The sequence below is a fragment of the Novosphingobium jiangmenense genome (assembly GCF_015694345.1).
Lineage (GTDB): Bacteria > Pseudomonadota > Alphaproteobacteria > Sphingomonadales > Sphingomonadaceae > Novosphingobium > Novosphingobium jiangmenense.
The window spans coordinates 57,549-115,219 of record NZ_JADQDC010000011.1; the positions used below are offsets into that span (position 1 = coordinate 57,549).

The following is a 57,671-nucleotide window of genomic DNA, read 5'->3' on the forward strand; positions in this document are numbered from 1 at the left end:
AAGGTGATGTAACCGTCGCGATGGAACTGGGCGATCTCCTCTGGCGAGAGGATGTAATCGTCACCTTGTCGGCCGAATTGCTGCGTCATTTTTGCGGAAGCCTTCGTGTTCTTGATGAGGTCGTCAGGCGATGCAGATCGTGCCGTAACGTTCGGCGTGCATCGGGAAGATATGCACGTCGGGCGGGAAGTAGGAATAGCGGATGCGGGCGAGGACCTCGATCTTGTGGACGCCCGGTTCAAGACCGCCCGGCTTGTCTACGAGGATTTCGCCCCATTCGGTCAGACCCCAGCGCGCGGTGGTTTCCTCGCGCATTTCGGCCATGGTGTAGACTTCGTCGCGGATGCCGAAGCGGTTGATCTCGTGGTCGTAGAACACGCCGTCGACCGTCACGTCGAAGCCGTCGAGCTGCGACAGGCGGGTGCCATGGTAGTTGGGGATGCGGATGCGGATGGCGAAGCCTTCGCGCGCGCCGACCGGGCCGAAATTGCGGAAGCCGGTGCTCTGGATGAGCTGGTGTTCGAGCATGGTATTCTCCGGGAATCTTGGGGGTGCCACAGGCCTCAGGCGAATTTGCCTTCGTCGTACTCGCGCTCCAGCTTGCGCAGCAGCACCTGCTGGCGGCGGACCTGGTCGATCGAGCGCCACGGCGCGCGCCAGCCCTCATATTCGCTCGACAGGTAGCCGGAGTAACCGGAGCGCTTGATCGCAGAGATCACCGGTTGCCACGGAATGTTCTGGTCCTCGAGGTTCTCGTCAATGTCGTGGAACTTGGCCTGGATGAACACGACGTATTTGGCGACGTCGAGGAAGTGTTCCGGCGGCACCTTGATGCCGTTGAGGAACTCCATGTGCTTGCGCGCTTCGTCGTTGATCTGGTGCGAACCCCAGTGCGTCAACGGACGGTCCTGGAAGATGCCGGTGTCGATCATCAGACCGAAGTTCTTGGTGCCGGTGCGCTCGATGAAGTTGATGTAGCCATCGACGACCTCATGCTTGATCGGCGTGGGCGCGTGGATTTCCGGGCAGATCACCACGCCCAGCTTGTGGGCGAGATCGAGGTTGCGTTCGGTATAGGCTTCCCACTGCGGTTCGGGGATCAGATCGTGCGAGAGCACGCCGAACTTCGGGCGCAGGAACTTGAAGCCGAACTGGTGGGCAAGGCGCAGGTCGCGCTCAAGCTCTGCGGCGCCTTCCTCTACGGTAAGGTTGCGCTGCAAGGTGATGCGCATGTCGACCCACGAACACATGTTGGTGGGCTCGAGCTTGTACTTGTCGAGCAGACCGAACCAGCGATCGAGGAACTGGCTGGAGGGGTTGGGGTACCCCTCGATCTGGCCTTCGCCGAGGATCTCGATCCCGGTAGCGCCAGTGTCGGCAATGTGATCGAACGCGTCTTCCAGCGTCATGACCGAGCCGTAGTCGTCGACGTAGCTGTAAGTTGAAACACCGTACTTGAACGAGCCGGCCATGTCTTGCTCCTGCAAGGCGGAAGACGAAGCCCGTGGACTTCACCTCCCGCCGGATGTGGTTGGATCCTTGTCCGGATCGGAAGTTCGCGCTTGCCGCGCACGCCGTAGCGGCGCGGCACCTCAATCTAAACACCGATTAAATCGTGTCAGAGAAGGCGTCAAGGTCAATTTGATCAGTGATCTGATCGCAAGTTGGCAATTGATCCTAGTGCTGGGAAAGGCTCTTCCGGCGCTATTGATCGTTTCAGTCCGCCAACGCGGCGAGCGTAGCGCGAGCGACGATGGCTTCGGCGATATCGATGCTGGGCAGAGCGGCCTCGCTCGGACGGATAACGCCCTTCTTGCGCATGGAAGAGAAGCCGTAGATCGCAGACCAGAAGGCGATGACCCTGAGGTCCGCCTCATCGTCGCTGACGCCGGGCAGCGCTGCTCTGAGGTGGTCGCGCAAGTTGAAATGCCCCTTCAACTGGTAATCGAGCAGCAGGGGATCGAGCACCGGCGAGGTCAGCTCGCTTTCGTACATGAGGTCGAGGAGGAAGGGATTGGCTTCGGCGAAGCGGATGAACAGCAGACCCATTTTGCCCAGCTTCTCGGCCGGCGTGGCGTTGCTGCGGCGGACCTGTTCGGCCCCGTCAAGCATCTCCTCGAAGCCCTCGATCGCGAGTGCCAGCAGGAGCGAACGGCGATCGGGGAAGTGGTGGTAAGGCGCGCCGGGCGAGACGCCAACTTGCTGGGCGAGCGTGCGGATCGAGAGGCCGTGGTGCCCATTTTGCCGCACGTACTCGCGGCCGGCATCGAGAAGATCGCGGCGCAGGTTTTCGCGGTGGTAGGGCTTCTTGGCGGACATCAGACCTCTTGGACGACCGGGCACGTCAGGCGTGACAGCACAGCTTCCCTAACAGCAAACCGGCTTCTGGCCAGACAGAAACTGCGACCACAACCGTCCTTTTGCGACGCTGTCCGGCCACTCTTGCAAGCACGCCTGATCGATGTTCAGGTGGGCCATGAACAATCCACAGACATGGCTCCTTTCCGGGGGCGACTACGAAGTAACAGTTGCGCCGGAGATCGGCGGTTCGCTGCGAAGCCTGGACTGGAAGGGCCTCCCCGTGTTTCGCGAGGCCCCCGGGGATCACATCCTCGACGCGGCGTGCTTTCCTCTTGTGCCATTCTGCAACCGCATCGCGCATGGGATGTTCACGGCCGACGGCGTGACATGCAGGCTTTCGCCCAACTTCCCGGGCCCTTTCCATCCCCATGCGCTGCACGGCCATGGCTGGCTGGTACCTTGGCAAGTTGCAAGCCATGATTCGGCCTCGATCCGGATGGTTTACGACCACTCCGCGGATGAGTGGCCGTGGCGCTACCATGCTGAACAGCACGTGCAGGTCTCGGTCGATGGGGTCCGGATCACGCTGAGCGTGACCAACACCGGACAGGGTGTCATGCCAGCGGGGCTTGGCCTTCACCCCTATTTCCCGCGGGACGACAACACCATCTACCTGGGCCTGCATCGCCGCGAATGGCAGACAGCGCCCGATGGCTTGCCCATCGCGCCGCTGGATGCCGCCAAGGCACTGGACTGGTGGCACGGCGCGCCAATCGGCAGCCGGCCGGTGGATACGATCCAGGATCTGCGCGAGGGTGCGCTCACGATCCGTCGCACTGCGCACGACCTTCTGATCGAGCTGCTGCCGTGCGACGCGTTTTCCTGCACGGGGGTCTACGTGCCGCCTGACGCCGACTTCTTCTGCATCGAACCACTCACCCACCCCACCGATGCCGTCAATCGCGCCCCTGACCGCATGACGATGCTGGCGGAAGGCGAGACACTGGAAGCAAGCCTGCTGATCCGCGCCCGACATATCTCGTCGCATCAGGCTTGACTTAACCGCACGACAATCTAATCGCTGATTAAATATCGCGTGGCCGATCGGTTCATGGTGAGCCGCACCTGCACGGGAGGGAGCGATGGAACCTGTCAGAATTGGCGTCGTCGGCGCGGGCGACATCAGCGCGGTCTATCTCAATGCTATCGCCCGCTCGCCTGCGCTTGATCTGCGGGCTGTTGCAACGCGTTCTCCTTTGGGGATTGCTGGTATGGCGACGCGGTTCGGTGCGCGTGCTGCGACGGTCGCAGAGCTCCTGGCGGACGATGCCATAGAGCTCGTCCTGAACCTTACGCCGGGCGTGGCACATGAGGAAATCAATGCTGCAGCGCTTGAAGCGGGCAAGCACGTCTATTCCGAAAAGCCCTTCGCCCTGTCGCATACCGGCGCGCGCAGGCTCGCGGATCTTGCCGAGCGGCGCGGACTGCTGATCGGATCGGCACCAGACACGTTCTACGGCAGCGCACACCAGGCGGCCCGCAAGGCACTGGACGCAGGCGCAATCGGCAGGCCGGTGTTCGGCACATCGTTCCTTGGGCTGCCGGGCCTCGAACACTTCCATCCCAACCCGGAAGCGTTCTACCGGGCCGGAGGCGAACCGCCGTTCGACGCCGGGCCGTACTACACGACGATGTGGATCAACCTGCTGGGACCGGTGAAGCGGGTGTTCTCGATGTCCGGCGCAGGGAGGACAGAGCGGACCATCCGTCGCGGGCCGCGCCAGGGCGAAGCCTTCCCGGTAACGGTCGACACCTCGTTCAACACGGTGCTTGAATTCGAGGAAGCCTCGGTCAGCTTCATCATTTCACTCGACGTGGTGGTGCCGACGCTTCGGCCAGGCGAACTATACGGTTCTGACGGCATTCTAGCGATGGCAGACCCGATGTTCTTCGGTGGTGAGCCTACAGTGATTGCGCCACCCACGCCACGCGCCGCGCTCACGACCATTGATCAGGGCTTTGCCACGCCCAACCGGCATGACCATACCGGCCGCATCGTGGCCGACTATCGCGGTGCGGGGTTGGTCGATCTGGCACTCGCGATCCGCACTGGCAGCAAGCATCGTACCGGGGCTGAGTTCATCGTCCACTCGGTCGAAGTGATGGAGGCCATCGTCAAATCGGCAGCGTCGCGCACGGTGGTTGATCTCGTCTCCACCTGCGAGCGCCCTGCGACCATCGATTCGGAAGCCGACGCCGCCCTGATCGCGCTGACCGCATCACCGTTCGATCTGGCCGAAAGTGCGCCGGCCCACTGACATACCGCCAATTCCGTGGAGTTTCCCAGATTGTCCGCAAAGCACTGCATTCTCGCCGCCAGCCTCGCCCTGCTCGCTCCCGCCAGCGCATTCGCTGCCGACGGTCCGCCCGATGGATCAACGCCTGAGCAGAAGGCCGCGATCGCCAAGGACCCGGCCTATCGCAAGCAGGATCTGGTGCTGACCAACCTTCCCCGCCAACGGATGGCACCGAAGAAGCTGTTCAATGGCCGCGACCTCACCGGATGGGACAGCTGGCTTGGCTATACCGTGCCGGCCACGACCTACGGCACGCCCAGCAGCGCGCCGATCGGGCTGAACCAGGATACCTTCGGGGTGTTCAAGGTGGTCACCGAGGACGGCGCACCCGCAATCTATTCCAGCGGCAAGCTGTTCGGCGGGCTGCTGACCAAGCAGTCCCACCGCAACTACCACCTTCACGTCGAGTACAAGTGGGGCGCCAACACCTGGACGCCGATGCCGCGCAACAACGGGGTGCTCTATCACTCGCACGGGGCCTACGGCGCCTTCTTCGGCACGTGGATGAGCGCGATCGAATTCGAGGTGGTGCCGCACTCGGTCGGCATGCTGCTGACGGTCGGCGATTCGAAGGGCAAGCAATCGTTCGAGACGGTCGATTGGCGCGTAGGCGCGACAGTGCCGGTCGCCAACGACCCTTCGATCCCCTACCCGAGCCGCCGTTACTTCAAGGGCGGCCTGCCCTCGCGCCTGACTTTCCCGACGTGGAACGTCGATGCCGGTAGCGACGCGGAAAAGCCGCTTGGCGAGTGGAACTCGCTCGACCTCTATGTCTTCGGCGACAAGTCGATCCACGTGGTCAACGGCGTGCCGGTGATGGCCGCGACTAGCCTGACCACCAAGGACGCGAAGGGTCGTACGGTCCCACTGACCGGCGGCAAGATCCAGCTACAGTCGGAAGGGGCCGAAACGTACTTCCGCGCGATTACCATCGAGCCGATCAGCCGCCTCCCGACCATTGCCGAGCGCAAGCCGGGCTGATCCTGAGGAGCGGGCATCATGGCAGAAACGGTATTCGAGCAGGTAACCGCCGAACAGGACCTGCTCGACGTCAGCGAGGTCCGCGCAGCTGCCGAGCCGCTGATGCCCGAAGCCTACCGCAGCTTCGTCAACAACGTCGGCATGGAGCACACGCTGCATGACGACATAGCGGCGTGGCAGGCAATGCACTTGCGCCCGCGCGCGCTGGTTGACGTCGCCCACATCGATACCTCGGTCACCGTGCTCGGCCAGCAGATCGCAATGCCCATCATGACCGCGCCGTTTGTCGGTTCGACGCTGGTCAATCCCGAAGGCGAGGTGGCGACCGCGCGTGGTGCGATGGCAGCGGGCACGATCACCACGCTCAGCATGATGGGCACGCGCCCGCCCGAGGCGGTGGGCGCTGTGGCTGCGGGGCGCTACTGGCAGCAGATTTACTTCATGCGCGATCGCGGCGTGGTGAAGGACGTGGTCGAGCGGGCCGTGGCTGCGGGCGCATCGGCGCTGTGCTTCACGGTCGATCTTCCCGTCATGCCGGCCTTCCCGCGCCCCATGCGCCTAGCCGCTCAAGCGCTGTTCCAGCGGTGGCAGGAGCCGGAGCACATGATGTATGCCGTCCGCGATTATGCCGACCGGCCGATGGGTGCGACTTTCCCCGATGCCGCCGCAACCTGGGCCGACGTGGAATGGATGCGCAGTCTCTCCAACCTCCCGCTCATCCTGAAAGGCGTAATCCGGCCTGACGACGCGATGCGCGCACGCGACCACGGCGCCAGCGCGCTGATCGTATCGAACCATGCCGGACAGGGCCTGCGCCATTCACAACCGGTCGCCCATGCCCTCCCGGCTATCGTCGAGGCCGTAGGGCAGGACATCGAAGTCTATGCCGACAGCGGCATCCGCACCGGGGCGGACGTGCTGCGGGCGCTGGCCCTCGGCGCGCGTGCGGTTCTTGTAGGTCGTCCGGTGTTGTGGGGCCTGACCGCAGACGGTTCGCAGGGCGTCGAACGGGTGCTGAAGCTTCTCCAGGCCGAACTTGCCGAAGTCATGGCGATAACGGGAGTCGCAAGCGTGGATGCGATCGACAGATCCGTGCTGGCCCCACGCTGACTGCTCTAGCAACCCTGGTCACCCGAGCGGAGATGACTGGCGGAACAGATCTCCGATAGAACGCGCAAAATGGGATTCCATTGCCACTCGCGCCAGTTCGGGGTCCTGTGCCGCAATTGCTTCGGCAACCTCGCGATGCAGCACAAGAGACTCTTCGCGATCCTCGACCGTCTCACGCCCCGCCCAGGCCTTCGGTATGGCTACAAGCATCATCTGTTCGAATGACCGGACGATCTGGAAGAACAGCTGGTTGCCGCTGGCGAGTGCGATCAACTGATGGAAGCGGGTATCGGCCTGGGTTCGCTCGTTCTCGTCGCGATAATGCTCAAGTTCGCGCGCAGCTCTGAGAATTTGCGATGCCTGTTCCTCGGAACGGTTGGCCGCTGCAAGTTCGGCCGTGCGCAGTTCCAGAGTGCGCCGGACGTCCCAGACATCGGCCAGCGAGACTTGTGCCGTGGAGACCGCGTGGCCGATCGACGCCGCCATGACCGAGCCATCGATTGCTGCAACACGAGCGCGGCGGCCATTGCCCACATCGATCATCTTCAAGGCGGCCAAGGCATGAAACGCCTCGCGCATTACCGGGCGGCTCACGCCCAGTTCCGCCGCAAACGCACCTTCGGCTGGCAGGGCATCGCCCACCTTGAGGCCATGTTGACGGATGTATTCGCGGACAGCTTCGGCCGCACTGTCAACCAGCGTGCCAGCCTTCATGCTGCGATTCCCTGACGGCGCAGTTCGGACGGCGCAATGCCATAGCGGCGGCTGAAAGCGCGGGTGAAAGACGCGTTGTTGAGGTACGAGCACCGGTAGGCGATCGTCGAAACCGGCAGTTCCGAAGACAGCAACATCTGACGCGCCTCGGCCAACCGGCGCTCCGTGAGGGCCTGCGCAATCGTCGTGCCGTAGATCTCGTGGAAACCGCGCACGAGTTTGTCGCGGTTCACACCCGCGATACGGGCAAGCTGGGGGATCGTCAGCTTTTCGTGCCAGCTATCATCAAGCGCCCGCCGCGCCATGGCGATCCGCGCAACATCCAGTTCGCTGAGCCCGCTGTCGCGCTCCACCGGAACCAAGGTTGCACCGTCTTCAAGCGCCGCATGGACCTGACACAGCAGTTCGATGCTGCGGGCAAGGCGCAGCGTGGTTGCGGCCTCTCCCATCGCCTCGCAGTGGATGATCGAGTTTGCGAGAGCCAGTAGCCGGCTCGGCAGATGCCAGGTTGCAGGGCCATCGGGCCTTATCCGAAACAGCCGCTCACATGCCGACGCAGCAACGAAGAACACCAGCACGGCGTCCTCGATCTCACCCTCTGCCAGCGCCTCGCGGAAGTGCAGCAGGCCCGACTTTCCCTCACCGCCGACCCTGAAGAGAAAGGCAAGCCAGCCATCTGGCAAGTGGGCAGCCGGCGCTGAGCCGTGCCCGACCAGCGTAACCATTTCATGCGAGACCTGGACCAGCTCTTTCATGGCGAACTCCTCGCAAGTTCGAATAACCTATATGATAGGTTTTGCAAGAGCTATCTTACAGGTAGGGGTGCATGCCTGCGGGCAATGAAGAAACCGGCACATCCGGTAGCGCTTGCCGCGAAGCCTACCATTGCCAAGCCCATGCCGATCCGCCCTTCCCCGCCAAGCGCGGTGCTCACCACCGTGACGAGCGTTGGGGACATGCCAAATGCGACCAAGCCGCCGAGTGCCAGGAACACCCCGATCGCAAGACCACGCAGGTCGTTGGGCAAAAGCACCGCCATCGCGGTGGCAGTCACAAGGCCAGTCACCGTCCCGCCAAGCAGCAGCACGAAGAGCAGTGCCGCGAACCAGCCGATATCAGGGGCAATCGGGAAGAATGCTGCGGGCAGTGCAAGCAGCGAACCGATGATTGCCCCCGCAAGGATGCCCCCTTGCCGCCCGCTTCGCAGTCCCGCATCGGCAGCAAAGCCGCCAGCGAGCGAGCCCAGGATGCCGGCGCCGAAGATGACTGCACCCAGCCAGCTTCCGAATTGCTGCGGCGAAGCATCATAACTGCGAGACAGGACGGGCGCTGCCCAGATGGCGGCTGCAGCATCGGCCATCATCACGCCAATCTGGCCAAGGAACAACGGCGCGAGAAAGCGGCGATAGGCCGCGAGTTCGCGCAGGGTGGCGCCCAGACCGCGCCTTGCACCGCCCTTGATCTCCTGCCGCAACGGCTCGCGCAACCGAGCGAGGGGCAAGAGCAGAACAAGACTCAGCGCACCAACCACAAGGTGAGCGCTCCGCCAGGCCGAGAGGCCGGCCCACCCTCCTTGGGCGAGAAAGTGTCCGAGCAGCCATCCCCCTAGCGAAAACGCAAGTGCCGTTCCGCCGTACTTGCCGACGGTCAGAAGCAGCAGCGACCGACCGCGATTGGCGGGGAGGCTGAGATCGGATGCGAGAGATATGGCGATCGTCGTAGAGATGCTGGCGCCCACGCCACCCAGCATTCTTGCGGCGAAAAGAACCGGCATGCTCTCGGCAACCGCCGTCAACAGCGTGCCGATGGTCCATGCCACCGCCGTCCACAACAGGAGCCGAACCCTGTTTCCGCGATCGACCATCAGGCCGATGGGCACCGCCAGAACGGCCAAGGGAATGGAAACCGCCAACCCGCTCAACAGGCTGAGCTGGAAATCGCTCAGGGCCAGTTCGCCCTTCGCCTGCTCCTGCACCGCACTGAACAGGCCCATGGCGATGTTGCCGGTGGCCATGGCGACTGCAAGCACCAGCAGCGCGATCCAGTGCCGTGGTCGGGCCAGATCCACCGATCGTGCGGCTGCGCCGGCCACCGCTTCTGTCACAGGGTAAAGATCTTTCCGGGGTTCAGCAGGTTCTGCGGGTCGAACGCCCGCTTGATCAGACGCATCTGTTCCACGGCATTGCCAAGTTCGGCCACGAGCCAGTCCTGCTTGCCAAGGCCGATGCCATGTTCGCCGGTGCAAGTACCGTCCATCGCGAGTGCGCGCTCGACCAGCCTGCGGTTGATTGCCTCAACCTCCACGAGTTCATCCGGCGCATTTGGATCGACGGAGAAGACAACGTGAAAATTCCCGTCGCCCACGTGTCCGAGGATCGTGGCCGGAACACTGGCTTGCGACAGGTCGTTCTGCGTCTCGAGTATGCACTCGGCGAGCCGGCTCATCGGCACGCAAACGTCCGTCGCCCAGCCGACTGCGCCCTGCCGCAAGTTTATGGCAGCATAATAGGCTTCATGGCGCGCTCGCCACAGGCGTGTGCGCTCCTCGGGCTTGTCGGACCATGCAAAGTCGCCGCCGCCGTTCGCGCTCGCCAGTGCCTCGACTGTCGCTACCTGTTCGGCGACATGCGCGGGGGTGCCATGGAACTCGAAGAACAGCGTCGGCAGTTCCGGATAGTCCAGCTTCGACCAGCGATTGACGGCGCGCATCTGCAAAGCGTCGAGAATCTCGATGCGCGCCAGTGGCACGCTGCAATAGATCGACTGGACTACCGTCTCGACCGCACCTTCCAGCGTCGCAAAGCTGCACACCGCCGAAGAGATCGCCTCCGGGATCGCATGCAGGCGCAAGTTGATCTCGGTGATGATGCCGAGCGTGCCTTCGGAACCCACGTAAAGACGGGTAAGATCATAACCCGCCGCCGATTTGCGCGCCCGTCGGGCCGTGCGGATAACCTCGCCTTGCGGGGTAACCACCTCGAGCCCCAGAATCGCGTCCTTCATCGTGCCATATCGCACGGCGTTGGTGCCCGATGCGCGGGTCGATGCCATACCGCCGATGGTCGCGTTGGCACCGGGGTCGATGGGGAAGAACAGGCCCTTGTCCCGCAGGTGCAGGTTCAGTTCTTCACGCCGCACGCCCGGCTGGACGACGCAATCGAAATCCGCATCGTTGACCGCGATGATCCGGTTCATCCGCGACATGTCCAGCGACACGCCGCCGTAGGGCGCCGCCGCGTTGCCTTCGATCGATGTGCCGGCGCCGAAAGGCACGATCGGAACGTCCGCCGCCGCACAGAGCCGTACCAGATCTACGACGTCCTGCCTGTCCTGCGCGAACACCACTGCATCCGGCACCATCTTGGCGAAATGGGACTCGCTCGATCCGTGTTGTTCACGGATCGCCTGCCCGGTCTGGAGTTGATCGCCGAAGCGTGCCTCCAGTCCGGACAGGAATCCGTCGGGCGGCAGGCGTCGCCCTTCGAATGAAGTTACCTCGGCCATCCTCAGAACTTCATGCTGGCGCGCACACCATAACGCCGGGCATCCCCCATGATCCCCAGGTCCGATGCTGGAAGCCCGGCAAGCTGCAGGGTGGTGCGTTCGATGTAGCTTTCCCAGTACCCCTTGTTGAACAGGTTGCTCACGAACGCCGAAACCTCGATCGGGCCAGTGCGGTAGGTTGCCGATGCTCCGACGAGCCAATAACCATCGAGCGTCGTCGGGGTGGTCTGGTTCAGGGTCGCTGCGAGGCGCTTGCCCTTGCCTGTCAGATTGGCGCCGAGCACGACCTGGTCCTTGCCGAGATCGATGGTGTAATCGGTTGCCAGATTGGCGGACCAGTCGGGCTGGAACGTCAGACGGTCTGACGCCAGACGGCGACCGGTCGTCTGGGTGTAAGCCGAACTGTCGGTGAGACGCGCGTGCATCAAGGTCAGGCCGCCACGGATTGACCAGGCCGGGAGCGGACGGACGAAGCCTTCAAGTTCGAGACCGTAGCTTTCGACGTTGCCCGTATTGAGGTCGACCGTGACAAGTCCGCCGCCGGCTGCCGGGGCGATCGAGTTTAGGCCGATGTAGTCCTTGTAGTCGTTGTAGAATACCGCACCGGACACACCGCTGCTGCCATCCGGCGCGGCGTACTTGGCGCCCAGCTCGTAAGTCCACGCGCTATCGCCGCGATAGGTCCGGGTCGGCGCCGTTGGCGCATTGAAGCCACCCCCGCGATAGCCGCGGGCGACCGACGCATAGGTCATCAGCGAGGACGACCAGTTGCGCTTGACCGTCAGCTTGGGCTGCCATTCGTCGGACTTGATCCGCGCGGCGGGCAACGCACCGCCGGTTGAACCCAGCGGCCCGAGCACGGTGACCACCGAGCCATTGGCAACCCGGTTTTCATGATCGTAACGCAGGCCCAGTGCGACTTCCCAATCGCTCGTCGGCTTCCAGAACACCGTGCCGAAGGCGGCGTAAGTGTCTGCCCGCGTCGAGTTGACCGTGTTGCGGACAACCGCAAACGGCAGGCCCGTGAAGGCCGGGAACAGCGTGGTCGCGTCGACACCGTCGGCCTCTTCACGGCTGTAGAACACGCCAACCAATGTCGAAAGGGTCGAGGAAATGTCGCTGTCGAGACGCATCTCAACGGTCTTGGTTCGCAGTTCGTCACCGCCCTTCGCCCGCGCGAAGTCACCCGGACCGAAATCCACGTCGCTTTCGACGTTGGTGGCCGAGCGCGCGTCCCAGGCGCCGATCAGGGTCAGCTTGCTCGACAGTACATCGATCGGCACCGCGAGCTTGGCATTGATGCCACGGTACTTGTACTTGACCTGATTGAGCGTGTTGAAGGTCAGATCGCGGGAGTACGCCTGCGGGCCACTGACGCGGGAATAGGGAATGTTGACCGAGTCGATCCAGTCATAATAGCCGTTCACGGTCAATTCGGCGGCGCCGGGTGTAAACCGCAGCGTCCCGTTGATGGAGTCGCTGTTGAGCGGATTGCCGTGCTTGTTCAGCAGCGTGTTGCGGGCAAAGCCGTCCTGCTGCTGGTGCGATGCTGCGATGCGGACCGAAAGCAGATCCTGCACCAGAGGCGAGGATATCGAACCGGCTGCGATGAACTGGTTGTCCGGCCCGGCGTAACTTGCGCTGGCTCTGACCGCCAGGTCGTTGCCTGGCTGGCGCGTGATCACGTTGATCGCGCCGCCCAGCGTGTTCTTGCCGTAGAGCGTCCCCTGCGGTCCGCGCAGCACTTCAATGCGCTCGACGTCTACCAGCGGGTTGTTGAGGTAGGCGGTGTTCGGCCGATAGATGCCGTCGACGAACAGGCCGACACCGGGCTGGACCGACTGTACGAGGGTGACGCCGACGCCACGAATAGCCACAAAGGCACGCCCCGCACCGTCGCTGTTGATGTTGAGGCCCGGCGACAGGACCGCCGCCTCGCGAACCGAATTCAGCCCGCGCTCCGCAAGGGTATCCCCGGTGATCGCCGTGACGGCTGCCGGAACGTCCTTGATCGTCTCCGCACGCTTGCGCGCCGTGACGACAATCGAGGCGTCGGTCGTGGTTTCAGCCGAACCTTCGTCAGCGACAGTCGCTGAAGCTTGCGACTGGCCATAAGCCTGCACCGGGCCAAGTGCGGAAACGGCCGCAGTACCTGCAAGAATGGCGTAGCGAAGTGAAAGCATGTCGGGGTCCTCTGCCTGTCCTGTCTCTTTTCTCGGCGACCTGTATGACAGCCCTCAGACCTATATGAAAGGTTTTCAGGCTGTGCAGATCGTCAGACAGGCTTTGCACGACGACGCCGTTGCGCTCACCAGCAGGTGTAGCCCCCATCTGCGACCACGATGCTTCCGGTCAGCAGGGAAGCCATGTCGGAGGCCAGAAACAGCACCACTGCCGCCACTTCTTCAGGTTCGCCCAAGCGCCCCTGCGGAGTGCCATCGATCCAGCGGCGATACATTTCTCCGGACTTGTCGGCAAAAGCGTTCAACGGCGTTGCGATGTAAGTCGGAGCCACGGCATTCACGCGCACGCCCCGGTCCGCCCATTCGGCTGCAAGGCTGCGCGTGAGCTGGTGTACGGCAGCTTTCGAGGCGTTGTAGTAACTCTGCGGCTGCGGGCGATTGACGATGAGCCCGCTCATCGACCCGACGTTGACGATGCTGCCGCACCCTGCGTCGAGCATATGCCGACCGAAAGCCCGCGCGCACCAGAAGCTGCCGTTGAGGTTGACGTCGAGCACGTTCAGCCAATGCTCGTCGGCAACGTCTTCGGCAGGCGTCTCACTCCGCGCGATGCCGGCGTTGTTCACGAGGATGTCGATCCGCCCTTCGCGCGCCACCATGGCATCCGCCGCCCGCTGCACCGCTTGGGAGTCGGTCACGTCCATCTCGCAGCCCGCCGCTTCGATGCCCGCCCCACGCAGCGACTCCAGACCTTGCTGCAGTCTCCCCGCATCGCAATCGGCAATGGTCACGCGAGCCCCGGCCTCGCCCAGAGCATGCGCACTGGCAAGGCCGATCCCCTGCGCCCCGCCGGTAACAAAGGCGGTGCGGCCGTCGAGCCGCAGTTTTTCCAGGTACATGGAGAATCCCTTAACCGGGCAGGAAATGGGCTGCTGCCATCGGGGGTTCAACCACGGTATCCCCCGCCGCCAGTTGGTAGACCAGCCGGTCTCCATTCCAGTGGCGCCATGGCAGGGTGCCGTCGGTTGCGAAGTTCACCCAGATCGAATGAGCTGTTTCGGCCAGCTCGGCCGGAGGCGCTTCGCCCACCAGTCCCTCAGGCCCGGTCGCGATGTCGAGGGTCTTGAACACGAACGGAAGTTCGATCCCGTGGCATGCGCCCAACTTCCCGCCACAAGCAGGCGAGCCCCATTCCATCTCGTAAACGTGCGTCCGACCACGATGGGCAGAGGCATATTGCCGGGCCGGCCAACGGAACACGAGGTCGGACATGGCACGGGTCATCGCAGCACCGGGACGCACGCCCTTCCGCCCCCACCCGTAAGCCTTGAGCGCCTTGCGGGCACTCGGCAGCGAACGGGAGAGCAGCCACCACGCCAGCACACCAGGGATCTTGTCCCGCACTGCTGTCGGCACGAAGTACAGGTTCATCTCTTCGGTATTGGTTCCGATCAGGATGTCGATTTCCGCACCGGCTCCTTGCCGCAAGGCTTCCACCGGCTTCATCGGCAGGACATCATCGCCCCAGACAGGAATGAAGCGACTGATCCCGAAGACCGGCTCGAAGCCGTTCGCGTCACGCAAGTCGATTGCCGTCGGCTTGGCAACCTTCTCCAGCGCGGCCATGGCGGAAGGGTGCGAAACGCTGCGAAAGCCATCCGCATCGGGCGAGACTCCCAGCAACCGAGCGAGCTTGCGCACAAGTCGTTGCGCGACAGGGATGTCCCGGACCATGGCCCCATGGCCGCTCTGGATGATCGCCCGCTTGAACAGACCTTTGGCCAGCGGCGAGGTAACCAGATTCGCGATTGCCATTGCTCCGGCGCTCTCGCCGAAAGCGGTGACATTTGCAGGATCGCCGCCAAACGCTGCGATGTTGTCCTGCACCCAGCGCAGCGCGAAGAGCATGTCCCGCAGGCCAAGGTTGGTCGGCACGCCAGGCACCGGGAGGAACCCGTCGATCCCCATGCGATAGTTTATCGCAACGCATACGACCCCGGATCGGGCAAACTCGGTGCCGTCGCTGATGGGAGCATCCTTGCTGCCGACGACAAAGCCGCCGCCATGCACCCAGACCATCACAGGCGCCCGTTGCGCATTCTCGGGCGCCCAGATGTTCAGGCGCAGATAATCGCCGTCGCTGCCGTCGCTGCCCGTTCCGACCAGGGGCACGACATCGAGGTTGGGAAACGGGCGCACCACGTGAGGCGCCGTCGGACCGCGCTCGGTGGCATCAAGTACCTCGGTCCAGCCGACGGGGCGTGTCGGCATTTCGAAACGAACCGGCGGTGCCGCGTAAGGCAGCCCAAGATAGGTCGCCACGCCACCCGCAACGCGCCCCCGGACCGGCCCAGAATCCGTCATGACGACGGGTGTAAATCGTTCGCTGCTCATCACTGCATTGTGCGTTGAGCGGGCGAAGCACTCCACCGGATTCGTTATGCCGATCAGCAGACTTGGTATGCCAACAAAGAAGCCTGGCCGGTTGCAGCACTATTGCCCTGTCCGGCAACCTGCTGGCAAACTTGCAAAACAAGCGCCCGTCTCGCGCCGTCAGTGCGAGTTGGCGGGCTTGTCGGGCAGGCTCTTCACGCCGTGCTCGACGCTATTGGTGCCTTGTCCGACGATCGGCGCGGGGAGGAAGTTCTCGCCTCGATCATGCGCGGCCTGTTTGGCAAGGCTGTCGTTGACGATCGGATCAAGCCTGTCCTCGCGGTTCGGTTCGACCAGCCATTCGTCAGGGAATGGCGCCGCACCAGTGCCGTTGCGATTGCGCCGCACCGCGCCGATCGACTGGCGCTGCGTGTAGGGAATGACGTGCTTGCCCTGGGAGTTGGCGAGCTGGGCGTAAAGCGCCTTGCGCAACTCGATCTTCGCCGAGAGGTACTTGGGGTCCTCGGCAAGGTTTTGCATCTCGTCCGGGTCGGCCGCGACATCATAGAGTTCATCGATGTCGTAGACGCCGTAGTACTGGATGTATTTCAGATTGCCGCGCTGGATCGCGAAAGTGCCGGGCGTCTGCGGGAAGGTCCATTCCCAGTAGTATTCGTAGGTGAAGTCGGGCGCCTGCCAGTCCTTCGCCGCGACCTTGCCGGTTATCAGCGGCCAGGCGCTCTTGCCTTCGAACTGCGCTGGCTTTGGCGCGCCGGCGAGATCGAGGAACGTGGGCGCGAAATCGAGGTTGCGGATCGCTCCGGTGTTGACCACTCCTGCGGGCACGGTGCCCGGCTCATACATCACCAGCGGCACCTTGACCGAGGCTTCATAGGCAGTGCGCTTGTCGATCAGCCCATGCTCGCCAACCTGGAACCCGTTGTCGGACGTGAACACGACCAGCGTGTCCTTCTCGAGGCCCGCCTTCTTCAGGTACTGCATGATCCGGCCGACGCTGTCGTCCACTGCCGATAACGTCGCGTAGTAGTACTTGAGGTACTCGGTCATCGGCATGTCGGAATTGTAGTAGAAGTCGATGCCGTGCCAGGTATTGCGCTGGTCATAGACCCAGCGCGGCTTGCCCTTGTAGTTCTCGGGCGTGTTTGCGGCGCTCGCGGGCAGCCTGAACTGGAAGTTGTCGTACTGGTGGGCGTAGCGGGGCGGCGGCAGCGGGTCGGAATGCACCGCCTTGTGGCTGAGATAGAGGAAGAACGGCTTCTTCGGATCGCGCTCCTTGGTCAGCCAGTTCATCGCATAGTCGGTCAACTCGTCGGTGATGTAGCCCTTCTGCGGCACTTCTTTGCCATCGACGTTGTATTTGTGGACCACGCCTTTGGCGAATTGCGCATCGGGGATGCCGGTGTTGGGGTAGTAATTGCCCTGCCCGCTGAAGCTGAGCCACTTGTCGAAACCGGGGCGCGGCGAGGCGGTATCGTTGCCCATGTGCCACTTGCCGAAGAATGCGGTCTGGTAGCCCTGCCCCTGCAGGTACTTGGGGAAGAAGGTCAGGCCCTCTTCCGAAGAGTTGTTGTTGTCGACCACGCCATGGTTGCGCGCGGTCATGCCGGTCAGGATCGTGGCGCGGCTCGGGCTGCACAACGACGAGGTGACGCGGGTATTGGGGAAATAGCTGCCCCCTGCCGCCAGACGGTCGATGTTCGGCGTCTTGATCCCCGGCTGCAGGAAGCCGAGCCCGTCGAAGCGCAAGTCGTCGACGAGGATGAAGATCACGTTGCGGGGGCGCTGCTGCTGGGTTTGCACAGCGGCAGAGGCGGCAGGTGCCTCCTTTGCTGAAGCAGGCATCGCGGACATGGCTATGCAGCCAAGAGTTACAGTTGCCAGCAGGCGATGCCGCTTCAGAAAAGTCATGGCGTTGGCGTCCTCAGTCCTTCCAGCGCTTCGCCGGCAGCTTGACCTTCACCGGCGTACCCAGCGTCTCGGCGTCCTTGCCGAGCGCGAAGGTGTATTCGCCCGCCGGCATCGTCCAGCCGCCATCCTTCCAGTCGGCGAGGATGCGGGGGTCGATCGTCAGGTTGACGGTCTGCGATGCACCGGCGGCGAGGTTCACCCGCTGGAACCCCGCAAGGCGGCGCTTGGCCTGTCCTGCGCGATCCACAAGGTAAAGCTGCGCCACCTCCGCGCCCTCGCGCTTGCCGGTGTTCTTGACGGTGAAACTGGCGGTCAGCCCCTTCACCTTCAGGCCGGTGCTGTCGAAGGTGGTGTAGGACAGACCATAGCCGAACGGGAACAGCGGCTTGGCGCCCTGCCTCGCGAACCAGCGATAGCCGACATCCGAACCCTCGATGTCGTAGTCAGCCGTGAGCTTGTCGCTGCCCGAGCTGGGCCCGCCCGAGAAGTCCGGCTCGACCCAGTCGCTGCCATCAAGCTTGGGCCGCGGCAGTTGCGCCTCGCTGGCCGGGAAGGTCAGCGGCAGGCGGCCCGAAGGGTTGGTATCGCCGAACAGCACCGAAGCGATAGCGGGCCCGCCACGCGCGCCGGGATACCAGGCCTCGACCACGCCAGCGACCTTGTCCAGCCACGGCATCTTCACCGGCCCGCCGGTTTCGAGCACGACGATCGTGTTGGGATTTGCCGCAGCCACCGCGGCGATCAGTTCGTCCTGACCATCGGGCAGCGAGAGATCAGGCACGTCGAGACCTTCAGTCTGCCATTGCGTGGCAAAGACGATGGCAACTTCGGATTGCTTGGCCTTCTCCACTGCATCGGCGATGTAGCGACCGTCGCGGAAGGTGACCTTGGCATCCTTGGCCAGCGCCTGGATCGCGTCCATCGGGCTTGAGCGATGGTACTGCTGGGCGATGAAGCCGGCCCAGACGCCCTTGCCACCGACCGGACGAACTACGGCAGGGCCGCCCTCGCCGTGCACCTGGCTGGAGCCAGCGCCAGAAAGCACGGCACCATCGGCATAGCCCCCGATGATCGCGATGGACTTCGCGCTCTTGGCCAGCGGCAGTGCGCTGTTGTTCTTGAGCAGGACAATGCCTTGCTTGGCCACTTCCTCGGCCACCATGCCGTTGGCGGCAAAATCGATCTTGCCGCCCGGCTTGGCCGGATTCTTGTCGAGACCCGACGCATAGATCGCCGTCAGCACGCGACGGTTCATGTCATCGAGCCGCGCCTTCCACGTCGGGTCGCTGGCGGCCTTGTCCTTGAGCTTGTCGCCAAAGAACACGCCGGGATCGAGCTGCTCGCCCGACTGCTGGTCGAGTCCTTTCAGCGCCGCCTCGATGTTCGGCACCGCGCCCCAGTCCGACATCACGAAGCCCTTGTAGCCCCACGATTGCTTCAGCACCTTGTTGAGCAGCCAGTCGCTGGCGCAGGCCTGCTCACCCCAGACGCGGTTGTAGGCGCACATCACCGAGCCGGGCTGCCCCTGTTCGATGCCGATCTTGAAAGCGAGCAGGTCGCTCTCGCGCGCGGCGCTCTCGCTGATCTTGACGTCGACGTACTTGCGCCCGGTCTCCTGCCCGTTCAGCGCGAAATGCTTGATCGTCGAGATGATGTTGTTCGACTGGACACCACGGATCGCCGCGCCCACCAGCATGCCCGAAAGCAGCGGATCTTCGGCAAGATATTCGAAAGTGCGGCCGTTGCGCGGATCGCGCATGAGGTTGACGCCGCCCGCCAGAAGCACGTTGAAGCCCTTGGCCCGCGCTTCCGATCCGATCATCGCGCCACCGCGATACATCAGGTCGGGGTTCCACGAAGCCGCCTGCGCAACGCCCGATGGCAGCGCTGTCGAAAAATCGCGACGAATACCCATAACGTAGGAAACACCGAGGCTTGCGTCGGTTTCCTTGAGCGCAGGGATACCCAGACGTTCGATGCCCGGAATGTACCCGGCACCGGCAATCGCATCTGCCGGCATCGGCGGCGTCGGCCCGCCCAGCGGCAGCGGCATGATGCCATGCGTCAACACGACCTTCTCGTCGGCCGTCATCTGCTTGACCGTCGCGGCGGCGCGGGCGTCGGCAGCCTTCATGTCAACCGCACGCGCCTGCTGGGCATGCGCGGAGGAAACGGCAATGGAGGAGACGGCTATTGCAAGTGATACACTGCTTCGGAGCATCGGATTTCTCATCTTTCAGGTCAAGCTGGCTTCGATTCTGCCGTCCGGGCAAACTACGAACGACGCGACACTAGCGCGCTCGACCTTGCCCCGTCACTCCGGTTTTTGCACCTCGGCGCAACAATGCCCACCCTGACCGCAAGGCTGCGGACGATCGCCTGTTCGGGTACCGCCGCCTGCCCTATACATTCGCCGAGCGCACATCGGTCGCGCCGCCACACAGGACTGTTTCATGAGCGAATTGCATTTGCCACCTGCCTTCCGTCCACTTGGGGCTTCCGGCATTGCCGTGTCGCCGATTGCCTGGGGGATGTGGCGCCTTGCCGAGGACGGACGCAGCGCTGCCGATGCGGCAAAGCTGGTCCACGCAGCGCTGGATGCCGGAATCACCTTCCTCGACACCGCCGACATCTATGGCTTTGACGGCAATGGCGGATTCGGCGATGCCGAGGTGCTGCTCGGTGAAGTGCTGGCGGCAGAACCGGCCCTGCGCACACGCATGGTCCTGGCCACCAAGGGCGGCATTCTCCCCCCGCTACCCTATGACCAAAACCCGGATTACCTGCGCAAGGCCATCGAGGATTCGCTGCGCCGCTTGCAGACCGACGTGATCGACCTGTGGCAGATCCACCGCCCAGATGTCCTCGCCCACCCGCACGAGACCGCCCGCGTGCTCGACGATGCAGTGGCCTCGGGCAAGGTCCGCGCACTGGGCGTGTCCAACTTCACCACCCACCAGATCGCCGCGCTCAACCACTTCCTCGGCGAGAAGCTGGCAACCACCCAGCCCGAGATCAGCCCCTTGCGGATCGACTGCTTCGAGAACGGCGAACTCGATCAGGCAATGCAGCTTGGCCTGACCCCGATGGCCTGGTCGCCGCTCGGTGGCGGACGCCTGGCGGGGCCCAAGACCGAGCGCGAAATGGCCGTGGCCTCTGCGCTCGATACCGTGGCCGACGCGCAGGGCGTCTCGCGCGCCGTCGCCGCCTATTCGTGGCTGATGGCGCACCCGGCGGGAATCGTCCCGATCATCGGCTCGCAGAAGGCAGCGCGCATTGCCGAGGGCGCTGCCGCGCTCACCGTGCGCTGGACACGAGCGGAGTGGTACGCCGTGCTCGTCGCGGCGCGGGGCGAGCGTCTCCCTTGAAGCAGGACAGGATCTTCGACGTCGCCGTCATCGGCGGCGGCGTCAACGGCACCGGCATAGCGCGCGATGCGGCAGGGCGCGGCGCCTCCGTCCTGCTCCTCGAAGCGCGCGACCTTGCCAGCGGCACCTCGTCCAATTCCAGCAAGCTGATCCATGGCGGCCTGCGCTATCTCGAACACTACGAATTCGGCCTCGTCCGCGAGGCGCTGGGCGAGCGCGAGAAGCTCTGGGCGATTGCCCCCCACATCATCTGGCCGATGCGCTTCGTGCTGCCATGGGTGCAAGGCCTGCGCCCGCGCTGGCTGCTGCGCCTCGGCCTGTTCCTCTACGACCACCTCGGCAAGCGCAAGCTCCTGCCCGCCACCGAGACCATCCGGCTCGATCGCCACCCCGCGGGCAAGCCGCTGAAGCCGGAATTCGTCCACGGCTTCGTCTATTCCGATGGCTGGGTCGATGATGCCCGCCTCGTCGTGCTCAATGCCCGCGATGCGGCGGACAAGGGCGCCGATGTCCGCACCCGCTGCCCGGTCGAAGCGCTGGAACGCGAGGGCGAGGTGTGGCGGATCGACACACCGCTTGGGCCTTTCCGCGCCAGCTCTGTGATCAATGCGGCGGGGCCGTCAGTCCTCTCGATCCTCGACAGGAGCGGCGAGCAGCACACCCAGTCGATCCGCCTCGTGCGGGGCTCGCACATCGTCGTGCCCAAACTGTTCGACCACCCCCACCCCTACTTCTTCCAGCTCCCCGATGGCCGCATCTTCTTCGCCATCCCCTACGAGCACGACTTCACCCTGATCGGCACGACCGACCGCGACCACATTCCCGGCAATCCCATCGTCGCCAGCGCCGAGGAGATCGCCTACCTCTGCGAAGGCGCCAGCCGCTTCTTCGCCAGGCCGGTGCGGCCCGAGGAGGTGGTGTGGACCTATTCGGGCGTGCGTCCGCTGGTCGATGACGGTTCCGGCAAGCCCGAGGCGGCAACGCGCGGCTACCGCTTCGAACTCAGCCCCGAGGAAGAAGGCGCCCCGATCCTCTCGGTCTTCGGCGGCAAGATCACCACCTTCCGCACCCTGTCGGAAGAGGCGGTGGACCGCATGGCCACCCGCGTCCCGGCCCTGTCCGGTGAACCCTGGACCGACAGCAAACCGCTCCCCGGCGGCGATTTCGGCGTGACCGAAGTGGACCGCCAGATCGCCGATCTGCAGGCCCGCTATCCCTTCCTCGAACACTCCTGGGCCGAACGCCTGATCCATGCCTACGGCACGCTCGCGCCTCAGGTTCTCGGCGATGCGCAAGGGTTGCAGGATTGTGGGCAGCACTTCGGCCACGGCTTGACCGCGCGCGAGGTTCAGTACCTGATGACGCGCGAATGGGCGGTCGAGGCTGAAGACGTCTTGTGGCGGCGCACCAAGCTTGGCCTGCGCCTGTCGGCAGAGCAGCAGGAAAACCTGCGCCGCTTCATGGGGGAGAATGCCGCGAAATGAGCGATGACCTCTGCATCCTCGTGCTGGACGAAGGCACGACCTCTACCCGCGTGATCCTCTATTCCGCAGCCGGTGACGTCCTCGCCATCGCCCAGGAGGAACTGACCCAATACTACCCCTCCCCCGGCCTCGTCGAACATGACGCCGCCGAGATCTGGGAGCGCACCCTGCGCTGCGCCCGCGCCATGGTCGAACGCGCCGGCGGTCCTTCGCGCATCGCCGGCATCGGCGTGACCAACCAGCGCGAGACCGTCGTCGCGTGGGACCGTCAGAGCGGCGATCCCGTGACTCGCGCCATCGTCTGGCAGGACCGCCGCACCGACGAACAGTGCCGCGCTCTTCGTGATGCCGGCCACGAAGCCGCGATCCAGAAGACCACCGGCCTCCTGCTCGATCCTTATTTCTCCGCCAGCAAGATGGCGTGGATCTTGCGCAATGTGCCGGAAGCCGCCGCGCTCGGTGACCGCCTCGCCTTCGGCACGGTCGAAAGCTGGCTGGTGTGGAAGCTGACCGGGGGCCTGCACATCTCCGACGTGTCCAACGCCAGCCGCACCTCACTCTTCCCGCTCGTCGGCAGCACGTGGGACGACGGCCTGTGTGACCTGTTCGGCGTGCCCCGCTCCGCGCTCCCCGAAGTCGTCCCCAGTGCGGGCGCGTTCGGGCGCACCCTGCCGGACATGTTCGGCGCACCCATTGCCATCACCGGCCTTGCCGGAGACCAGCAGGCCGCGACTATCGGCCAAGGCTGTTTTGCCAAAGGCGAGGCCAAGGCCACTCTCGGCACCGGCGCATTCATCCTCTCGAACATGGGCATCACCCCGCCACTTTCCACGCACCGCCTGCTCGGCACCGTGCTGTGCGAGCTGGACGGCGTGCGGACCTACGCGCTCGAAGGCTCGGTCTTTGCCGCTGGCAGCGTGATCAAGTGGCTGCGCGACAGCCTCGGCATGCTGTCAAGCTCCGCCGAAAGCGAGACGCTGGCCCGCTCGGTGCCAGACAGCGCCGGCGTCGTCTTCGTCCCCGCGCTCTCAGGGCTGGGCGCGCCCTACTGGCAGCCTGAAGCCCGCGCCAGCGTGACCGGCCTGACCTTCGCCGCCAGCCGCGCCCACATCGCCCGCGCTGCCCTCGAATCCATCGCCCACGTCTTCCACGACCTCGCCCGCGCCTACGCGGCCGACGGTGCGGGATGGGAAGTGCTGCGCCTCGACGGCGGCATGAGCGCCAACGACTGGCTGGCCCAGGACATCGCCAACGTCCTCGGCTTGCGCTGCGAGAGGCCCACCGATGTCGAAACCACTGCCCGCGGCGCCGCCATCCTCGCTGCCATCGGTGCCGACTTGTTCCCCGACCTCAACGCCGCTCGCAGCTTCGTATCGCGCACAGACGTGTTCGAGCCGCGCATGGGCGAGGTCGAGCGGGGCGAGCGTCTTGTCGCCTGGCGTGCCGCGATCGGGATGCCTCGCGACTGATCCAGTTCGGAAATCGTGCCGCCCGGCGCGCTGCCCTAGTGGTTCAACAGGTTCTCGACTGCATTTGCCGCTCCCTTGGCGGCATCCATGCCACAACAGATTTCGACAAGCGCCAGCCCGTCAACGAAGGCAAGGATCGCCATAGCCGTGGCATCGCGGTCAGCTCCATCGGCCATATCGAGCCGCGCGACGATCCAATCGCGAAATCCGGCGATGATCGTGGCGGCAAGCGTGGTGTAGGGTTCCTCCTGCCGCGCCGCCGCGACAATCTCGACCCAGACCCTGAACACCGGTCGCATGTCCTCGCGCATCGTCAACCGTGACAGCTGCGCCAGAAGCGTGTGCGGCGGCAAGGTTGTGCCTTCGGGCACTAGCTCGGCGAGCGCGCCGGCAAGGCTCGCCGCTACGCGCTCGATCGCGGCCGACAGCACGGCAGCCTTGTCGGGGAAGTAGTAGAGCAGCATCCTGTCGCTCACCCCGGCCGCGCTCGCCAATTGCCGCAGGCTGGTCTGCGACAAGCCCGTTTCGAGCAGATGACCGGCAAGCAGGTTCACCACCTTCTCGCGCTGTTCTTCCCTGACGCTCATCCCACCTCTTGTAGCACCTGCTACATCCTGCTAGTCTGTAGCGAGTGCTACAGAATCTCGCGTGCAGCAATCCCGGCCGCGCAAACCTTCACCGCCCTGCTACGCGGGATTGGGCAAGAGGAGCAACATTGTGGTCGCATTGCGTGCGTTTCTGCTGCTTTGGCTCTCGCTGATGGTGGCCTACACCGTCATGGTCGTTGCCGGTCATGGCCTGGATTTCCTCTCACCTTTCAGCGCTGCAGTGGCCCGCTTCGGATGGGAAGGCCAGTTCAGCCTCGACCTCGCAGGATTCCTCATCCTCACCGCAATCTGGATCGCGTGGCGCCACGGCATGTCCGCGATCGGGGTGCCGATCGCCGTGCTGATGGTGTCCGCCGGGATGATCGGGGTGTCGCTCTATCTGCTGCTGGCCAGCGTGGCGGCGCGAGGCGACGTGAAAGTCCTGCTGCTTGGCGCGCAGACGAAAGGCGCCTGAAACCTTGAGAATCGGATTTCCGGAGCAGAGGCTTGTCCATGAGCGAAGATGCTGCTGACGCAACCAGAACTGTCATGGCGTTCCTCAAGGCCATGGAAACGCTCGATTATGATCGCGCAGTGATGCTGGTTGCCGACGATTGCGAGTACACCAATCCACCGCCGATCGGCACCGTTACCGGCCCGGCCGGCATCCGCGCCGTGCTTCAACCCTTCTTCGCCCCGACGCTCGAAAACGAGTTTCGGGTACTGCGCGCGGCCCAATCGGGAGCGGTCGTCTTCACCGAGCGCCTCGACCGACACAAGCTGGCGGATCGCTGGGTGGAACTGCCCGTCACCGGCGTTTTCGAAGTTCGCGATAGGCAGATAACCTATTGGCGCGATTACTTTAATGCTGCGACGATTCTCTCGCAGTGGCCGGCTGGCTGAGCCGCATTCCGGCCATTTGATCCACACGTTCCTCGCCCGAGGGGGCCGACGCCCGGAAGGGCAAGTCCTCGTAATCCGGGGTAAATCCGAGCCGACGATAGAGGTCCGGGCGGAGGTAGGGGAAGGCGTCGCCGGCGTCCTCGTGGACGCGGGCGCATTCGCCCAGGAAGCTGTCGATCGTGCGAAAGAGGCCGCGTTTCATGGTTTGCCATTTGTGTGCGGGAATGCGCGCAAAACCCTTGCTACCAACCGGCTGAGTCGGGCCAACGCATTCTGATTTCGTCAAAAACCGGCAATATGCGGGCCAATTGCACCCAAATCCAACTCTCGCGAACTCCAGGGCAACTCCCCCCGGACTCCCCCATAACTCCCCCGCAACTCTCCGGGGCAGAGCCGCAACTCGCCCCGGAGACGGGAGGGCAAGGATCACTCGCCGATCGTCAGCGCCGAACTTTGCGCATCGGGCAACTTCGTCCCCATCACTCTGGCAAGCGTGGGAGCGATCGAACGCATGTCGATCTCGCCCAGATTGCGTCCCTTGGCTACGCCCTTGCCCATCACGAGGAAGGTCGAGCGCATCTCGGGCAGGGCGGGAAAGTAGCCGTGCATGCCCTTGTAGCGCGAAGGCCTGGCAAGCGGTGCGTCGGCGGCGAAGTTCCCCGCCAGAGCGCCCGGCTTGAGATCGACATAGAAGCTGGCCTGCGGGTTGCCGCCGAGCCTGGCGATTTCCGCCTTGCCGATGACCTTGGCGATCTTCGCCGAGGGATCGGCGGCAAGCTTCTCCAGCAGCGCGCCGACCATGCCGGTGAGCGCCGCGTCGTGAGGCCGGGCGAGGACGACGGCGATGGAGCCGCCCGAGGGCCAGGGCATCGCGTCCCACGAGCTGACCTTGCCGTCGGCGCCGAGCTTGATCAGGCCAGCGTCGATGAAGGGGCGGAAGAGGTTCACTTCGGTGTCGGTGGCGACGAAGCCGTGGTCGCTGACCAGCGCGATGGTGGCGTCGGGACGCGAGGCCAGTTCGGCTGCGACCAGCTTGCCGACCGCAGCGTCGAGACGTTCGAGCACGGCATTGGCTTCGGCGCTGCCGGGGCCGTGGAGGTGCTCTTCGTGGTCGAGCGCGGCGAGGTAGACGGTGAGGAAATCGGGCTTCCTCGTCTCGATCAGGCGCACCGCGAACTTCGCGCGGTTCTCGTCGGCATCGACGCCTTCATTGATGCCATCGGCATAGGCGCCGCAATCGTGTTCGAGCGCGTCGTAGAGGCCTTCGGTGGCGAGCGCGCGGATCAGCTTGCGGTCGTCAGCATGGCCCGAGCGCCAGATCTGCGGCATGTTCCAGGTGAGCGATTTGACGCCGACGCTGACTGGCCAGTGGACGTTGCCCGTGGTCAGGCCCGCTGCCTTCGCGGCATCCCACAGCGTCGGCGCGGTGATGTCCTGCGCGTACCAGTACCAGCCGCCGTAGTTGACTTGGCGGGGATCGAAGGTGGTGTTGCTGACGATGCCGTGCCGTGCCGGAGCGACGCCGGTGATCAGCGTGGTGTGGCTGGGATAAGTGACAGTGGGAAGATTGCCCATGACGCCCGTGGCATAGGCGCCTTCCTTTAGGAACCGGCGCAGGTTGGGCACCTTCAGGCCACGCTTGTCCGCTTCGAGCACGTCGCCGGGGCGCAGGCCGTCGATGGAGATGAGCAGCACGGGTTCGGCCCTTGCGACGACGGGCGCCGTGCTGCCAAGCAGCACGACGCCCGCAATCAGGGCCTTTGCGGGAGCAAGGCCCCGCATCATCAGAAGCCTGCCTTGAGCGAGACGAAGACCTGACGCGGCGCGCCCGCAAGCAGGGTCTGGTTGTCACCGCTGAAGCCGAAGCCGTTGGACCCGATCGTGGCGACATAGCGCTTGTCGAACAGGTTCACGGCGTTGAGCTGAAGCTCGATCGGCTGGCGCTGGCCGATGTCGAGACGATAGCCGATGGTGGCATCGACCAGTGCGCGGCCGGGCACCGACTTGTCGTTGAGGTAGGTGAAGTAGCGCTTCGACATGTAGTTGACGCCCACGCGGCCGAACACGGTGGTGCTGTCATAGGACAGTTCGCCGCGCAACAGGTGCTTGGGGGTATCGACCACGGTCTTGCCCTTGGTGGCGCGGATCGTGGTGGTGCCGCCTGCGGTGATCACCACGTCATCGCGGTAGGTGGTGTCGTTGTAGCTGTACGACGCAAAGGCGCCGAAACCGCCGGGCAGCTTGACGTCCACCGCCGCTTCAAGCCCAAGCGCGCGGACGTTGCCCACGTTCTGCAGCACGTTGGCCGAGCCGACGATCCCGACCGAGGTGGGGATCACCAGCAACCGGTCGCGGAAGTTGACGTAGTAACCCGCGAGCGACGCGTTGATCACGCCCGAGTTGTAGCGCAGGCCCGCTTCGTAGGTGTCCGAGCTTTCGGGCTTGAGCGTGTCCTTGATCGCGTTGAACCCGGCCTGCGATGTCGAGAACGGACCGCTGGTGGCCGAGGCCTGATAGGCGCGGGTGACCTGAGTGAAGCCGGCGAAGGCTTCGAGGCCGTTGCCCAGCTTGTAGTTGAGGCCGGCGTGGGGCTGGAACCAGTCCTCGACCTTGATCTGCCCGGTGGCGAGGCCGCTGAGGTTGACCTTGGCCTTGGAGGTGGTGTCGACCGAGAAGCCCTTCCAGCCGAGGTTCAGCTTGAGATCGCCAAGGTCGATATCGTCGGTGACGTAGTACTGGATGGTGTCGGTCTCGAAACCGATCGACCACTGCGTGAAGAACGGGCCTTCCTGGAACTTCAGGTGATCGCGCCCGGCATTGGCGCGGCTTTCGTAGGCGTAGAAGCGGCGCGACTGGATGAAGTCGTTGTTTTCGTACCAGCCGCCGACGGTGAACTTGTTCATGCCGAGATCAGCGGCGAGAGAAGCGAACACGCCCTTGCGCTTGATATCGTATTCGGTGGTGCGCAGCGCCATCGGTACGCCCGAGGGGCTGTTGACGTAAGGCGAACCCCACGTGCCCTGCCCGTCGTTCTCGTGGTAGTAACCCTTGACCTTGAAGGTCAGCCTGTCGCCCAGCGGCGCGGTCAGACCGATGGCGCCGAGCGTGTCCTTGCGCAGGCCCGAAGCATCGTAATAGGCATCGTCGGCGCTGGTGATCGGCGAAGGATAGGTGGTGCCGGCGGCGGGGTTGAGCGGCGTGGTGCCGGTATCGCCACGATTGGCGGCGATGTCGGCCACCTTGATCGCATCGGCATAGCGCGAGGGGCCGAAGTTGTCCCAGTCATAGCCGAGGCGACCGATCTGTTCGAGGCTGAGATCCTGATAGTCCTGCTCGGCGCGGTCGGAGTAGCTGATGTAGCCGTCGAGCGTGGCACCGCCCAAGGGCATCACGGCCTTGGCGTTGAGCATCAGGGTGCGCTGCTTGCCATCGCCCTTCCACTTCTTGCCGTCCTGATACTGCAGCGAGCCGAAGGCGCGGAAGCCGTCGGCGCTGCCGAAGGCGAGGCGCACGAAGCCGCGATAGGTCTGTTCCGAACCATAGGAACCGCTCAGGTCCGCGCCGAGTACGTCCTTGGGGTCGATCGAGAAGAATTCGAGCGTGCCGCCGAGGTTGTTGGTCGACTGCGTGGTGATCGAACCCGAACCCTGGCTGACGCGGGTGACGCCGATGTTCTCGGGGCTGATCGCACGGCTGATGTGCAGGCCGTTGGCGTTGCCGTAGGACATGTCGCCGAGCGGAATGCCGTCGAGATTGAAGCCCAACTGGTTCTGGTTGAAGCCGCGAATGGTGACGCGGGTCGACCATTCATAGTTGCCGAACGCGTCGGCCGACTGGAAGTTGACCGAAGGGAGCTTCTCGATCGCCTTCAAGGGGCTGGTGCCCGAGGCGAGGATGGTGAGCTCCTGCGTCGACAGCTCCTGGACCTGGCGGGTCTGGCCGGTGCCGAGCACGACGATTTCCGCAGTTGCGGAGTCAGCGGGGGCGGCGGTCTCGGCAGCAGGCGCGGCTTCTTCCGCGGCAAAGGCAGGAGCAGCGATGAGCGAAGTGCTGGCAAGCAGCACGGCGACGATACGCATGGTGAATTTCCCTCATAGACCACATCGGTGTGGCGAGGGCCTGCTAGGCGCGCGCTGTTGCAGGATGATGGAGATTCGCGGTCAGATCAGAGACATATCTTTGACGAACGATTGACAGCAATCATCCGGAACCTGACTGTCACGCGACTGTAACGCAGGATGCGCAATGGCTTTGGCGATGTCGGCAGGGGAAAGCAGCGTGCAGATCGAAGGCTTGCCGCCAGTGCAGGAGCGGTTCTTCAATCGCGAGCTGAGCTGGCTGGCATTCAACCGGCGCGTGCTGGCCGAGGCGGTAAACCCGGACTATCCGCTGCTGGAGCGGCTGCGCTTCCTTTCGATCAGCGGCAGCAACCTTGACGAGTTCATGATGGTGCGCGTGGCGGGGATTGCCGCGCAGGTGCGCCGCCAGATCGACGAGCTTTCGATCGACGGGAAGACGCCGCAGCAGCAGCTGGGCGCGCTGCTGGATGCGGTGAAGGACCTGATCGATGCGCAGCAGGACGTGCTGGCGGGGCTGAAGGACGAACTGGCCGAGGCCGGAATCCGCATCATCGACAACGATGCCCTGAACAAGGGCGAGGCCGAATGGCTGCGCGACTATTTCGAGGAGCACGTCGTTCCGGTGCTGACGCCGCAGGCGATCGACCCGGCCCACCCGTTCCCGTTCATCGCCAATCAGGGCACCGGCATCCTGTTCCAGTTGCAGCGCATGGCCGATGGCGCGGGCGTGACGGAAATGATCCTGATCCCGCCTGCCTTGCCACGCTTCGTGCGTCTGCCGGGGGCGGCCGGCGGCAGGCGAGCTTCGTGGGTGGGGATCGAGGAACTGGTGCGGCGCCATGCCACGATGCTGTTTCCGGGCTTCAGGATCCTTGGTCACGGCACCTTCCGCGTGCTGCGCGACAGCGACATCGAGATCGAGGAAGATGCCGAGGACCTCGTGCGCTACTTCCGCACGGCGATCCAGCGGCGGCGGCGCGGCAAGGTCATCCTGCTGCACCTGCAGGAGAATTTCGACGCCGATGCCGAGAAGCTGCTGCGCGAGCAGTTGCGTCTGGACCATGCCTTGGTGATCAAGAGCCGCGGCCTGCTGGCGATCAGCGGGCTTTCTGCGGTGATCGACGAGGACCGGCAGGACCTGAAGTTCGATCCCTACAATCCGCGCTATCCCGAACGCATTCTCGAGCATGACGGCGATTGCTTCTCCGCCATTCGCGAGAAGGATCTGGTGATCCATCACCCGTACGAGAGCTTCGAGGTGGTGATCGACTTCCTGCGGCAGGCGGCGGCCGATCCCGACGTGGTCGCGATCAAGCAGACGCTCTATCGCGCGGGCAAGCAATCGGCGGTGATCGCAGCGCTGATTGCGGCGGCGGAGGCGGGCAAGTCTGTCACGGCGGTGGTCGAGCTGAAGGCGCGCTTCGACGAGGAGCAGAACCTGATGTGGGCCGCGCAGCTGGAACGCGCGGGCGTCCAGGTGATCTACGGCTTCGTCGACTGGAAGACCCATGCCAAGGTGAGCATGGTGGTGCGGCGCGAAGGTGGCGGGTATCGCACCTACTGCCACTTCGGCACTGGCAATTACCATCCGGTGACGGCGCGCATCTATACCGACCTGTCGTTCTTCACTGCCGATCCGCGCATGGGCCGCGATGCCGGACAGCTGTTCAATTTCGTGACCGGCTATGTCGAGCCCAAGCACACCGAACTGCTGGCGATCAGCCCGATCAACCTGCGCGAGTGGCTTTACGAATGCATCGAGCGCGAGGTCATGCTGGCGCGCAAGGGGCGTCCGGCGATGATCTGGGCCAAACTCAACCAGTTGACCGATCCCGACCTGATCGACCGGCTCTATCTGGCCAGCATGGCGGGCGTGGAGATCCGTCTGGTGGTGCGCGGGATCTGTTGCCTCAAGCCGGGCGTGCCGGGGCTTTCGGAGACGATCGAGGTGAAGTCGATCATCGGGCGGTTCCTCGAGCACAGCCGCATCTGGGCCTTCGGCAACGGCGCGAACCTGCCCAACAAGCGGGCGCGGGTGTTCATCTCCTCGGCCGACGGGATGAGCCGCAACATGGGGCGCCGCGTGGAAGTGCTGGTGCCGGTGAAGAACCCGACGGTGCATGACCAGGTGCTCGACCAAGTGATGCTGGCCAACCTGCTGGATACCGAACAGAGCTGGGAACTGGGGCCGGACGGCGAGTATGAGCGGTTCGAGAAGGGTGAGCCTTCGTTCAACCTCCACGGCTATTTCATGACCAACCCGTCGCTTTCCGGGCGCGGGGCGGCGCTTTCCAAGGGCAGGAAGGTTCCAAAGCTTGCGTTGCGGCGCGGGGCGGCTAACCGTGGCTGAGTGAAGGCTCAACCCACCATCTACGAATGGGCGCGATCGCGCGCGATCATCGACATCGGTTCGAACACCGTCCGCCTTGTGGTCTACGGCGGGCCGCCGCGCGCGCCGGTGACGCTGCTCAACGAGAAGGTGACGGCCAAGCTGGGCAAGCATGTGGCCGAGACCGGCAGGCTTTCCGACAAGGCAGTGGACAGCGTGCTGAGCGCTCTGCGGCGCTACAAGGCGCTGCTCGATCTGGCGCAAGTGCCGCGCGTGGACGTGGTGGCGACGGCGGCGGCGCGTGATGCCGAGAACGGGCCGGAGTTCCTGGCGAAGATTCGCGAGATCGGCTTCGAGCCGCGCCTGCTTTCGGGCGTGGAGGAAGCGGAGACCAGTGCGACGGGCGTGCTGGGCGCTTTTCCGGGGGCATCTGGGATCGTCGGGGACCTGGGCGGCGGCAGCCTCGAGCTGGTCGACATTGCCGATGGCGGGACGAGCCACGGGGTGAGCCTGCCGCTGGGCTCGCTGCGCCTGCCACCGCTGCGGGCGCGGGGCGACCGGGTGTTCGTGCGCGAGATCAGCAAGATGCTGGCCGGGGCTGACTGGGTGGCAGAGCCGGAAGCGACGCTCTACCTTGTCGGCGGATCGATGCGCGCGCTGGGGCGGGCGATGATGGTGCAGCTGGACTGGCCGCTCGACGACACGCACGGCTTTGCGCTGGACGCGGGCAAGGCGCTGGAGCTCGCCAAGCGGTTTGCGCGGCGGGGGCAGGCGGTGCAGCAGATCGACGGAGTTTCGGCGAGCCGGGCCACCAGCATTCCCGATGCGGCGGCGCTGCTGGCGGTGCTGCTGCAGAAGCTGGATCCCAAGGGCATCGTGTTCTCGTCATGGGGTCTGCGCGAGGGAGTGCTGTTCGGATCGCTGCCCGACGCGGTGCAGCGCGAGGACCCGCTGCTGGCGGGCGTTGGCGCTTTCGTGGGACCGATGGGCGTCGATGCGGCGCTGGTCGAGGCGACGGTGGCGGCGCTGCGCGAGGTTGCGCCGCTGGCGGCAACCCCGGTCGGGCGCGCGGCGGTGATGCTGTGCCTTGCCGCCGGTCGGGTCGAACCGAACCTGCGGCGGGAGTTGCCGGTGGAATGGGGCCTGCAGAAGCGCTGGGTCGGCGTGGACAACGCGGGCCGCGCGGTGCTGGCCAGTGCCTTGCGCGCGTGCCTCGGCAAGAACGGCGCGGGGCCGCTGCCGTGGAGCGCCCTTGCCTCACAGGACCTGTTGTTCGAGGCGCGGACGCTGGGCCATGCGGCGCGGCTGTGCCGGAGGCTGAGCGCGGGCGCGGCAGGCGCGCTGGCACAAGTGCGGTTGCGACCGAGGAACGGCACTATCGTGATCGAAAGCGCGGAGCCGCACCTTGTCGGCGACGGGGCGGCGCGGGACTTGCGCGATCTGCTGCAGCATCTGGGGCTCGCCCCGGCCTGAATTTTTCGTGACGTTTTGTTGCCAAGCGACGAAAAACACGCCCTTTCTGCAAATATGACGGTCACCTGAAACCTATTCATCGGTCTGTCTCCAAACTGTCGTCCGACCGTCAAACGTGGTGCCTAGGGGCCTCCTCAGCCAAGCAATTCAGGGGGCTACCATGTCATTTGCGATTCACGCGGCAAGCTGCCGCACCGTTTTCCGTGCGCTGCTGCTGGGTTCGGTTGCGACACTCGCTGCCACACCTGCCTTCGCCGAAGACCTCACCGCCGAAGAGAACGCCGAAGCGCCGATCGTGGTGACGGGCGAGCGGCCCATTGCGGAGTCCGAAGCCGCCGCGCTCGACGTGCAGAAGAAGTCGGATTCGCTGGTGACGGTGCTGTCTTCAGACGGCGTCGGCCGCCTGCCCGATCAGAACATCGCGCAGGCCACCAGCCGCCTGCCCGGCGTCGCCATCGAGCGCGACCAGGGCCAGGCGCGCTACATCTCGCTTCGCGGTGCGCCGAACTACTGGACGACGCTGAGCTTCGACGGGATCAACGTCGTCAGCCCCGAAGGCCGCGATGCGCGGTTCGACTCGATCCCCTCGGCCATCGCCAAGCAGGTTGTCGTATCCAAGGCGGTAACGCCGGACATGCCGGGCGAGACCGTATCGGGCAACGTCAACGTCATCACGCGCTCGGCCTTCGATTTCAGCGGCCTCCACGTGCAGGGCAAGGCCGGGATCGGCTATGCCGAACTGGGCGACCGGCGCGAGTACGAAGGTTCGCTCGTCGTGTCGGACCGTTTCAAGGCGGGCGACGGCGAGATCGGCGTGCTGCTTTCGGGCAGCTTCTTCGAACGCAACATGATCACCGACAACTTCGAGATCGACTGGGAGCGCGTCAGCCAAGACCAGCGTCCCGGCAATGGCACGCGCTTCTGGGCGCGCGAGACCGAGAACAAGCTCTATCGCCTGCGCCGCCGCAACTGGTCGGTCTCGGGCCGCCTCGACTGGAAGCCCGACAGCCAGAACACGATCTCGCTGCGTTCGGTCTATACGATCTTCACCGACGACGAGGCGCGCGACAACTACATCTTCGACCTCGACGACCGTCAGGGCGACCTTTCGAACAGCGCGGACGCCTGCCCGACGACCGTCAACACCACGCCGACGACGACCGGCTATGCCGATGTCTGCATCGGCAACACGCCGCTCAAGGGCACGGTCTACGGCATCGACATCAACCAGCGCTCGACGCTGCGCGCGTTCCGCCAGTCGATCTTCACCAACACCCTCGAAGGCACCCACGAGTTCGGCGAAGGCTGGAAGGTCAACTGGCTGGGCAACTACACCGAATCCAAGGACGACCGTTCGGTGGTGGGCGAAGCGCGCTGGAACAGCCCGTCGACCCGCAGCCTGCGCCCGACCGTGGCCTATGACTTCACCAATCCGCTGCGCAACACGCCGCAGCTGTTCACCACGGTGCAGCTTTCCAGCCCGACGCGCTACACCGCCGGGACCGCCGTGACCGCCATCGACACCTTCACCAAGCCGCTGGCGGAACTGCGCGTGCTCGATGCGGTGGACACGACCAAGGCCTATACCGGACGACTGGTGCTGGCCAAGGACACGAGCTTCCTCGGCGGCGATGCCACCTTCAAGCTGGGCTTCCAGTTTGACCAACGCACCAAGGTGGTGGACGAGAGCCAGATCTCGCTGACCGCAGCGGGCGACTTCACCAGGATCGGCATTCCCACCAATTACAACGACTTCTCGCTGGATCAGGCGTTCCTCGGCAAGATCCCGATGGGCTACACCTTCCGCTATTTCGATACCGACAAGATGCGCCAGTACACCGACGCGGCGCGCGAGAACTTCACCTTCACGCCCAACACCGGCAACATCTACGACGTGCGCGAGCAGGTCTTTGCCGGGTTTGCCATGGGCACGCTGCGCTATGACTGGGGCTCGATCGTCGGCGGTGTTCGCGTCGAGCACGTCAAGAACCGCGGCATTGCCGAGGCCAACATCGCCGGGACGACGGGCCTTGTCACTGCCGAAGCCAGCCAGACGCTCGCGTTCCCGAGCCTGCACATCAACTACAACCTCGCCGAGGACAAGAAGCTGCGGCTTTCGTTCAACAGCGGCGCGGCGCGGGCCGATTACGACCAGATCCGCCCGAACGTGACCGTCAACGACGCCAACCTCACCATCTCCGGCGGCAATCCCGGCGTGAAGCCCGAGCGCGCCTATGGCGTGGATGCCTACTTCGAGTGGTACGTCCGTCCGCAGGGCTACCTGATGGCAGGCGCGTTCTACAAGAAGGTCGAGGATGTGCTCTATTCGCAGCGCCGCACCTTCAATTCGAACGTGCTCGACAGCAACGGCGTGGACCGTTCGCAGTACACCTTCAGCGGCATCGCCAACGGCGGCAACGGGCGCATCTTCGGCTTCGAAGTGGCGGCACAGCTGCAGCTTGAGCCCTGGACCGAAAGCCTCGGCCTGCCCGAATTCATGGGCGGTTTCGGCGTCAGCGCCAACCTGACCTGGAACGACAGCGAAGTGACCAAGCCCGCCGTTGGCAACGTCCCTGCCCGCAAGGTACGCCTGCCGGGTACGTCCGATTGGGTCTACAACCTCGGCGCCTATTACGAGAAGTACGGCCTCTCGCTGCGCCTGCAGTACCAGCGCCGCAGCACCTGGCTTGATGGCTATGCCGACGACCTGACCGACGCTGGCGACACCTATTGGGCCGCTGACGACGAGATGGACTTCTCGGCGCGCTATGCGATCACGAAGAACTTCGAGGTCTATTTCGATGCCTCGAACCTGCTCAACAAGCCGGGCCGCCGCTATTCGGAGCCGGGCAACCTGCTGACCGCAACCGGCACGCCGACGCCCGCCACCCAGATCTACACCATCGAATACGAGCGCTTCGGCCGTCGCTATGCGGCGGGCGTGCGGATCAACTTCTGATGGTGGCCCTCACCAGGTTCGTCACGGCAGGACCGGGAGCATTGCTCCCGGCCCTGTTCCTGTCAGGCTGCGCCAGCGTGGCCGAGTACCCTCGCCCATTCTATCCGGCGGTCGATGTCGTCGCGACGGGTGAGACCACGCCGGTGGGTTCAGGCAATGCCGATGCCGCCGACGATCCGGCCATCTGGCGCAACGCCGCCGATCCTGCGGCCAGCCTGATCCTCGGCACCGACAAGAAGGCGGGGCTCTATGTCTACGGCCTCGACGGCAAGGTGCGCGATTTCGTGGCAGCGGGCGCGCTGAACAACGTCGACTTGCGCGAGGTGCGCCCCGGTTTCGTGCTGGTGGCGGCGAGCGACCGCAGCGATGTTGCCGAGCCGAAGATCGCCTTGTTCCGGCTGGACGGTGCGACGGGCAAGTTGACCAGCCTTGGCGTGCGCAGCTTTCTCGCTGCGGGCCATGCGCCCGCCGAGGCCTATGGTTTCTGCATGGGCAAGGCACAGGCGCCGGGAGAACTGGCACGCGCCTATGTCGTGCTGAAGGACGGCACGGTGGCGGAAAGCGCGCTGGAGGAGGATGACGGTGCGATCACGGCGCGGCACCTGCGCTCGATCCGTTTCGCAACGCAGTCGGAAGGCTGCGTGGTCGATGACCGGACGGGCCTGCTCTATGTCGCCGAGGAAGACGTCGGCATCTGGTGGGTCGATGTTCGCGCCGCCGTGCTGCGGGCCGAGCCTTTCGCCATGGTCGGCAAGGAGGCCGGACTGGTGGCCGATGTCGAGGGTCTGGCGATTGCCCCGCAAGGGAAGGATGGCGGCGTGCTGGTGGCGTCGAGCCAGGGCGACAATGCCTATGTCCTGCTGCACCTTGCCACCGGCATGCCCAGCGGACGCTTCCGGATCTCGGCCGGACGGTTCGGCGCGACCAGCGACACTGACGGGATAGAACTGGTCCTTGGCGATTTCGGCGCGAACTGGCCGGGCGGACTCTTCGTGGCCCAGGACGGCGACAATGCTCCGCAAGCCCAGAACTTCAAGCTGGTCAGCTGGCAGGCGGTTGTGGACGCTGTAGGCGAGAAACCCTGACCGACCTGCCCAACATCACAAGAGACCGGATTCGACCGACCTCTTCTTGCCTCGTGGACGTGACGAAGGAATAACGCGTCTGCGGGAGCGTTGTGGCAGCCGTGTCGGGTTCGACACGGTCAACGAGAGGGGGCAAAGATGAGGAAAGCGTTGGGCGCGGGCGCAATGGCGGCTGCAGGCCTGCTGCTGCCTGTGGCAACCATGGCGCAGGAAGCGCCGGCCAAGGCCACTGCCGAGGAAGCGCCGGGCGTCTGGCGTGCCAGCGCGGGCGTCAATTACTCCGAGGGGGATTATGGCGACACGCAATCGACCAAGGTCGTCTCGGCGCCCGTCGCCCTGAAGTATCGCAAAGGCGGCTTTTCGATCCGTGTCTCGGTGCCATGGGTCCATATCGATGGTCCGGGAAGCATTCTCGACACGCCGCAGGGGCGCGATGCCGGCTTCGGCGATCTCGGGGCAACCGGCGACGACGGTGGCAGCAGCAGCGGGAGCGACGACTCTTCGGGATCGGGCTCGAGCGGGTCGGGGTCCAACTCCGGCTCGGGCGGTTCTGGTTCGGGCGGTTCGGGTTCTTCCGGTGGCGATGACGACAGCGGCAGCGGCGGAGTCATTCCGCCAGCGGTGCCGGGCACCCTTGCCTCCAACAGCCGCGGCGGTCTGGGCGATGCCTCGGTGGCGCTGGGCTACTCGCTCGAGCTTGGCCGGTCGACGTGGCTCGATCTTGGCACCCGCCTGAAGTTGCCCACCGCATCGCGGGCCAAGCGGCTTGGCACGGGCAAGGCCGATGTCACGGTGAATGGCGATCTGGTTCAGGACATCGGGCGCTTCAGCCTGTTTGCGGGCGCACGCTATCGCTTCCTCGGCAAGCCCGCCGGATCGACCTTGCGCGATACCTGGGGCGCCGGGGGTGGCGTCAGCTATCGCTTTGCCGGGGGGACGATCCTGGGTGCCGACTACGACTGGCAGGAATCGGCCACGCCCGGTCGGATCGCGAGCAGCGAGGCTACGGGCTGGGTCAATTTCGGGCTGACCCGCAAGCTGCGCCTCCAGGTCTTCGCATCGACCGGATTCAACGCGCGCAGCACCGACTTTGCCGGCGGCCTTTCGCTGAGCTGGCGCCTGAACTGACCAGTCTGAAAAGAATTTCGGCGCGAAGGGAATAAGCGCCGGCAGCCATCGTTGTCGCCCCGATTGAATGGAAGGGGTTGCCGACGATGCTGCAGGAGCTGCGAACACTCGAAACCTTGCTGGCAGGCGGCGGCGAACAGGCCGCCCCCGTCCTGCGCAAGGGACGACCGTTGCGCAAGGACCGCCGGGAGGCGGCCAAGCGCGCGTTTACCACGCGGCGCGTCGATCTGGAGCTTGCGACCCGCCTGAGGACCGATCTGCGGCCGCGTGCGGGCGATCTCGTGCTGGCGCGGGTGATCCAGCTTGGCCAGCACCAGAAGCTGGAATCCCCGCATGGCCGCCGCGCCCAGCTTTACGAGGGTGACGAGATCATCGTCGCCTATGGCCAACGCTATGCGCCCGACCAGTTCGAGGCGATCGTGCCCGGGGATCTTTCGGCCTGTGACCTGGTTGCGGGCGGTGGCGTTGCCGGGAAGGTCCTGAGCCGGCACGCGAAAATCCGCGCCGCAACGCGCATCGAGCCAATCGGCCTGCTGGCTGACGGCGGCGGCAAGGTGCTGAACCTGGCACGGTTCGCCCTGCCACGGTTCGCCCTGCCACGCCTGCCTGCGCAAGCGGCCCTGCCGCCGGTCGTCGCGGTGGTCGGCACTTCGATGAACGCGGGCAAGACCACGGCTGCGGCGGGGCTGATCCATGGCCTGTCGCGTGCCGGACTGGCCGTTGCGGCGACAAAGGTCACCGGCACCGGATCGGGCGGCGATCTGTGGACGATGCTCGATGCCGGTGCGCGGTCGGTGCTCGATTTCACCGACCACGGCCATGCATCGACTGCCGGCCTGCCCTCGGACCGGATCGAGGCCGTTGCGCTTTCGCTGATAGCGCACAGCGCGGCGACCAATCCAGATGTGATCGTCGTCGAGATCGCCGATGGTCTGTTGCAGGAGGAGACTGGCGCACTGCTGCGAGCCTCCCGCCTGCGCGACGTGCTGCATGGCGTGCTGTTTGCCGCGGGCGATGCGATGGGCGCACTGGCCGGGCACCGCTGGCTGATCGAGGCGGGGCACCGGGTGCTCGGCGTCTCCGGCCTGCTCAGCGCATCCCCTCTGGCAATGCGCGAGGCCGAGGCGGCACTGGCTCGGCCCGTCCTTACCCTTGCCGACCTGCGCGATGCAGTCACCGCTCCAAAGGTCTGCTTTGCCAGTGGAGAGGTCGCGTGCGTCGCCTGACCATGCGCGAGACATGGCTGCGCATGGCGGCACCGGTGGCGGTGACTGCAGCGCAGGCTGGCGCGACCCTTGGCAGTGCGAGCCTGTTGCATCACGCGGGGCAGGGCGCGGATCACGGCCTTGCAACTAGCCTCGCGGTTGCGGCGCTGGCCTGCACTTTCGCGCTCGAAGTGCTGCGGCGCCGATTGTGCGAGGCGATTGGCTGGCGCGAAGTGGCCGGGGTCCGGGCAAGGCTGTTCCGGCGGGTCCTGCGCGCAGACCGCTCTGCGGTCGCGAGCCAGCGCCACGGCGCCATGCTGCAGGTTTTCGTCGGAGACCTTTCCGCACGGCGCCAGTGGTGGAGCGACGGCCTGCCCCGCGCGGCGACGGCGCCGGTGCTGCTGCTTGCCCTGCTCGCCTGGGCCGGGGGGCAATCGCCCGGCATGGCGGGTGCGATCGGGGCGATGCTGGCCCTCGGCGTCACAGCGGGGGCGATCCTTCTGCGCCCGATGTCCCGCGCGGTGCGCGAGGTGCGACGGGCGCGAGGGCGGCTTTCGGCCTTTGCCTCCGAGCGGATTGCCCGAGCCGGGTCCGGGGCGCAGCCGCTCGGGGAGCGGGCCGAAATGCGGCGGCTGCGGCGGCGCACCGATGCGCTCAATCGGGCCGCGCTGCGCCGTGCCTGGTTGACCGGCATGTTGCGCGGCCTGCCGCACCTGGTGACCAGCCTGATCCTGCTGATCGTCCTGCTGGGGGGAGGACACCCGGGGGGAACGATCGTGGTGGTCGGGACCGCCGGACTTGCCCTGTCCGATCTCGCCCGCGCGGCGGAATTGTGGATACCGGCGCGCATTTCCCGGCGACGCATTGCCCGCCTGATGCGGATCCGCAGGGCGGGCAGGGCTGGACCGGGGCGGCCCGCGTCTGCCGTCCTGGTCGATTTTCCGCCCGCCTCCGCCGATCCCCGCAACCGCAACAGGCAGAGCGAGGCAGGACAGCCATGACCGCGCTTCCCCTTGCCCCACTCATGACGACATCGATGCCCTTGCCGCAATTCCTGACAAGTGCCGCATGCGAAAGGCACCAGTATTACGCCGTCGTGCCCGACACCCTGCGCAAGGATGCAGTCCCGCTTGTCGTCGTGCATGGCATCTCGCGCAATGCGGCAGAGCTTGCCCTGCGCTTCGGCGAACGCGCCCATCTGGAAGGCGTGCCGGTGATTGCCCCGCTGTTCGAGCGGGGAACGTTCGGCATGTACCAGCAAGTCGTTGATCAGGCGGGCGCGTTGCCGTGCGACGCGGCGTTGGCGGGCATCCTCGCCGATGCCGCAGGGCGCTTCGGCTTTGACGCCTCGCAAGTCGATCTCTTCGGCTTTTCCGGCGGTGCGCAGTTCGCCCACCGCTATGCCCTGCTCCACCCTCCGCGCGTGCGCCACTGCGTTGCGGCAGCCGCAGGATGGTACACGATGCCCGATTTCGCGACCGCATGGCCCCTCGGGCTGGCTGGCGCGCCGCACCCGATCGACCGACCGGCACTGGCCAGAGTACGCTTCGACGTGGTGGTCGGCGCTCTCGATCGCCAGCAGGACAAGGCCTTGCGACGCTCGCCGGAGATCGACGATGTCCAGGGCAGCCATCGCCTGCAGCGCGCCCGCCGCTGGCATCGCGCAATGCGCAAGGCCGGCTTTCAGGGCAGCCTCCAAGTGATCCCGGACCTGAGCCACGCCTTCGGCGATGCCGTCCATCTCGGCATCGTCCCGCTCGCTTTCCAATTGCTCGCCACGCATCGAGCCAGACATGAGGTACCCGAAACATGAAAGCCGTCATCCGTAGCGTCATGCCCGCCATGGCCCTGATTGCCCTGCCTGCTCACGCGCAGGAGGTGAAGGCAGACGAGAAAGGTCTGACGCTCGAAGCCGGACCGCTCGAGCTGAACCTCGGCGGGCGGCTCCATCTCGACGCCAGCGTATTCGACGAGCCCGACATTCCACGCACCGGCACCACCAGCGCCGACGTGCGCCGCGCCCGCATCGAACTGTCCGGCCGGATCGCCAAGGCATTGCGCTTCCGGGTCGATCGCGAATTTGCCGGTGCCCGCGGCTGGCGAAACGTGTGGGCTTCGATCGAGCCGGTCAAGAACCTGGAGATCAAGGGCGGCAACATGATCGTGCCGTTCTCGCAGGAAGACCTGCAAAGTTCGAACGTGACCCCCTTTGCCGAACGTTCGATGGCTTCGGCCCTGACCGGGGGGTTCGGGCTCGGCGGCGCGGTCTTGGCCGGCGGGCGGAACTGGAGTGCCAGCTTCGGCTATTTCACCGATGCGCTCGCCAATGACGAGGGCCGCACCAACGAACGCGGCAAGGGCATGGTGGGACGGCTGACCTTTGCGCCGGTGCATTCCCGCAAGACAGTGCTGCACCTTGGCATCGGCGGCGAGCGACGCACGTTTTCGGCGACCGAGCGGGTGCGCTTCACCGCCGATCCCGGATCTGTCTTCGCGCCCAACGTGATCTCGAGCGGGTCTCTCGGTTCGCTCGACACGCTCACGGCATGGAACGGCGAGGTAGCAGTCTCGCTCGGGCCGGTGCTGGTGCAGGCACAGGCCATCGCGCTCAAGCTCGATCGCACGCTGCTGGACGATCGCCGCTTCAACGGGCAGACCTTGTCCATCGGTTGGATCGTGACCGGGCAGCGCCATGAATACAGCGCGTCCTCGGGCGTTTTCGGCGGGCCGGACCGGCGCAAGGGCAAAGGCGCATTCGAGATCGCTGCCCGCTACAGCCGCCTCGACCTCGCCGATGGAACCTTCGACCGAGGCATCGGCCGGGCGCTGAGTGCCAGTGCGATCTGGACGATCAGCACCAACCTGCGCCTGCTTGCGACTTACACCGACAACCGGGTGCATTTCCCGACCGGCGGCCTCCCCGTGACCAACCACGTCGGCCTGATAAGGGCACAGCTGAGCTTTTAGTGCGGGGCCTTTCGGGTCGGCTTCGCCGGGGCGGTCACTTGCTGGAGTGGCCGCCCTATTCCTTTCCGCTCCATTTTCCTGCGATCAGCGCCTGCTCGGCCGTGGCGTCAACCGGATCGGCCAGCTTGAGGCGCGCCTGCGCGGCGTCCAAGACCGTATCGTCGGCGCCTGCCGCCACGGCAAAGCCCGCATCGCCGGCCGGCTCGGAGCCCTTGCCGCTGGCCTCGACGATCCAGGCGCCCTTGCCATCGCGGCAAGCAAGAGCGACCTCCCTGCCATCGCCGAATTCGCGGCACCAGCGCCCGTCCGCTGCCCGGGCGGTAAGCATCGGCGTGATGCTGCGGCCATCGGGCAGCTTTGCCTGCGCGAGCGAAGGAGTCCGTTCCAGGGCCTGCGAGAGCGGATCGCGCGCCCCATCGCCGTTTCGCGGCGAGACCACCAGCACGGCGACAAGGCTCGCCGCAATCAGGCCGCCAAGCGGCAGGACATGACGCTTCCACCACACAGGATTGTCATTCGCGGCCAGCGGCGCAGCAGGTTCGGCAAGGCCGAGCGTGTGGAGCAGGGCCGGATCGATCGGAGCCTCGGCCAGGGGCGCAAAAGCGCCGGCGATAAGACTGTCGTTCGCGCGCCATTCCTCCGCCAGGGCGGCCAGTTCGGGATCGGCGGCAATTTCTGCCTCGAAGGCAGCGCGCTCGCTTGCGGTGAGTTCGCCATCGAGCCATGCGGCCAGACGTTCTTCGCGGGACTGCGTCATCGTCCGGTCTCCCTGTCCGTGTCCTGCCGATCGGCAAGCGTTTCGGCGATCCTGCCCCGTGCCCGGGCAAGTCGGCTCATGACCGTGCCGATCGGAACGTCCAGCGCGTCAGCCGTCTCGCGATAGCTGCGGCCTTCGATGACCACCAGTGCGAAGACGGCCCGCTGATCGTCGGGCAGAGCCTGCAGCGCGCGTTGCGCCGCCGCCAGATCGGAACGGCTTTCTGCAAGCTGGCGTCCATCGCTTCCGGCAAGGCCGTGGAGCGCCTCGACGTCGACCGCGGTTCCCCTTCGCCGGACAGCACGCGTGCCATCGATGTGCAGGTTCTGTGCAATCCGGAACATCCAGCTGTCCAGCCGCGTCCCCGGTTCGAACTGGCTGGAACGCGTCAGCGCCCGCTCAACCGTCGCCTGCATGAGATCGTCTCCGTCAGGGCCGTTGCCGGCCATTGCCTGGCAGAAGCGGCGCAGGCGCGGCAGCACGGCGACGATCGCCGCGCGCATGCCATCCCCGCCTTGCCCTGCCCGGTTCATCCACGCCCCCATAACGTCCGATGCCGCCAGCTATTCCAACCAGAGCGCATGCGCGCTACAAAAAAGTTTCGGAGATCGGGGCGGCACGCGCGGAATATCGCGGGCTTGCAGACGTTGTCAGCGCGTTTCAAGCAGGATTGCATCCATGACCATGCGCGCCATCATTGCCGGGATCGCCATGGGGGCCCTGGCCGCCCCCGCCCTTCCCCATGATCGCGAGCCGCCCGAACCATCGCGCGCGCAGGAGCGGCTGGAGCGTGAGCAGGACCGCGCGGCCCAGCGCGCCGAGGAACGTGCAGCGCGCTTCGAGGCTGATCGTGCCCGGATCGAGGAGCGCGAGGTGCGCGAACCGGCCAAGGCCGCAGAGGACCTCGCCAAGCTGGAAGCCGATCGCATCAAGGAAGAGGCCAAGGCCGCAGAGGACAGCGAGAAGGCCGAGGCCGACTACGAAAAGGAACTCGCCGACGAGGCTGAGGATGCGCTGGAAGACGCTGCCGACCTGGCGGAGAAGGGCGATGACAGCGCCGGCATCGAACACGGCAGCAGCGCGCAAATGCACGATCTGGCCGATTCAGAGCGCGCCGAACATGACGAACGCGGCTATCCGGTGCGACGTGGCGAGGTCTTTGCGCTCGACATGCCGGAGCCTGCCCTGGCGCAATTGCAGAGCGCAGGATTCAGGGTCCTGCAACGAGTCCGTCTCGATGCGCTGGACCGCGACATGCTGCGCCTTGCCGCGCCGCCCGGAACGAGTGCAATCGCAGCGCGGGACCAGCTTCGCGCGCTGGCGCCCGGTGCCGCGGTGGACCTCGTGCACTATTACGGACTGGACCTGACGGCGGGGAGCAAGCCGCACCGGGCGCGAGAAAAGGCAATGCCGTCTCGCAACGCTGGCAGCAGCTTTGCGGTTGCCGTGATCGACACCGCGATTGCGCCTCACCGGGCGCTGGCGGCGGCAAGGATCGTGAACTGGTCAGACGGTTCTTCCGGACAGGCGCCGACCGGGCATGGCACCGCCGTCGCATCGCTGCTGGCCAATGCCGGACGGCCGACAATCTACAGCGCCAACATCTTCCGCGGACCGGCCGAGCGGCCCTATACCTCTGCCGAAGTCATCGCCTCTGCGCTGGAATGGACGCTCGCCCAAAACGCGCCGGTGATCAACATGAGCCTTGCAGGGCCGCGGAATGCCGTTCTCGACAGGCTGATCCGCGATGCTCTCAGATCGGGCAAGGTGGTGGTTGCCGCCGCCGGCAACGGAGGGCCGACTGCGCCGCCCTCCTATCCCGCCGCCGTGCCAGGCGTCGTCGCCGTGACTGCGGTTGACAAGGACCGTCGCATCTACCGGCTGGCTCAGCGCGGTCGGCATATCGCTGTGGCGGCTTATGGGGTGGACGTGCTTGCCGCCGACGCCCGCAACAACCTCGCGCGGTTTACCGGGACTTCGTTTGCCACCCCGGTCATCTCGGCGTGGCTGGCCCGATGCAGGGCGAGCGGCTCAGGCGCGGCAAGCTGCGGACAGCAGTTGAAGGATGCGGCCAGGGACCTCGGAGCCAAGGGCTATGACGAGGTCTACGGCTTCGGGCTGGTGGAATAGGGCGGGCTCGCGAGGGCCGGGCCCCTGACCACGCAGCGGAAGCCGATGTGCGTGGTGGCGGTGTCGATCATCTCGGGGTGGCGCGCTGCCGGGCGATAGCGCCGGCAGAAGTTGGCGGCGCAGAGGTGTGAGCCGCCCTTGAGCACCTTGCGGCCAATGCGGACGCCCGGTTGCGCGGGATCGAAGCTGTCCTTGAGCTTTGCTCCGCGCGGGTTGCTGATCGTGCAGCAGGCTGACTTCTTGCCGCCTTTTACCGGCTTGTCGGCCCACCAGTCGCTGGTCCATTCCCAGGTGTTGCCGATCATGTCGAACAGGCCGTAGCCGTTGGGCGGAAAGGTGCGGACCGGCGAGGTGCGTTCCCAGCCGTCGAGCATCTGGTTGGCGAAGGGGAACAGGCCCTGCCAGTAGTTGGCCATCATCCGGCCTTCCGGCGCAAGCTCGTCGCCCCAGGCGTAGTCCGCGCCCTCGATGCCGCCACGCGCGGCGAATTCGAACTCGGCTTCGGTCGGCAGGTCCTTGCCCGCCCACTTCGCGTAAGCCTCGGCATCGGCATAGGCGACCTGGACGACCGGGTGGTCCTCGATCCCCGCGATGGAACTGCCCGGGCCGAGCGGGTGCCTCCAGCAGGCGCCGAAGGTGAATTGCCACCAGTTGGAGGCATCGGCCATGTCCACCGGGCCAGCCGTCTTGTGGAACACGAGCGAGCCGGCGCGGGCCATTTCCGGCGGCATGCCGGGATAGTCCCTGGGGTCGGGCGCGATCTCGGCGACGGTGACATGGCCGGTCGCCGCGACAAAGGCGGCGAACTGGGCGTTTGTCACCGGCGTCTCGTCGATATGGAAGCTGTCGACCTTGACCCGGCGAAGCGGCGCTTCCTCGGGGTAGAACGCCTCCGACCCCATCGTGAAAGTGCCGCCCGCGATCAGGCGCATGCCGGAAAGATCAGCCATGTTCGACGCGCTCCAGATCCGCGCCCGCCCTACTCAGTATTTGTAGGACTGGCCACCGTCGATCGGGATGGTTGCGCCATTGATGAACGGGGCCTCGCCCGAGAGCAGGAAGGCGACGAGCGCGGCGACTTCCTCGGGGCGGCCAAAGCGCTTCATCGGGTTGACCGAGACGAACTGCCGACCGGCCTCTTCCCAGTTGTCGCCGCCGATCTGGCGAAGCGAACCTTCGACCATCGCCGTCATGATCGCACCGGGAGCGATGGCGTTGATCTGCACGCCATACTGGCCGTATTCGACCGCCGAGTTGCGGGTGAGGCCGACGACGCCGTGCTTGGCGGCGGCATAGCCGCTCTGGTTGCCAACGCCGCGGATGCCGCCGACCGATGCCGTGTTGACGATCGCACCGAAGCCCTGTTCGCGCATCACCTTGAGCACGGCGGCCATGCCGAAGAACACGCCATCGAGGTTGATCGAGATGACGCGATGGAACTCCTCGGCGCCAAAGTTCTCGGTGAGGTTCTGGCGACCCTCGATCCCGGCATTGTTGAAGAAGCCGTCGATCCGGCCGAACTCCGCCACCGTGGCATCGACATAGGCCTGGACTTGCGCGACGTCGGCAACGTCGGCCTTGATCAGCTTGGTCCGCGTGCCATCAGGCAAGCTCGCCCGTGCGGCCTCGAGCCAGTCCTCGCGCAGGTCGACCAGCGCGAGCGTGGCCCCTTCCTCTGCCAGTCGTTGCACCGTCGCCAGCCCAAGCCCGGAGCCGGCGCCCGTCACGATCACGACCTTGTCCTTGAAGCGCATGTCCTCTTCCCTTTGCCTGTTTGCTCATGCCTACCAGACGCCCGGCCAGTCCGTGAACCGGCACATTGAGCAGGCGGTCAATCTCCGACCCGCTCGATAGCGGGGGGCGAGCCAAGCCGATGAATAGATCGTATCGTTGTTCGGCCCGACGCCGACGCGCAGTTCGGGGCCGGAGAGCATCCGCCGATGCTTGAATGCGTTGATCGGCGTGCCCGGATCGCCCGCCGCCTGCCCCTGGGTGAACCGCTTGCGGATCAGCGCCGCCTCAACCAGCGGCATGCCCCAGACATGGGCGCGATAGGCAAGGTCCTCGACCTGGGCCTCGGTCAGCGAGAGCGTCGGCTGCGCAACCCTTGCCGCTGCCGGACATGCTGCGGGCGCCAGTACGGCCAGCGCGACAGCAAGCAGAAGCCTTTGCGCCCTCATTCCGTCACCTTCCGGATTGGCGGTGGCCGCCACGAGCCGTTGGTGATCGCAGGGTCCGGTCCCTGCGCCCGGATCACCACATTGAAGGGCCCATCAGGGATCGGCAGCAGGTTCGCGCCTTTCGGGTGCCCGTGAAGATTGCGGCTGAACACTATGGTGACCGAGCCGTCCTTTGCCCGTTTGAGGCCCAGTGTACGATCGCCGATCAGGTAGCGTCCGAGCGCGTTGGGAACCAGTTCGCGCGTGGCGGTGTCATAGACCGTGACCGACCAAAAGAAACGGGCGGGCGGCGGCGGAGCGAGCACCATCCGGTAGTCCGACCTTGCCCCGTCGAGCCGCTCGCCATCGGCGTCGGTAAAGGTCGAGAACGGGTGGTTCTCGTCGATCACGTTTGCGCCGGTGCCGCGCGTGTTGATGACGGCGCGATAGAGGTAGTTGGAGCCATAGCGCCCGACGTCGACCGGATCGGTCCAGCCGTCAGGCCGGGACCCCGTCTGGTTGAGGGACGCTTTCACGACGCCTTGCGCATCGGCGAAACCCTGCTCGATACCGGCCTTCGTTGCGGCATCTGACAGCGCTTCGGCGATTGTCCGCCTGCCCGCCACGCCGATGGGATGAAAGCCATGGACGAGGGCTTGCTCGCCAACGGGATGGCCGCAGGTGCGCAGCACGAAATCGAGGATGCGCATGAACCCGGCGGCACTGAAGTCCTGACCATCGGGAAAGTCCGTCGCAAGCGCCTGGCCAGCCACCGGTTGCAGACGGAAGCGATCCTGCAAGGCCTGCGCCGCGCCGAGGTCCTTGGCCGACGGTTGCACCAGAAGCCGGAGCAGGATCCAGGTGAAAGGCGTGCTAACCCGGAAGAGCGTGGTCCCTTCCGGCACATCGCCCCGCCAGTCGGTCGTCGCGATCAGGAAGCGACCGCCCTTGAAGCCATGGGTGCGCGCGCTGATGTTCGAGGCATTGCCGTGAATGTCGAGGAAGTTCGCCGTGAAGTACCGCCCCGCCGTGTCGGGCACCTCGAACAGGACCGGACCGTTGCGCAGATCGAGCCAGGCATTGGAATAGAGCGTGTCGGCGTTGGGGGTCTTGAACGGCTTGTAGCCGGGACCAGCCAGCGCCCGGCCATGCGCGAAGGCATTGAAGCCGACGTAGAGCGGATTGCCCTTGTCGACCGCCTGGTCATACATCTGGCGGTATTCGAGCACCGCCGCCGTGCCGTAGATCGTGGCATCAAAGGCGCGCGCCCGCGCCAGCGCCTGCCTCGCCTCCGGGTTTGCCGGAAGCATGTCTTCCAGCCGCGCCGACTGAAACTGATCGGCGAGCGTCGGATCGTAGGCCGGAGCGCTCGCACTGGCAGCGGGAGTGCAGGCGAGCAGGGCAAGGCCCGCCAGACCTTGCCCTGCCAGACTCGTCCTCACTTGATCGAGACCCGCACCTCGCGAAGCTCGCCGGTAAAGGCGCTGTCCTCGACGCGGTAATCGGGGCTGACCGCACTGATGCGATCGAGGCCGATGTCGAGGCCTTCGGTGTGCGAGAGCCAGCCTGCCACCGTGCGCCCCAACCTGCCGGAGCCGACCGCCTTGCCATCGACGTAGAGCGTCAACGTGCCCGGCGTGCCCGGGGTTGCCGTGTCGGCGGAGAACTCGGCAGACAGCGTGTGCGCGCCATCGGCAAGGGCACTGTCAGCAGCAACGGTAAAGGCGTCCGCACCCACCGCGTTGTAATGGAACACCGGCTTGCCGTCCTTCATATAGAAGGAATAGCCGCCAAAGCGCCCGCCTTGCGCGATCATCACGCCCTTTGTGCTGCTGCCCGCGGTGACATCGGCATCGATGCGGAAGCTCTTGCCGATGGTGTGCGGCGCGGCATCTTCGGCGATCGTCGCGGCACCGGGTCGATAGGTGAAGCTTGTGCGATAGGCACCGAGCGAAGGGCGTCCCTGCGTTCCCTGGCTGTAATCGTGGATCGGCAGGATGTTGTTCTTCGCGGCCTCAGCCCAGAACAGGTCCTGCATTTCCTTGAGCTTGGCCGGGTCCTTCTTGGCGAGATCCTTTGCCGTGGTGAAGTCGGTGTCGAGATTGAACAGCGACCATTCGCGCTGGTCCGGTCCGACCGTCAGCTTGCGATCGCCCGCTGCGCCTGCTTCCCACGCCGCGCGCTTGGGCAGGGTTCCGGCCATCCAGCCGTCCTTGTAGATGCCGAAGTTCTCCATCATCTCGTAGATCTGCATCCGACGAGCCGATGGCGCAGAGCCCTGCTGGAAGGTGTAGGCAAGGCTGATCCCGTCAACCGGCTTCTGGGGCACACCCTTCACCACCTCGGGCGACTTGATCCCGACGGCTTCGAGCACTGTCGGCGCAATGTCGCTGACATGGGCATACTGCGAGCGGAATGCGCCCTTGTCGGTAATGCGCTTGGGCCATGACACGACCATGCCGTTGCGCACGCCGCCAGCCTGCGAGGCGACCTGCTTCCACCACGGGAACGGCGAATTGGTCGCCCATGCCCATGCGGCGGGGAAGTGGTTGTAGAGCTTCGGCCCACCGATATCGTCGATGTGCGCCATCTTCTCGGCCATGGTTTCCCTGCGGCCGGTGATGGTGGACTGTTCGTAGAGCAGGCCCTCCGGGCCGCCTTCGGCGCTGCTGCCGTTGTCGCCCTGGATGTAGACGATCAGTGTGTTGTCGAGCTCGCCGGTCTCGCGGATCGCGTCGATCAGGCGGCCGGTCTGGAAGTCGGAATAGGAGACGCTGGCGGCATAGGCTTCCATCAGGCGCGCGTAGAGCTTCTTCTGGTCGGCGCTGAGTGAATCCCACGCCGGCAGCGAAGCCGGGCGCGGCGAAAGCTGGGAGTTGGCGGGGATGATGCCCATGCGCTTCTGGCGCGCGAAGGTCTCCTCGCGCAGCTTGTCCCAACCCTGGTCGAACTTGCCCTTGAACTTGTCGAGCCAGTCCTTCGGCGCATGGTGTGGCGTGTGCGCGATGCCCGGCGCGTAGTACATGAAGAACGGCTTGTCGGGTGCGGCGGCCTGCTGGGTGCGCATCCACTTGATCGCGTGATCGGCCATGTCCTTCTCGAAGAAGTAGTTGGGATCATCGTGCGGTGGTTCGACCGGAAGCGTATTCTCGACGATGCTCGGCTGCCACATCGAGGTATCGGCCGAGAGGAAGCCGTAGAAGTATTCGAAGCCGAGGCCGGTGGGCCACTGGTTGAACGGACCTGCCGCGCTGGACTGCCATTCGGGCGTCAGGTGGCTCTTGCCGAACATGGCCGTGTTGAAGCCGTTCTCCTTGAGCACTTCGGCGACGGTGGCGGCGGAGTCCGGGATCACGGTGGTGTAGCCGTCATAGCCGGTGGGCAGGTTGGTGACGTTGCCCATGTCGACGTTCTGCGGCAGGCGCCCGGTCAGCAGCGAAGCGCGGGTGGGCGAGCACAGCGCCGTCGTATTGAAGCGGTTGTAGCGCAGGCCGGTCTGGGCGAGCGCATCGAAGGTTGCAGTTGGCACCGGGCCGCCGAACGCGCTGGTCACGCCGAAGCCGACGTCGTCTGTCAGGATGACGAGGACGTTGGGCGCGCCCTTTGGGGCCTGCGGCTGCGAAGGCCATGTCGGGGCATGGCTTTCCTGCACGGTCTTGCCGACCTTCCCGGCCAGCGGATCGGCCGCCGCATCCTGTGCAAGGACGAAGGAAGGCGCGAGAAGGGCCACGATGGCGGAAGCTCCGCAGAGCCGGCGCTTGTGGGCGGACAAACGGAGAGCGGAACGGACTGCGCGCATCGCGGAAACCTCTTCGCGTGAAATCTTGGGGAAAAGCCCCGGTCGCGCCACCCTCGGCAGAAGGGTGGGCGACCGGGCAAGGGAGGATCTCAGTACTTGAAGGTCGCCTGGACCATGACCGTCCGCGGCAGGGTGGCAAAGCCGATCTGGTCGGCCAGGACACCGGTGGTGCCGCCTGTGCCCGAACCGGTGTTCGGGGCATCGGTACCGCCGGTGGCATACCAGCGGTTGGTCAGGTTCTTGCCGATGACTGCCAGCTCCCAGCGCTCGTTCTCTGTGCGCAGGCGCAGCGAGGCGTCGAGATTGACGTAGCTGTTCTGCAGCGTGGCCAGGTTGCCGAATGCGGTGGCGAGGTAGGAGTCGCTGTAGCGGGCATCCACCGCCATCCCCAGCGTCAGGCCGCCGGGCAGCTTGGCGTCATAGTTCACGCCCAGCGTGCCGACCCATTCGGGCGCATTGGCCGTCGGATGTCCCTTGAGGTTCTGGCGATTGGCAACAGCGTCGGTGGCGGCATTGAACGGACGAGCCGTGCCGTTGGGGGTGCCATCGTTGACGTAGACCAGGTTGCACCCCTGCGCCCGGGTCTGCCCGGCATAGCACGGCGCGCCGATCGCGTTGCCATAGCGCGACTTGTTGTAGTTGATCGAGCCGTGGATGTCGAAGCCGTCAAGCCCGCGCGGGGCGAACTCGAAGTCCACTTCCACGCCCCTCGTCCCCGCCGAACCAGCGTTGATCGTGGTGAAGGCGAAGATGTCGGAACGGAAGAAGTCGAGCTGCAGGTTCGTGTACTTGTAGCTGTAAGCGGTCACGTTGAAGCGCAGCTGGCGGTCCATCAGCATCGTCTTGATGCCGCCTTCGAAGCCGCGGGCCTTCTCAGGATCGAACTCGAAATCGGGCAGGCCGGCATTCGGGCTGAGAATGCCCGAGTTCGAGAAGCCACCCGACTTGTAGGCGGTCTTGTAGGCACCCCAGATGTTGATGTCCGAAGTGGGCTTGAAGCTGAAGGTTACTTCCGGCGACCAGTCATTGAAGGTCTGGTTCGAACGGATCGTCGTGCCGGGCAGGAAGATGCCCTGGGTCACGCGCACCGGGTGCGAATAGGGCTGCAGGAAGTAGCTGTCCTTGGTTTCGTGCGTGTAGCGCACGCCGCCGGTCAGTTCGACCCGGTCGACCGGCTTGTAGATCACCTGCCCGAACCCGGCGATCGTTTCGCCTTCGGTCTCAGAATCCTTCGAGTTGGCCAGATAGCGCTGGAACGGCTGCGGTGCATTGCTGTTCTCGAGGCCGCCCGACGCAGTCCACGCAAGGTAATCGCGCTTGGTCTTCTGGTAGTAGCCGCCGACCATGAGGTTGACCGGACCATCATACGAGGTGAGCGCGCGGAGTTCCTCGGAGAAGGCGTGGAAGGTCGACCATTCGGTTGCGAATACGCCCGGCGCACCCGAACGCGAGACGCTGTCACCATCAAACTGGAAGATATTGCGGTTCCAGTTGTAGTTGGTGACCGATGTCAGCGTGACGTGGTCCATCTCGTAGGCAAGGTTCGCGTTGATCGCCCAGCTCTTGTACTGGTTGCCGGTCTGCCCGTCCTTGTTGGCAAAGGGCACGGTCGCCGCGATAGCCGAAGGAAACCGGTTGGCAGACGACTGGAACGCACGGGCGCACGGGATCGCCGGGTTGCCCGCCGACTTGCCGGTCGGGCAATTGTAGAGCACCGACGATGCTGCCGGATTGTTTGAATTGTTGGTGCCGTAGTTGGCCTTGATCGTGGCGGTGAACTGGTCGGTCGGCTCCCACTTCACGGTGCCGCGCACGTAGAACTCCTCGCTGCGACCATCGCCTGCAGGGCCGGAAACGTGGTTGGTCGGCGTGACGACCTGCGAGGTCGAGGTGCGGTCCAGCGTCGGGTAGGTCTGGTCGGTGCCGATCTGCTTGAAGTAGCCGCGGTTCATCTTGCTGCCGCGAATGGCCAGACGTACGCCGAGCGTGTCGGACAGCGGCGTCGAGATGATTGCCTCGCCGACCATCTGGCGGGCGCGGAACTCGTACCCTGCCCGCGCGATGACTTCCAGTTCGTCGCCCGGATCGGCCGTGGTGATCGAAACAACGCCGGCGGTGGCGTTCTTGCCGAAGAACAGCGCCTGCGGACCCTTGAGGATTTCCAGCCGGCCGAGATCGAAGAAGCCTTCGTTGATCGTGCGGCCCTGGCCGTAGTAGGCGCCATCGACGATCACGGCGACGGACTGCTCGAGGCCGATCGAGGTGGTGTTCGAACCGATGCCGCGCAGCACCAGCGTGGCGCCGGAACCGGAAGGCGAACGGCCGACCACGAACGAAGGCGTGCTCGCCGCAATGCGCTCGAGGCTGGTCAGGTCGTACTTCTGGATGGTGGCCGCCGAGATCGCGGTGACCGCAACCGGCACGTCCTGCGTGGTCTCGGTACGCTTTCGCGCGGTCACCACGATGTCCTGGATGCCGCCCTGTTCGGCAGCTTCCGTTTGCGGCTCTTCCGGTCGATCCTGAGCCTGCGCGACAGCCGGCAAAGCAAGCGCCGTTCCGGCCATCAGCAGTCCGAATGCTCCACGCCCGATGCGCAAATGCGTTCTCATCTCAAACACTCCCCTCTTCCCAAATCCAGGCGTGATTCGCGTTCGCCCCTGTTGCCACCATATTTCCGGACGCAGGCGTTTAACGCACCTGACTTTTTGATGAGCATGGATTTCGGCAAATTCCGAAGGATTCGTGGGGGATCTGCTAGAGTTTCCACGATTTTTGTAACGCACAAGCCTTATAACTTTTGAGAGAGCCTTTCCGATTGAGCGCAGTTGCGTTACCAACGACCCATGATTCCACCAGCAGAAGCGCTTGCGAACGACACGGCCGACAGCAAGGTCCAGCTGATCCTTGCTGGCGAAAAACTCTTCGCCGAACAGGGTGTCGAGGGGGCTTCCCTGCGCGAGATCGCTGCCCTGGCGGGGCATGGCAACAACAATGCGGTGCGCTATCACTTCGGGTCGAAGCAGGGCCTCGTGCAGGCTATCTTCCGCCACCGGGTCGTGCAGATGGAACCGGTGCGTGCCGGGCTGATCGAGCGCCTCGAGGAGCGCAACCTGACCACCGACGCCCGGGCCATCATCGAGGTCATCTGCCTGCCGTACTTCACGCTTCGCGGGCCGGACGGCACCTTTTCCTATCCGGCCTTCATGCTGCAATATCTGCTGTACTACCGTCCCAAGGGCGTGCGCCACACCGCCGACGAAGCCGGAGCGCTCTCGCCCGCTCTGAACAAAGCGCAGGACTTGCTGCGCAAGCGGCTGGACTATCTGCCGCCGGAAATCTCGGACCGGCGCATTCTCCACGCGATGATCACCTTCGTCACCGCCGTTATCGGTGCCGAGAACACCAAGCCGAAGATCAGCCGGGAGCAGTATCTGGCGCTGATCGACGACACGCTCAACCAGATCGTTGCGGCGTTGGTCATGCAATGCTCGCCATCAGCCACGACGCTTGTCGGCGAATTCGCGGGTTGAAATGATCAGCCTGGAGCGCTCTGCCTTGGCCTGACAGACGAAGCCCTCCCCTTCCTGCAGGAAGGGGAGGGCCTGTTCGAGGAACGTCAGTCACAGGCGGCAGGGCCGCCCGTGCATCAGAACGCAGCGGTCAGCGAGACGACCACGGTCGAACCGGCGATCGTGCCGACACCGTCCTGCCCGCGCGAGAAGCTCGGCTGCAGGTAGGCGGCTTCTGCATCGCTGATGTCGGTGTCGACATAGGCCACGCCCAGCGTCAGCGGGGTGCCCTTGATCGCGTAGTCGGCGCCAAGCGACCAGTCGAGGTATTCGCCGGTCGGCGCGACCGACGTTGCGAACGGGCCAAGGCCGTCGTTGCCCTTCGAGTAGCCGACGTGGGCCTTCAGGGTGAGGCCGGTGTCGGGAATGCCCGCAGCAGCGTCGGTCCAGATGTAGAGGTTGTCGTTCTTGTCGCCCGGGTTGGTGTAGACGCCGGCAGCAGCGGCAGCACCGTTGGCGTACCACGCGCCAAGGGCTTCCTGCTTCGGCGCATAGGCGACGCCGGCGGTCAGCGAAGCCGGGCCGACCGTGCCTGAGACCTTGACGTAGGGCTCGATGAAGTCGGTGTTGTCGAAGCCGCGCGGGTACATGTACCAGGTCGCGCCGACATCGACCGTCGCGCCGCCGAAGGTGTGCTTGTAGCCGGCGATCAGGTCGAGTTCCATGTTGGCGCCGCCGAAGGTTCCCCAGCCGGCGAGGTTCGAACCCCAGGTGCCAACGTAGAAGCCGCTTTCATGGGCAATGGTGAGGCCGCCCTGAATGGCGAGCGAGCGGTCGGACTGCGACACGCCGCGGAAACGGTAGTCGGAGACGAGGCCGACGCTGCCCGAAACGGTGATGGGCTTCGATTCTTCCGCTTCCTGCGCGAAAGCCGGCGTCGCGAAAAGCGCAAGGGCGAGAGGGGCCACGGCTGCGGCGAGACGGATCTTCATACGGAACGCTCCCTGTATAGGTTATCACGTTCCACCTGCGTCTGCCGCGCGGATGCCTCTCTGGGGGCCTCGGTCGTAGCAGAAGCCAATACCTATCATCGCATTTTGCTGCACTGCAAGATCAATTTGCCCGATTGTGGCGGAAGATGAATAGTGTGCCTCTTCCGCCACACAGGTCATTCGGCGCCGGCCCGCGTCAGAAGCTCATGCCGACGCTCATCTTGTAGAAGTCGCCGCTGTCACCGTCGCCCAGTGCCGAGCCGCCGGTAAAGCGTGCGAAGAAGCCCTGTGGCAGTGCAAACTGCACGTAACCTCCCAGCCACTCATAGGTTTTTCCGGTCGCGCTGCCGGGATAGGTATTGCGGGTGTTGTAGAGCAGTTCGTAGTGCGGGCCGAACGAGACGTTGCTCGTCGCCTTGTACCCGGCGTTGATCCAGGTATGCGCGAAATCCAGTGCCGCATTGCCGCCGCGCTGGCGAAGTGCGGCATAGTAGCCGCCATAATACTCTGCCTCGAACTTTGCGTCGCTGTAGTTGACGGTCAGGCTGGGCACCACGCCATCGAGGAAGCGCGCGCCGCGAGTCGTGCCGTTCACGATCTCGCCACCGGAAAGCAGCGAACCGTTGGTAAAGCCGATCTGCGGCTTCACCTTCAGCTTGCCCCCCGCAAGGTTGAAGTTCACGCCGACGCCGAATTCGGTCCACAGGTCGTCGCCAGTGTTGCCCTGGCCAAGACCGAAGGCCGGCTTGGTCCAGAATGTGCCGTAGAAGCTGACATCCATCGTCTCGTTCACCGGGATTAGCCCGGTAAAGGACGGGTTGAAACCGAAGAAGCTGTCCTGGTTCAGCGTTACCGAATAGCTGGGCTTGCGCGATACCGGCGCGCTGCCGCCGCCGCCCGAACCGGCCTGTGCCAGAGCGAGGCTGCCTGCAGTTGACACACTCTGCGTGGTGACCGGCGCGATCGAGTAGGCCGAACCCAGTGCTCCCGACGAAAACGATGCGGCCTCTTCCGGCGATGCAGTTTCCAGAACAGCGGCGTCTTCACCGTCACCGGCAGTTGCGGTTTCGGCAAGAGCAGGGCTGGCAACGAACATGGCTGCAGCGGCAGCCGGAACGACCTTGGCAAAAGTACGGATCTTCATCTGGAACGCTCCCTGTTTGAGAAGGATGTACGTTCCACCTGCGTCCAGCGCGTCGCCCCCTCTTCCCGCGCCCCGGTGCCGGGGGGCGTGTCATGCCGGAGCACAAGAGTTAGAACCCGCGCTTTTCAGCGTCTTTTCGCACCTGCGAAGAAGTCTTAAAATCGGGAAAGAGCCGATTACCGACGCGAAACACCCGGACAGGAAACCTTGGGCTTCCCGCCGGGTGCGGCGTGCGGCGCCAGACCGGATTCAGACGGCGTGGGCGAGCGACTTCAGGATGGGTTCGGGACCGCTGACCGTCACCTCGTCGCCGCGCGCGCGGCGACGCACCAGCCACTCGTTCAGCATCTCGGCGGTGGTGTGGTCGATCGCATGGACGCGGTCGAGATCGACGTGGACCGCCTTGCTCGGAGGCAGTTGCTCAAGCACGTTGGTCAGCCGGGTAAGGCCGAGAAACGTTGCTGCGCCCTCCAGTTCCAGACGGACCGTTTCGTCCTCGGTCTTCTCGCCCACGCGGAAGCGCAGGTTTCGCAAATGCGGCACGAGTTCCAGCGCCGACAGGGCAAGGCCCACGAGCACGCCGGTCAGCAAATCGGTCGTCACCACCAGCGTGAAGGTCGCAGCCCAGATCAGCGCCGGCATCACGCCGTGAACGTCGAACAGACGCCGGACCTGCTTGAGGCTGACCAGCTT

Annotated in this window: 47 protein-coding genes (2 of these 47 cut by a window edge); 20 read left to right on the top strand and 27 right to left on the bottom strand. The window is 65.0% G+C overall.

Translation table 11 applies throughout. The features are described from left to right. The 4 genes from I2488_RS15045 to I2488_RS15060 all read right to left on the bottom strand — a co-directional run. Nucleotides 1–89, bottom strand: partial view of a phytanoyl-CoA dioxygenase family protein gene (locus I2488_RS15045; RefSeq protein WP_196276635.1) — the 5' end (the start) only. The gene continues 736 nt to the left of window position 1, outside the view; only the first 89 of its 825 coding nucleotides appear in the window; it begins with the start codon at nucleotides 87–89; its stop codon lies beyond the left edge, outside the window. A 34-nt stretch (nucleotides 90–123) separates the two neighbouring features. Further along, nucleotides 124–528 carry a C-glycoside deglycosidase beta subunit domain-containing protein gene (locus tag I2488_RS15050; RefSeq protein WP_039335577.1) on the bottom strand — a complete coding sequence of 135 codons (405 nt, stop codon included), beginning with the start codon at nucleotides 526–528 and terminating at the stop codon, nucleotides 124–126. A gap of 35 nt (nucleotides 529–563) precedes the next feature. After that, nucleotides 564–1,472, bottom strand: coding sequence for a sugar phosphate isomerase/epimerase family protein (locus I2488_RS15055; RefSeq protein ID WP_196276636.1), 909 nt, complete (start codon nucleotides 1,470–1,472; stop codon nucleotides 564–566). A gap of 244 nt (nucleotides 1,473–1,716) precedes the next feature. Further along, nucleotides 1,717–2,319, bottom strand: a complete 603-nt coding sequence (locus tag I2488_RS15060) for a TetR/AcrR family transcriptional regulator (protein ID WP_196276637.1) — start codon at nucleotides 2,317–2,319, stop codon at nucleotides 1,717–1,719. A gap of 157 nt (nucleotides 2,320–2,476) precedes the next feature. Here I2488_RS15060 and I2488_RS15065 point away from each other — a divergent pair, with 157 nt between their 5' ends. The 4 genes from I2488_RS15065 (at nucleotide 2,477) to I2488_RS15080 (ending at nucleotide 6,749) form a co-directional block, all read left to right on the top strand. Further along, the gene (locus tag I2488_RS15065; RefSeq protein ID WP_196276638.1) at nucleotides 2,477–3,358 is read left to right on the top strand and encodes an aldose 1-epimerase; all 882 of its coding nucleotides are present in this window, start codon (nucleotides 2,477–2,479) and stop codon (nucleotides 3,356–3,358) included. Between the two features lie 85 nt (nucleotides 3,359–3,443). Beyond that, nucleotides 3,444–4,619, top strand: coding sequence for a Gfo/Idh/MocA family protein (locus tag I2488_RS15070; RefSeq protein WP_196276639.1), 1,176 nt, complete (start codon nucleotides 3,444–3,446; stop codon nucleotides 4,617–4,619). 30 nt (nucleotides 4,620–4,649) lie between these two features. Beyond that, nucleotides 4,650–5,639 carry a 3-keto-disaccharide hydrolase gene (locus I2488_RS15075; protein WP_214652406.1) on the top strand — a complete coding sequence of 330 codons (990 nt, stop codon included), beginning with the start codon at nucleotides 4,650–4,652 and terminating at the stop codon, nucleotides 5,637–5,639. 18 nt (nucleotides 5,640–5,657) lie between these two features. Further along, complete coding sequence (locus I2488_RS15080) at nucleotides 5,658–6,749, top strand: alpha-hydroxy acid oxidase (RefSeq protein ID WP_196276640.1); 1,092 nt, start codon at nucleotides 5,658–5,660, stop codon at nucleotides 6,747–6,749. A gap of 18 nt (nucleotides 6,750–6,767) precedes the next feature. On the opposite strand, the gene I2488_RS15085 is transcribed toward I2488_RS15080, so the two are convergent. The 9 genes from I2488_RS15085 to I2488_RS15125 all read right to left on the bottom strand — a co-directional run bounded on the left by I2488_RS15085 (nucleotide 6,768) and on the right by I2488_RS15125 (nucleotide 19,685). Then, nucleotides 6,768–7,463: a FadR/GntR family transcriptional regulator gene (locus tag I2488_RS15085; RefSeq protein WP_196276641.1), complete on the bottom strand. Its 696-nt coding sequence runs from the start codon at nucleotides 7,461–7,463 to the stop codon at nucleotides 6,768–6,770. Then, nucleotides 7,460–8,218, bottom strand: a complete 759-nt coding sequence (locus I2488_RS15090) for a helix-turn-helix transcriptional regulator (protein WP_196276642.1) — start codon at nucleotides 8,216–8,218, stop codon at nucleotides 7,460–7,462. The genes I2488_RS15085 and I2488_RS15090 overlap by 4 nt, the downstream gene beginning before the upstream one ends. Nucleotides 8,219–8,268: 50 nt before the next feature. Then, nucleotides 8,269–9,567: an MFS transporter gene (locus I2488_RS15095; RefSeq protein ID WP_343071086.1), complete on the bottom strand. Its 1,299-nt coding sequence runs from the start codon at nucleotides 9,565–9,567 to the stop codon at nucleotides 8,269–8,271. Further along, nucleotides 9,564–10,967: an FAD-binding oxidoreductase gene (locus I2488_RS15100; RefSeq protein ID WP_196276643.1), complete on the bottom strand. Its 1,404-nt coding sequence runs from the start codon at nucleotides 10,965–10,967 to the stop codon at nucleotides 9,564–9,566. The genes I2488_RS15095 and I2488_RS15100 overlap by 4 nt, the downstream gene beginning before the upstream one ends. A gap of 2 nt (nucleotides 10,968–10,969) precedes the next feature. Further along, nucleotides 10,970–13,150, bottom strand: coding sequence for a TonB-dependent receptor (locus I2488_RS15105; RefSeq protein ID WP_196276644.1), 2,181 nt, complete (start codon nucleotides 13,148–13,150; stop codon nucleotides 10,970–10,972). 125 nt (nucleotides 13,151–13,275) lie between these two features. Continuing rightward, nucleotides 13,276–14,049 (bottom strand): SDR family NAD(P)-dependent oxidoreductase, encoded by a 774-nt coding sequence (locus I2488_RS15110; protein WP_196276645.1) that lies wholly within the window; start codon nucleotides 14,047–14,049, stop codon nucleotides 13,276–13,278. A 10-nt stretch (nucleotides 14,050–14,059) separates the two neighbouring features. After that, complete coding sequence (locus I2488_RS15115) at nucleotides 14,060–15,514, bottom strand: carboxylesterase/lipase family protein (RefSeq protein ID WP_246465696.1); 1,455 nt, start codon at nucleotides 15,512–15,514, stop codon at nucleotides 14,060–14,062. A 189-nt stretch (nucleotides 15,515–15,703) separates the two neighbouring features. Next, nucleotides 15,704–17,452: a sulfatase family protein gene (locus I2488_RS15120; RefSeq protein ID WP_196276647.1), complete on the bottom strand. Its 1,749-nt coding sequence runs from the start codon at nucleotides 17,450–17,452 to the stop codon at nucleotides 15,704–15,706. A 13-nt stretch (nucleotides 17,453–17,465) separates the two neighbouring features. Continuing rightward, nucleotides 17,466–19,685: a beta-glucosidase family protein gene (locus I2488_RS15125; protein ID WP_196276648.1), complete on the bottom strand. Its 2,220-nt coding sequence runs from the start codon at nucleotides 19,683–19,685 to the stop codon at nucleotides 17,466–17,468. 220 nt (nucleotides 19,686–19,905) lie between these two features. On the opposite strand from I2488_RS15125, the gene I2488_RS15130 reads away from it, so the two are divergent. The 3 genes from I2488_RS15130 to I2488_RS15140 are packed head-to-tail and all read left to right on the top strand — an operon-like array spanning nucleotide 19,906 to nucleotide 23,773. Then, nucleotides 19,906–20,820 carry an aldo/keto reductase gene (locus I2488_RS15130; RefSeq protein WP_196276649.1) on the top strand — a complete coding sequence of 305 codons (915 nt, stop codon included), beginning with the start codon at nucleotides 19,906–19,908 and terminating at the stop codon, nucleotides 20,818–20,820. Beyond that, complete coding sequence (gene glpD, locus I2488_RS15135; protein WP_214652407.1) at nucleotides 20,817–22,304, top strand: glycerol-3-phosphate dehydrogenase; 1,488 nt, start codon at nucleotides 20,817–20,819, stop codon at nucleotides 22,302–22,304. Before I2488_RS15130 ends, glpD begins: the two co-directional genes overlap by 4 nt. Further along, nucleotides 22,301–23,773 carry a glycerol kinase gene (locus I2488_RS15140; RefSeq protein ID WP_196276650.1) on the top strand — a complete coding sequence of 491 codons (1,473 nt, stop codon included), beginning with the start codon at nucleotides 22,301–22,303 and terminating at the stop codon, nucleotides 23,771–23,773. The genes glpD and I2488_RS15140 overlap by 4 nt, the downstream gene beginning before the upstream one ends. A 35-nt stretch (nucleotides 23,774–23,808) precedes the next feature. Here the strand turns inward: I2488_RS15140 and I2488_RS15145 are convergent, their stop codons facing one another. Then, the gene (locus I2488_RS15145) at nucleotides 23,809–24,360 is read right to left on the bottom strand and encodes a TetR/AcrR family transcriptional regulator (RefSeq protein ID WP_196276651.1); all 552 of its coding nucleotides are present in this window, start codon (nucleotides 24,358–24,360) and stop codon (nucleotides 23,809–23,811) included. Between the two features lie 130 nt (nucleotides 24,361–24,490). On the opposite strand from I2488_RS15145, the gene I2488_RS15150 reads away from it, so the two are divergent. Further along, on the top strand, nucleotides 24,491–24,835 hold the full coding sequence (locus tag I2488_RS15150; protein WP_196276652.1) for a hypothetical protein: 345 nt from the start codon (nucleotides 24,491–24,493) through the stop codon (nucleotides 24,833–24,835). A 38-nt stretch (nucleotides 24,836–24,873) separates the two neighbouring features. Next, entirely contained in the window at nucleotides 24,874–25,263 is a 390-nt protein-coding gene (locus tag I2488_RS15155) for a limonene-1,2-epoxide hydrolase family protein (RefSeq protein ID WP_196276653.1), read from the top strand. A 426-nt stretch (nucleotides 25,264–25,689) separates the two neighbouring features. On the opposite strand, the gene I2488_RS15160 is transcribed toward I2488_RS15155, so the two are convergent. Together I2488_RS15160 and I2488_RS15165 are read right to left on the bottom strand one after the other, a co-directional pair. Beyond that, nucleotides 25,690–27,045, bottom strand: coding sequence for an alkaline phosphatase family protein (locus I2488_RS15160; protein ID WP_196276712.1), 1,356 nt, complete (start codon nucleotides 27,043–27,045; stop codon nucleotides 25,690–25,692). A gap of 2 nt (nucleotides 27,046–27,047) precedes the next feature. Then, complete coding sequence (locus I2488_RS15165; RefSeq protein ID WP_196276654.1) at nucleotides 27,048–29,342, bottom strand: TonB-dependent receptor; 2,295 nt, start codon at nucleotides 29,340–29,342, stop codon at nucleotides 27,048–27,050. Nucleotides 29,343–29,520: 178 nt separating this feature from the next. On the opposite strand from I2488_RS15165, the gene I2488_RS15170 reads away from it, so the two are divergent. From I2488_RS15170 to I2488_RS15210, 9 genes are all read left to right on the top strand, one after another. Beyond that, nucleotides 29,521–31,692 (top strand): RNA degradosome polyphosphate kinase, encoded by a 2,172-nt coding sequence (locus I2488_RS15170; RefSeq protein WP_246465709.1) that lies wholly within the window; start codon nucleotides 29,521–29,523, stop codon nucleotides 31,690–31,692. Further along, nucleotides 31,693–33,144 (top strand): Ppx/GppA phosphatase family protein, encoded by a 1,452-nt coding sequence (locus I2488_RS15175; protein WP_343071087.1) that lies wholly within the window; start codon nucleotides 31,693–31,695, stop codon nucleotides 33,142–33,144. A 160-nt stretch (nucleotides 33,145–33,304) separates the two neighbouring features. Next, on the top strand, nucleotides 33,305–36,103 hold the full coding sequence (locus I2488_RS15180; RefSeq protein ID WP_196276656.1) for a TonB-dependent receptor: 2,799 nt from the start codon (nucleotides 33,305–33,307) through the stop codon (nucleotides 36,101–36,103). Then, entirely contained in the window at nucleotides 36,103–37,188 is a 1,086-nt protein-coding gene (locus tag I2488_RS15185) for a phytase (protein ID WP_196276657.1), read from the top strand. Before I2488_RS15180 ends, I2488_RS15185 begins: the two co-directional genes overlap by 1 nt. Nucleotides 37,189–37,326: 138 nt before the next feature. Continuing rightward, nucleotides 37,327–38,316 carry a hypothetical protein gene (locus tag I2488_RS15190; RefSeq protein WP_196276658.1) on the top strand — a complete coding sequence of 330 codons (990 nt, stop codon included), beginning with the start codon at nucleotides 37,327–37,329 and terminating at the stop codon, nucleotides 38,314–38,316. Between the two features lie 86 nt (nucleotides 38,317–38,402). Continuing rightward, nucleotides 38,403–39,542 (top strand): P-loop NTPase family protein, encoded by a 1,140-nt coding sequence (locus I2488_RS15195; protein WP_196276659.1) that lies wholly within the window; start codon nucleotides 38,403–38,405, stop codon nucleotides 39,540–39,542. Further along, the gene (locus I2488_RS15200) at nucleotides 39,530–40,522 is read left to right on the top strand and encodes an ABC transporter transmembrane domain-containing protein (RefSeq protein WP_196276660.1); all 993 of its coding nucleotides are present in this window, start codon (nucleotides 39,530–39,532) and stop codon (nucleotides 40,520–40,522) included. The genes I2488_RS15195 and I2488_RS15200 overlap by 13 nt, the downstream gene beginning before the upstream one ends. Then, a complete protein-coding gene (locus I2488_RS15205) occupies nucleotides 40,519–41,334 on the top strand; it encodes an alpha/beta hydrolase (protein WP_196276661.1) in 816 nt (271 codons plus the stop codon). The genes I2488_RS15200 and I2488_RS15205 overlap by 4 nt, the downstream gene beginning before the upstream one ends. Beyond that, complete coding sequence (locus I2488_RS15210; RefSeq protein ID WP_196276662.1) at nucleotides 41,331–42,488, top strand: OprO/OprP family phosphate-selective porin; 1,158 nt, start codon at nucleotides 41,331–41,333, stop codon at nucleotides 42,486–42,488. The genes I2488_RS15205 and I2488_RS15210 overlap by 4 nt, the downstream gene beginning before the upstream one ends. 55 nt (nucleotides 42,489–42,543) lie before the next feature. On the opposite strand, the gene I2488_RS15215 is transcribed toward I2488_RS15210, so the two are convergent. Together I2488_RS15215 and I2488_RS15220 are read right to left on the bottom strand one after the other, a co-directional pair. Next, on the bottom strand, nucleotides 42,544–43,245 hold the full coding sequence (locus tag I2488_RS15215; protein ID WP_196276663.1) for a hypothetical protein: 702 nt from the start codon (nucleotides 43,243–43,245) through the stop codon (nucleotides 42,544–42,546). Further along, the gene (locus I2488_RS15220; RefSeq protein WP_196276664.1) at nucleotides 43,242–43,778 is read right to left on the bottom strand and encodes an RNA polymerase sigma factor; all 537 of its coding nucleotides are present in this window, start codon (nucleotides 43,776–43,778) and stop codon (nucleotides 43,242–43,244) included. The genes I2488_RS15215 and I2488_RS15220 overlap by 4 nt, the downstream gene beginning before the upstream one ends. A gap of 145 nt (nucleotides 43,779–43,923) precedes the next feature. On the opposite strand from I2488_RS15220, the gene I2488_RS15225 reads away from it, so the two are divergent. Next, nucleotides 43,924–45,375 carry a S8 family serine peptidase gene (locus tag I2488_RS15225; RefSeq protein ID WP_246465698.1) on the top strand — a complete coding sequence of 484 codons (1,452 nt, stop codon included), beginning with the start codon at nucleotides 43,924–43,926 and terminating at the stop codon, nucleotides 45,373–45,375. On the opposite strand, the gene I2488_RS15230 is transcribed toward I2488_RS15225, so the two are convergent. From I2488_RS15230 to I2488_RS15255, 6 genes are all read right to left on the bottom strand, one after another. Then, nucleotides 45,351–46,325 (bottom strand): formylglycine-generating enzyme family protein, encoded by a 975-nt coding sequence (locus I2488_RS15230; RefSeq protein WP_425492414.1) that lies wholly within the window; start codon nucleotides 46,323–46,325, stop codon nucleotides 45,351–45,353. The two genes, I2488_RS15225 and I2488_RS15230, sit on opposite strands and share 25 nt — an antisense overlap. Nucleotides 46,326–46,358: 33 nt before the next feature. Beyond that, entirely contained in the window at nucleotides 46,359–47,129 is a 771-nt protein-coding gene (locus I2488_RS15235) for an SDR family oxidoreductase (RefSeq protein WP_196276665.1), read from the bottom strand. Nucleotides 47,130–47,159: 30 nt separating this feature from the next. Continuing rightward, nucleotides 47,160–47,555, bottom strand: a complete 396-nt coding sequence (locus I2488_RS15240) for a DUF1254 domain-containing protein (protein ID WP_196276666.1) — start codon at nucleotides 47,553–47,555, stop codon at nucleotides 47,160–47,162. Further along, entirely contained in the window at nucleotides 47,552–48,976 is a 1,425-nt protein-coding gene (locus I2488_RS15245) for a DUF1254 domain-containing protein (protein ID WP_196276667.1), read from the bottom strand. The genes I2488_RS15240 and I2488_RS15245 overlap by 4 nt, the downstream gene beginning before the upstream one ends. After that, nucleotides 48,973–51,333, bottom strand: a complete 2,361-nt coding sequence (locus I2488_RS15250; protein WP_196276668.1) for an arylsulfatase — start codon at nucleotides 51,331–51,333, stop codon at nucleotides 48,973–48,975. The genes I2488_RS15245 and I2488_RS15250 overlap by 4 nt, the downstream gene beginning before the upstream one ends. Before the next feature lie 89 nt (nucleotides 51,334–51,422). Continuing rightward, entirely contained in the window at nucleotides 51,423–53,942 is a 2,520-nt protein-coding gene (locus I2488_RS15255) for a TonB-dependent receptor (protein ID WP_196276669.1), read from the bottom strand. A 234-nt stretch (nucleotides 53,943–54,176) separates the two neighbouring features. Between I2488_RS15255 and I2488_RS15260 the strand changes: the two genes are divergently transcribed. Next, entirely contained in the window at nucleotides 54,177–54,863 is a 687-nt protein-coding gene (locus tag I2488_RS15260; RefSeq protein WP_196276670.1) for a TetR/AcrR family transcriptional regulator, read from the top strand. A 116-nt stretch (nucleotides 54,864–54,979) separates the two neighbouring features. On the opposite strand, the gene I2488_RS15265 is transcribed toward I2488_RS15260, so the two are convergent. From I2488_RS15265 to I2488_RS15275, 3 genes are all read right to left on the bottom strand, one after another. Continuing rightward, the gene (locus I2488_RS15265) at nucleotides 54,980–55,834 is read right to left on the bottom strand and encodes a TorF family putative porin (protein ID WP_196276671.1); all 855 of its coding nucleotides are present in this window, start codon (nucleotides 55,832–55,834) and stop codon (nucleotides 54,980–54,982) included. 196 nt (nucleotides 55,835–56,030) lie between these two features. Continuing rightward, complete coding sequence (locus tag I2488_RS15270) at nucleotides 56,031–56,978, bottom strand: DUF6733 family protein (protein WP_196276672.1); 948 nt, start codon at nucleotides 56,976–56,978, stop codon at nucleotides 56,031–56,033. A gap of 249 nt (nucleotides 56,979–57,227) precedes the next feature. Then, nucleotides 57,228–57,671 carry the 3' portion of a SulP family inorganic anion transporter gene (locus tag I2488_RS15275; protein WP_196276673.1) on the bottom strand. It continues 1,092 nt past the right edge of the window, so only the last 444 of its 1,536 coding nucleotides appear in the window; its start codon lies beyond the right edge, outside the window — the gene reads right to left on this strand; its stop codon occupies nucleotides 57,228–57,230.

Excerpts from the sequence above, each read along its gene's own strand:
- I2488_RS15110 (WP_196276645.1), bottom strand. The coding sequence starts at position 14,049 with ATGTACCTGGAAAAACTGCGGCTCGACGGCCGCACCGCCTTTGTTACC.
- I2488_RS15130 (WP_196276649.1), top strand. The coding sequence starts at position 19,906 with ATGAGCGAATTGCATTTGCCACCTGCCTTCCGTCCACTTGGGGCTTCC.
- I2488_RS15070 (WP_196276639.1), top strand. The coding sequence starts at position 3,444 with ATGGAACCTGTCAGAATTGGCGTCGTCGGCGCGGGCGACATCAGCGCG.
- I2488_RS15090 (WP_196276642.1), bottom strand. The coding sequence starts at position 8,218 with ATGAAAGAGCTGGTCCAGGTCTCGCATGAAATGGTTACGCTGGTCGGG.
- I2488_RS15065 (WP_196276638.1), top strand. The coding sequence starts at position 2,477 with ATGAACAATCCACAGACATGGCTCCTTTCCGGGGGCGACTACGAAGTA.
- I2488_RS15240 (WP_196276666.1), bottom strand. The coding sequence starts at position 47,555 with ATGAGGGCGCAAAGGCTTCTGCTTGCTGTCGCGCTGGCCGTACTGGCG.
- I2488_RS15155 (WP_196276653.1), top strand. The coding sequence starts at position 24,874 with ATGAGCGAAGATGCTGCTGACGCAACCAGAACTGTCATGGCGTTCCTC.
- I2488_RS15250 (WP_196276668.1), bottom strand. The coding sequence starts at position 51,333 with ATGCGCGCAGTCCGTTCCGCTCTCCGTTTGTCCGCCCACAAGCGCCGG.
- I2488_RS15230 (WP_425492414.1), bottom strand. The coding sequence starts at position 46,325 with ATGGCTGATCTTTCCGGCATGCGCCTGATCGCGGGCGGCACTTTCACG.
- I2488_RS15260 (WP_196276670.1), top strand. The coding sequence starts at position 54,177 with ATGATTCCACCAGCAGAAGCGCTTGCGAACGACACGGCCGACAGCAAG.
- I2488_RS15270 (WP_196276672.1), bottom strand. The coding sequence starts at position 56,978 with ATGAAGATCCGTACTTTTGCCAAGGTCGTTCCGGCTGCCGCTGCAGCC.
- I2488_RS15055 (WP_196276636.1), bottom strand. The coding sequence starts at position 1,472 with ATGGCCGGCTCGTTCAAGTACGGTGTTTCAACTTACAGCTACGTCGAC.
- I2488_RS15255 (WP_196276669.1), bottom strand. The coding sequence starts at position 53,942 with ATGAGAACGCATTTGCGCATCGGGCGTGGAGCATTCGGACTGCTGATG.
- I2488_RS15190 (WP_196276658.1), top strand. The coding sequence starts at position 37,327 with ATGAGGAAAGCGTTGGGCGCGGGCGCAATGGCGGCTGCAGGCCTGCTG.
- I2488_RS15185 (WP_196276657.1), top strand. The coding sequence starts at position 36,103 with ATGGTGGCCCTCACCAGGTTCGTCACGGCAGGACCGGGAGCATTGCTC.
- I2488_RS15210 (WP_196276662.1), top strand. The coding sequence starts at position 41,331 with ATGAAAGCCGTCATCCGTAGCGTCATGCCCGCCATGGCCCTGATTGCC.
- I2488_RS15215 (WP_196276663.1), bottom strand. The coding sequence starts at position 43,245 with ATGACGCAGTCCCGCGAAGAACGTCTGGCCGCATGGCTCGATGGCGAA.
- I2488_RS15265 (WP_196276671.1), bottom strand. The coding sequence starts at position 55,834 with ATGAAGATCCGTCTCGCCGCAGCCGTGGCCCCTCTCGCCCTTGCGCTT.
- I2488_RS15220 (WP_196276664.1), bottom strand. The coding sequence starts at position 43,778 with ATGAACCGGGCAGGGCAAGGCGGGGATGGCATGCGCGCGGCGATCGTC.
- I2488_RS15060 (WP_196276637.1), bottom strand. The coding sequence starts at position 2,319 with ATGTCCGCCAAGAAGCCCTACCACCGCGAAAACCTGCGCCGCGATCTT.
- I2488_RS15050 (WP_039335577.1), bottom strand. The coding sequence starts at position 528 with ATGCTCGAACACCAGCTCATCCAGAGCACCGGCTTCCGCAATTTCGGC.
- I2488_RS15170 (WP_246465709.1), top strand. The coding sequence starts at position 29,521 with ATGTCGGCAGGGGAAAGCAGCGTGCAGATCGAAGGCTTGCCGCCAGTG.
- I2488_RS15235 (WP_196276665.1), bottom strand. The coding sequence starts at position 47,129 with ATGCGCTTCAAGGACAAGGTCGTGATCGTGACGGGCGCCGGCTCCGGG.
- I2488_RS15195 (WP_196276659.1), top strand. The coding sequence starts at position 38,403 with ATGCTGCAGGAGCTGCGAACACTCGAAACCTTGCTGGCAGGCGGCGGC.
- I2488_RS15120 (WP_196276647.1), bottom strand. The coding sequence starts at position 17,452 with ATGACTTTTCTGAAGCGGCATCGCCTGCTGGCAACTGTAACTCTTGGC.
- I2488_RS15100 (WP_196276643.1), bottom strand. The coding sequence starts at position 10,967 with ATGGCCGAGGTAACTTCATTCGAAGGGCGACGCCTGCCGCCCGACGGA.
- I2488_RS15180 (WP_196276656.1), top strand. The coding sequence starts at position 33,305 with ATGTCATTTGCGATTCACGCGGCAAGCTGCCGCACCGTTTTCCGTGCG.
- I2488_RS15125 (WP_196276648.1), bottom strand. The coding sequence starts at position 19,685 with ATGAGAAATCCGATGCTCCGAAGCAGTGTATCACTTGCAATAGCCGTC.
- I2488_RS15165 (WP_196276654.1), bottom strand. The coding sequence starts at position 29,342 with ATGCGTATCGTCGCCGTGCTGCTTGCCAGCACTTCGCTCATCGCTGCT.
- I2488_RS15105 (WP_196276644.1), bottom strand. The coding sequence starts at position 13,150 with ATGCTTTCACTTCGCTACGCCATTCTTGCAGGTACTGCGGCCGTTTCC.
- I2488_RS15205 (WP_196276661.1), top strand. The coding sequence starts at position 40,519 with ATGACCGCGCTTCCCCTTGCCCCACTCATGACGACATCGATGCCCTTG.
- I2488_RS15080 (WP_196276640.1), top strand. The coding sequence starts at position 5,658 with ATGGCAGAAACGGTATTCGAGCAGGTAACCGCCGAACAGGACCTGCTC.
- I2488_RS15225 (WP_246465698.1), top strand. The coding sequence starts at position 43,924 with ATGACCATGCGCGCCATCATTGCCGGGATCGCCATGGGGGCCCTGGCC.
- I2488_RS15085 (WP_196276641.1), bottom strand. The coding sequence starts at position 7,463 with ATGAAGGCTGGCACGCTGGTTGACAGTGCGGCCGAAGCTGTCCGCGAA.
- I2488_RS15140 (WP_196276650.1), top strand. The coding sequence starts at position 22,301 with ATGAGCGATGACCTCTGCATCCTCGTGCTGGACGAAGGCACGACCTCT.
- I2488_RS15160 (WP_196276712.1), bottom strand. The coding sequence starts at position 27,045 with ATGCGGGGCCTTGCTCCCGCAAAGGCCCTGATTGCGGGCGTCGTGCTG.
- I2488_RS15145 (WP_196276651.1), bottom strand. The coding sequence starts at position 24,360 with ATGAGCGTCAGGGAAGAACAGCGCGAGAAGGTGGTGAACCTGCTTGCC.
- I2488_RS15115 (WP_246465696.1), bottom strand. The coding sequence starts at position 15,514 with ATGACGGATTCTGGGCCGGTCCGGGGGCGCGTTGCGGGTGGCGTGGCG.